This window comes from Pantoea sp. Taur, assembly GCF_009830025.1.
Classification (GTDB): domain Bacteria; phylum Pseudomonadota; class Gammaproteobacteria; order Enterobacterales; family Enterobacteriaceae; genus Pantoea; species Pantoea communis.
Genome location: NZ_SZZZ01000006.1, coordinates 227,918 through 275,378, shown reverse-complemented (window position 1 = coordinate 275,378; position 47,461 = coordinate 227,918). Strand labels below are relative to the sequence as shown.

The following is a 47,461-nucleotide window of genomic DNA, read 5'->3' as shown; positions in this document are numbered from 1 at the left end:
AAAAAGTGCCATGCCGGTTACAGCCCAGACCATCATTTCCATCGATAAACGGCGCTTTCGTAACGTCACTGTCCCGGTATCAGCGAGACACTCGTCAATGAGTTCAGGAGAAAGGAGATCGGAAAGCCCCGAGAATTCCTGAGGCGTAAACTTATGAACGATATCGAGAGCCTGACTGAGAAGCATAAAAAAATCCGTAATCCCTGAGAGATTACGGATTCTTGCAGAACTGCCGGATCGTTCAACCGATCATTTTTGTCTTAACTGATCGGCATTACGTCGCGACGGGGTTTTTTATTTCTGTTAACCGGCGACGACCACCAGTTTTTGATTCGCAAACTCCTTCAGGCCAAGATCGGACAACTCGCGTCCATAGCCTGAGCGTTTTACGCCACCAAACGGCAACTCCGCGGCGGTATCGCTCTGGGAGTTGATAAACACCATACCGGTCTCGATCTGCGATGCCATGTTGCGCCCACGCAAAATATCGCGCGTCCACACTGAACCGCCCAGACCGTAGTGCGAATCATTGGCCAGTGCAATGGCGGTGCGATCGTCAGCCACCACATAAACCTGTGCCACCGGTCCAAAGAACTCCTGGTAATAGGCGGGATTTTGCGGTGTGAGGCCAGTCAGTATCGTCGGCTGATAATAACAACCCACGCCTTCAATCACTTTTCCGCCCAGTTCAACATGCGCACCCTGCTTAACCGCATCCTCAACCTGTTTCACTAAACGGTCGCGAGCCTCTTTCGATGAAAGCGGACCCAGCGTGGTGCTTTCATCCAGTGGATCCCCCGGTTTGGCCGATTGCAGGGCCGCACTAAACTTCGCCATAAACTCCGTCGCGATTTTTTCGTGCAGGATAAAGCGCTTCGCTGCGGTACATACCTGACCACAGTTACTTAATCGCGCCTGCGCGCCCTGGCGCACGGCTTCGTCAATATCGGCATCGTCCAGCACCACGAATACGTCATTGCCGCCTAACTCCAGCGTGGACTTTTTCAGATGCTTTCCGGCCTGCTCCGCCACAGCGCTACCGGCACGTTCAGAGCCCGTCAGCGCGACACCTTGCACGCGCGGATCGGCAATCAAATCGGCGACCTGTTGATTCGAGATAAACAGATTGGTCCACGCCCCCTTTGGCGCACCCGCTTCTTCAACCAGTTTTTCGAAGACATCCGCACAGTGCGGCACAATGTTGGCATGTTTCGCCAGCACCGGATTTCCCAATGCCAGATTTGGCGCCAGCACGCGCATCAACTGGTAATAAGGGAAGTTCCAGGGCTCGACGGCGACCACCACGCCAATCGGGTGATATTCAAGCCAGGCATCGCCCACCGTGCTGGGATAAGGTTGTGCCTGTAATAAGTGAGCCGCATGTTCGGCATAGTACCGGGCGATCTGCGCGCAGATTTTTACTTCCCCCCGGCTCTGCCCGATTAACTTGCCCATCTCACGACTGGCAATCTCAGCTAATTCGTCAACGCGCTGATCAATTAGATCGGCCAGTCGGTGCAGCACCTGCAGACGTGGCTGCATATCGCCTTTACACCACGTAGAGTGGTAGAGTTCGTCAGCCGCGCTAAGTGCCTGCTGCATAAAGGTGTCATCGTGATTAGGCCAGGATTTCAGCAACTGATTATTGGCCGGGTTGATGCTTTGGTAGGCTGACATAAAGGGCTCCTTGGCAGAAAAAATGACAAAGGCGGGACATGCCCGCCTGCGTGTTAAACGTTTTTACGCTCGACTGTTTTGTCGTCCCACGTCAGAACGTCCTGATCGGTCTTATCAAAAGCGCGGAGCAGCACATCGTCGCTACCTTGCTGACGCCAGATTTCTTCCGCGAGTCGTTCGTCATAATTTGCCACCTCAAAAATGGCTTCAGCAATTTCAGGTGAGGTGTGGCGCAGCGTGGCCCATTCGCCCACGTGGTGAGCTTTCGACTGTTCTGTGGCCATAAAGGTCTCCTGTTGTGGATTTATCCTTGCAGTTTTACCGCCAGTCCGGCGACGTATTGGCCCTGATAACGGGCAATTCCCAGTTCTTCTGCTGACGGTTGGCGTGAGCCGTCACCGCCAGCAATCGTGGTGGCGCCATAAGGCGTGCCGCCGCGTACTTGGGATATATCGAAAAGTTCTTTGGTGCCATAACCGATAGGCACGATAACCATGCCGTGATGGGCGAGGGTGGTCCAAACGGAGGTGATGGTTTGTTCCTGACCGCCACCGGTGCCGGTAGAGGCGAATACACTGGCGAGTTTGCCGTACAGCGCGCCTGAGGCCCATAATCCGCCGGTGCGATCCCAGAAATTACGCATCTGACCGGCCATATTGCCAAAGCGGGTTGGCGTACCCACGATGATGGCGTCGTACTGGGTTAAATCTTCAGGTTTTGCTTCAGCCGCCGCCTGATTCACCTTGCCGCCCACCTGCGCAAATCTCTCCGCATCCATGCTTTCCGGTACACGAAGAATGGTGACTTCCGCACCGCTCACACTCTTTGCGCCTTCAGCCACGGCTTGCGCCATGGTTTCGATATGTCCATACATTGAGTAATAAAGCACCAAAACTTTTGCCATGGTTTTCTATCCTGCTGAGGGTGATGAGTATTCAGAAGTATAGAAGAGACTGCGTAAGGTGCCGGAAGGGAGGATAGATGGGTACGTCTAGCGCTGCGCTTTTTACCGGGCTAACCGCTTGTAAGCTGGATGTTAATCTGGTTTATGATGGAAAAATAAGTGAATTATATGTTTCAAAGTATGAATGTTAGCCGAATATCAGACTGGCCTGGCTATCCTTTTATCAGGTGGCGCGAATACTCCGCCGCCTTGCTTTTCACCACATTGGATGAAAAGGCCTAACCACAGATGCTCAATCCCTGGAGGAAATGATGGCACAACATCGTGGAGGATCAGGCAATTTCGCGGAAGACCGCGAGAGAGCCGCGGAAGCCGGTCGTAAAGGCGGAAAAAATAGCGGCGGTAATTTCAGGAATGACCCGCAACGCGCTTCCGAAGCAGGTGAAAAAGGGGGACGCAGTCGCAGCAAGAAATAAAGTGATTGTGTTTGATTCCCCCCTCCGCCGGGTTCTCCCGGCGGTAACAAAGATTGCTTTTCCCCTCCTGACCAGGCAAAAATGATCGCCAATCGATTATTTTGGTGCGTTATGTCTGCTTCAAACTCCCGTCTCAGCCTGCGTATTACGCGTCAGGAACTCGTTCTCATCTTCATTACCATGGTTTGGGGTGGCACCTTTTTGGTGGTGCACCGGGCGATGGCACATTCCGGTCCCTTTTTCTTTGTGGGGCTGCGCTTTGCCACGGCATCGCTATTGCTGGCCTTCTTCTTTCGTCGCTACCTGAAACACATGACATGGCTCGAAGTCAAAGCAGGTGCGCTGATTGGCCTGTCGATTGCGGGTGGCTACGGCTTACAAACCTGGGGGATGCAAACCATCTCCAGCAGCCAGTCGGCGTTTCTGACCGCGCTGTATGTGCCGGTGGTACCGTTACTGCAATGGGTATTTCTGCGCCGTCCGCCAGGGTTAATGGCATGGATTGGCATTATGCTGGCGTTTACCGGTTTAGTGCTGGTGGCCGGGCCACAAGACGGTAGTCTGACGTTGAACGCGGGCGAGATAGCGACGTTACTTAGTACACTGGCGATTGCGGCTGAAATTATTCTGATCAGTCGCTTTGCAGGCCAGGTTGATGTGCGTCGCGTGACGCTGATCCAACTGATGGTCGCATCGGCTTGCGCTTTTGTCTTTATGATCCCTAATGGCGAATCGATCCCAACGATCTCAACGCCATTGCTGTTGAGTGCGCTGGGTCTGGGTGCGGCCAGTGCACTGATTCAGGTGACAATGAACTGGGCACAGCGCAGCGTGTCACCGACACGTGCCACAGTGATTTACGCGGGTGAACCGGTCTGGGCAGGGGTAGTAGGACGTATTGCGGGTGAACGTTTACCGGCCGCCGCCCTGTTGGGTGGTGCGCTGATCGTTTGTGGGGTGATCGTCAGTGAGTTACGACTTCGCCGCAAGAAAGCGGTGCCTGAGCAGGCACCGCTGGAGCCTTAAGGATGTTGTCGTGCCGCCTGGCTTGCCAGCGCGGCGCCCCGACGTTTAAGAATGGCGTTAAGAATGATGGCACCGAAAGTCGCGGTGCCAATCCCACCAAGGGTAAAACTGCCGATCTTTAAAGCAAAATCACCAGCGCCCAACACTAACGTGGTGGCCACCATGATCAAATTGCCGTTCTGACTGAAATCAACGTTGTTTTGCACCCAGATCCGCGCACCTGCCACGGCAATCAAGCCGAATACGACAATAGAGGCACCGCCAATCACCGGGCCGGGAATGGTATGGATCAAGGCACCAAACTTCGGTGAAAAGCCGAGTATCAGCGCAATCACTGCTGCCGCGACAAACGCCAGTGTCGAATAGACTTTGGTGACCGCCATCACGCCAATATTCTCGGCGTACGTCGTTACACCGCTGCCACCCATCGATCCTGACAACATGGTGGCAAGGCCATCACCGACAAACGCGCGCCCCATCCAGGGATCCAGATTGCGTCCCGTCATACCGGCAACGGCTTTAATATGTCCCAGGTTTTCAGCCACCAGAATGATGGCCACAGGAGCAATCATCACTATCGCCTGCATATCAAACACCGGTGCGGTGGTGTGCGGTAAACCAAACCAGGGTGCACTGGCGACACCGCTGAAATCGACTGGCTTACCGAGGCCAAACACATTGGTGAGCAAGGCGTAGAGCGCCCAGGCGACAATCAGGCCAACCAGAATCAGTAAGCGCTGAACTAACCCGCGTGTGAAGACTGCAACCACGCCAATGCATAACACCGTCATCACCGCCATCCAGCTGTCAAACATCGATGCAGATACACCGTGCACGGCGATCGGAGCCAGATTCAGGCCAATCGCCATCACCACCGCGCCGGTGACGACGGGTGGCATCAGGCGTTCAATCCAGCCCGTGCCGACTTTCATTACGATCAAGCCAATCAGTGTATAGAGTGCGCCACACGCGATGACTCCGCCCAGCGCGAGGGCCAGATTGGGGTTCAGTCCCTGGCCGTTGAATCCGGTCACCGCGATAATCACCCCGACAAAGGCGGCGCTGGATCCAAGATAACTCGGCACGCGTCCGCCAGTGACCACAAAGAACAGCAGCGTGCCGATACCGGAAACCAGAATCGCCAGGTTGGGGTCGAGTCCCATCAACAACGGCATTAGCACCGTCGCGCCAAACATTGCTACAGCATGCTGCAGGCCCATGACAAACGTCTGCCCGAACGGCAGGGTTTCATCCGGTGCAATCAGCCCATCTTCGGTCATGGCTGACTTTTTCTGCCAGCGGGGGAACCAGGAATTCGCCATCGTTTTCTCCAGGATATCGGTGGAACCGGACCGCGCAGAGCGGCGTTAGCGGGCGTCCTGCCGTAAAAGGTGATGATATCCACGGTCAAACCACGCCAGGCCATGGGAATCATCGTTACGTACCAGCGCAAGTACTTCACACATCAAAACGTCGTGTGTGCCAACACTGACCACCTGGGTGATTTTGCAATCGAACGACACGGTGGCACCCTCCAGCAGCGGTGAACCGCTGGCCAGCGTGTGCCAGTTAGCCGCAGCAAAGCGCTGTTCCATCGGCGTCTTCCCGCCAAACAGTGTCGAAAGATCTTCATGACCGGCCGCCAGGGTGTTGACGCACAGATAGCCATTGTCCCGAAAGGTCGGCCAGACTGAGGCCGAACGATTCAGACACACCAGCAAAGTGGGCGGCGTATCCGTCACGCTGCAGACGGCTGAGGCAGTGAATCCGGCGCGACCGGCCGGACCGTCGGTGGTGATAATATTGACCGCCGCGCCCAGTCGTGCCATGGCATGGCGGAAAGTATCGCGATCTACATTCGGTACCAGCGGCAGTTCATGCACACTCATGGTTTCACTCCTCTGTTCAACTGGCGGCGCGCTGTGCAGGTGCAGCCGTTTCGGCCAGCCACCCCAGCAGCAGAGCGTTAAACTTATCGGCATCGGTCACGCTCATCGCATGCCCGCCCCACGGCATCTCAATCAGACTGCCATTCGGCAGCGCCTGGGCCAGTTGTGGAGAGCAGCTCCACGGCACCAGCAGATCGTCCTGGCTACAAATGGCTAACACAGGCTGATGAATCCGCGCCGCATGCGGACGGAAATCACTGTTCATTAATGCATGCAAGCGGCGCAGCAGATTTTCCATGCCCTGAAAATGGGGCACGTGATGGGCATCTTCAGCGGTGATGCGCGCCTGATGGCGCGCCAGCCATTCAGCCGGATAGAGGAACAGTGGCTGCGCTCGCACGAAGGCTTCAACGCCTACGTTGAGCAGGAGATCCTGCCGCACCTGGAAGCAGCGTTGCGTATGAGGATCCAACGAGAGCCAGCCATTAATCACCACGACGCGGCCGACACGATCGGGATAATCCAGCGCCAGCTGCAGGCCAATCAGGCCACCCAGTGCGTGGCCAATAATGTCGTAATGGTGAATGTCATGCTGCGCCAGTAGCTCAGCCAGTTCGGCGGCCATCATCGCCATGCTGTAGCCTTCAGGCAGCGTATCGGCACTGCGACCGGTACCGCGCTGATCGTAAGTCACCACGCGATAATAGGGAGCGAGCGCCGCCAGCTGGGGTTGCCAAAAGCCCGCCACGCCACCCAGGCCGGACGACAGCACCAGTGTTGGCGCGTCGGCAGCGGTTAAACCATGAATCTCAAGGTGCATTACGCCTCCTGCGGCCCGATGTGCGCGACGCTGGCAATTTCAATCAGCGCATCTGGTTTAACCAATCCACACTGAATGCAAAAGCGCGCGGGTTTGTCGCCGGGGAAATACTCGGCGTAGACCTGGTTAATCGCGGCGTAATGGCTCCAGTCGGTGAGGAAAATAGAGTTGAAAGTGACGTCACTCATGCTGCCACCGGCGGTCTCGATCACCTTTTTGATGGTTTCCAGTACGTGTCGGGTTTGTGCCGCGGCATCGCCGACGTGGACGACATTGTTACTGGCATCGAACGGTAGCGTGCCTGACACGTACACCACGCCATCGGCCAGGGTTCCTGGCACAAAGGGCGCAATCGGGGTGCCGCTGCCGGCAGGAATAATCACACTTTTAGGCATCGTCGCAGTTCCTTATCGTTATGGTTTTGCAGGTGAGATGGACCCTAAGCTTTCAGAGCTTCACAAAAAGTGTCCGTGTCGCTAACCCAGCCAAAGAAGGTTTCGATGTTGAAAATCGCCGCTTGTTGGGCAAATGCCGGTCCGGCCTGATAAGTGGCGTCTTCCAGCACCACGCCAAAATATTCGAGGAAGAAGCCATCGCGCAGTGTCGACTCAACGCACACGTTGGTGGCAATGCCGGTGAACACCAGGTGGCGGATACCGCGGCTGCGCAGCATGCTATCGAGTGGCGTATTGAAGAAGCCACTGTAGCGCGGTTTGGGCAGCACGATGTCTCCTGCCTGCGGCACCAGTTCATCCACCAGCGCATAATCCCAGCCGCCTTTCGACAGCAGCGTGCCCTGTAACTCCGGGCGCTTACGCATGGTTTTCAGTGCATTCGATTTATGGAAGTTAGGCGAGCCGGCATCACCCGCTTCAACGTACTGGTCATCCCAGCCGTTCTGGAACCAGATAATCTGCATGCCAGCGGCGCGCGCCGCGGTTACCGCCTGATGAATTTTGGCGATCACTGGCTTTGTGGCGGAGACATCAAAGCCAGCAAGATCCAGATAACCCCCTTCGGTGGCATAGGCATTCTGCATATCGACGACGATCAAGGCGCTTTGCGTCGGCGGCAGTGCAATCGATTCTGGTCGGGCGGGCAGGGTGATATTGGGCAAACTCGACGTATGGGCGCAAGTCACGGTACTCATCAGGCAACCTCCTTCTGCGAAGTGATAACGTTTTGACGACACTGCATTAATGGCTGGATACGCTCACCGAAATCTTCAATGCCTTGCAGGAAGTCATCGAAGGTCAGAAGCACGCCCTGTGTGCCGTCAACCTCGGCAACTTCATCCAACATTCGTGCCACATTGGCGTATGAACCCACCAGGGTGCCCATATTGATGTTCACGGCTGATGTGGGATCGGCCATCTGACGCACGTTGGTGTCGCTGCCGGACTTGGTATCCTGCTGACTTTGTGTGGTGAGCCAGGCAAGCGCTTCTTCATCAGCACCCGCTTTGTAATGCTCCCATTTGGCGCGTGCGGCTTCGTCGCTTTCGGCAGCAATGATCATAAACAGCACATAGGAACCGACATCCCGTCCGGCGTTATCTGCTGCGACTTTCATGCGGCTGGCGGTCGGGGCGAAGGCGGTAGGCGTGTTGACCCCTTTACCGAAACAGAAGTTGTAATCGGCATGCTGCGCGGAGAATGCCATGCCGGCATCGCTCTGACCGGCGCAGATCACCTTCATCGGTTTCTGCGGTTGCGGGCTCACGCGGCAGTCGTTCATGGTGAAAAATTCACCCTTGAAGTCACTCTGACCGGTGCCCCATAAATCGCGCAGCACGGTGACGTACTCGGTGAGGTATTGGTAACGGCTGGAGAAGTATTCATCACCCGGCCACAATCCCATCTGTTCGTATTCGGGTTTCTGCCAGCCGGTGACCAGATTGACACCGAAACGACCATTGGAAATCGAATCGATGGTGGCGGCCATGCGCGCCACAATTGCTGGGGGCAGCGTCAGAGTGGCTGCCGTGGCATAGATTTCAATCCTTGAGGTCACCGCCGCGAGCCCCGCCATCAATGTGAAGGATTCGAGATTGTGATCCCAGAATTCGGTTTTACCCCCGAAGCCGCGCAGTTTGATCATCGAGAGCGCAAAGTCGAAGTGATAATGCTCGGCCTTCAGCACAATCTCTTTATTCAGTTCAAAAGTCGGTTTGTATTGCGGCGCATGGGTGGAGATGAGCCAGCCATTATTGCCAATCGGGATAAATACGCCAATTTTCATGTGAAACCTCTCTGCATTGAACGGGCATTGCTCTACGCGCTGCACTGCTTCCTGCACGCATCCTGCGAGCGGCGCTCAGTCACAAAACTGCAAAGCTTGTGCCACATTTTTAAATACCTTATACAACAATGTGTTAAAACCCATGGAAGGATGAAAGTGGAGTGCTTGGTCTAAATCAGACCGTTTGGTCAAAACTTTTTGCACGTTTTTCATGCGCACGGTGGTCAAAAAAGGTGCAGGGAGAGCGATTAGGCAGGAAAGAGGGGCTTTGTTATGATGCGAACAGGCAGGATTGAAGAGGTAACAGTGTGAAAAGCGATGAAAAACAACCGGGCCGACGTTCACGTGCCGTTGCCGCAAAACGGGCTGCGATACTGGAAGCGGCGTTAAGCTTCTTCTCGCAGTTCGGTATTCACGGTACCAGCCTCGATAAAGTGGCAGAGCGTGCCGACGTCTCCAAGACCAATTTGCTTTACTACTATCCCTCAAAAGAGGTGCTGTATATCGCGGTTCTGAAGGAGATCCTTGATGTCTGGCTGGCTCCACTGCGCGCACTGCGCCACGATCAGGACCCACTGACCGCCATTCGGAAATATATCCGGCTTAAGCTGGAGGTGTCGCGCGATCACCCGCAGGCCTCGCGCTTGTTCTGTCTGGAAATGCTCCAGGGTGCGCCGTTACTCAAAGGTGAACTGGCCGGGGATTTAAAAGCGCTGGTGGATGAGAAGGCGGCGATCATCGAGCAGTGGATTGCGGAAGGGCGGTTAGCCGGGGTGCAGCCGCAGCATCTGTTTTTCCTGCTGTGGGCCACCACGCAACATTACGCGGATTTTGCGTCACAGGTTGAGGCGATAACCGGCCAGACCCTGAGTGACCCGGAATTTTTCGAGCAAACGCTGGAGAATGTACAGCGCATGATTATTGAAGGGATCCGCGTGCGTTGATCCCGCTTTAACCAGGAGAGTGCATGGATTCGCTATCACAACTGACGTTGGGCGCGGCGGTCACCGTCGCGGTGATGGGCAAGCGCGTGCCGCTATGGCAATCGGCGCTGGTGGGTGCGATTGCCGGCACCTTGCCCGATCTGGATGTATTTATCGATCATGGCGATGCGATTCGCAATATGACGCTGCACCGCACCGAGAGCCATGCGCTGTTGTGGCTGACGCTAATTGCGCCCCTATTGGCCTGGCTGGTTGCGGTTGTGACGCGCAGTCGCTCACACTGGCGCGGCTGGTGTCTGGCGATTTGGCTGGCCCTGATTACGCATCCGTTGCTTGATCTGACAACGGTATACGGCACACAGCTTGGTTTACCGTTTACCAATTTCCCCTACGCAATCGGCAGCATGTACATCATCGATCCCTTGTATACCTTGCCGTTGCTGATCGCGCTGGGGGTGGCGCTATGGCGGCGTGATGGAGTCGGACTGCGCTGGAATCAGGCGGGTTTGCTGATCAGTACGCTGTATCTTGGCTGGAGCATGGTGGTGCAGGGCGTGGCGACGCAGCATATCGATCGTGATTTAACTGATCAATCCATCAAGCCGCAGCAGGTGCTGGTGACGCCAACGGCATTTAATACCCTGGTGTGGCGAACCGTGATTATGACCCCCGATCGTTACGGTGAGGCCTATTGGTCACTGTTGTCACCCGATCGAGCACTGGAAATTCATTGGCACCCGCGCAACCCGCATTTGTTCGATGCGTTTAAAGGTGACTGGTATGCCGAGCGGGTGGCGTGGTTCAGCCATGGTTTTTACGCCATGCGCCAGCAGGGTGAAGAGACCTTGATTTCGGATTTAAGGATGGGGGAAGCACCCAATTACACCTTCACCTTCAATCTGGGATCGGCACATGTTCCCGAACCGGCACCAGAAAGGGAGCCTTCTGTGCGACCTTCACTGGCGCAGGCATGGCATAAATTACGCGAAAGGTTATAAAAAAAAGCCCCGAGCATTCGGGGCTTTTTGTCGGCAGTGCTATCAGGCTTTACGACGACGTAACAACCAGCCCATGGTGAGAATGACGAACCACAGCGGCGTGACCATCAACGCCTGACGAGTATCATCCTGCAAGGTCAGCAAGACAATTACAAAGGCGAAGAACGCCATGCACACCCAGCACATCAGCTTGCCCAGCGGCATCTTGAACTTCGACTCAGCGTGACGTTGCGGATGCTGTTTGCGGTAAGCCAGGTAGCTGCACAGGATGATGGTCCAGACGAACATAAACAGAATCGCCGATACCGTGGTGACCATGGTGAATACCGTCATCACATCGGGGATTAGGTAAATCAGCGCAACGCCGCACAGTAGGCAGAAGCAGGAGAAAAACAGCCCGGTGGTGGGAACCGCGCGTGCCGACAGGCGGCCAAATGCTTTGTGTGCCACGCCTTGTTCTGCCAAACCGTACAACATACGGCTGGTGGAGAAAATGCCACTGTTAGCGGATGATGCAGCAGAAGTCAGCACCACGAAGTTAACGATGCTGGCGGCGGCGGGTAATCCGATCAGCACAAACATCTCAACGAAGGGGCTGCGGTCCGGCATGACCTGATTCCACGGCGTCACCGCCATGATCACCAGCAGTGCCAGAACGTAAAACATAATGATACGCACCGGAATAGCGTTAATCGCACGTGGCAGCACCTTGTGAGGATCTTTGGTTTCCGCTGCGGCCGTGCCGACTAACTCAATGCCGACGAAGGCAAACACCGCAATCTGGAAGCCAGCAAAGAAGCCGCTCAATCCTTTCGGGAACATACCACCGTGATCCCAGATATTGCTCAGGGCTGCCGCGCTGCCGCTGGGCGAAGGATAATGCATGCTCACCAGCACGATGCCAGTCACGATCAGGGCAACAATCGCCACGATTTTAATAATCGCGAACCAGAACTCCATCTCACCAAACAATTTCACCGTCGCAATATTGAGTGCCAGGAACACAAATATACACAGCAGTGCACTCATCCAGATGGAGAAGTCGGGGAACCAGAGTTGGAAATAGGCACTAATGGCCACCACATCGGCAATGCCCGTCACCACCCAACAGAACCAGTAAGTCCAGCCGGTAAAATAGCCCGCCCACGGGCCGAGTAAATCGGCGGCAAAATCGCTGAAGGATTTATATTCGAGATTAGAGAGCAGCAATTCGCCCATTGCGCGCATCACGAAGAACAGCATAAAGCCGATGATCATATAAACGAAAATGATCGAGGGGCCGGCCAGGCTGATAGTTTTACCTGAGCCCATAAACAACCCGGTGCCGATCGCGCCACCGATGGCAATCAGTTGGATATGGCGGTTATGTAGATTACGCTGGAGCTTATCGGGCTGCTCGGCCTCGATAAGCGCCTCTTTGGATTGATCAACCATAAATATATCTTTCCTGTTTTGATGTTGTGTCAGCTCTACTGGCTGTTAGATAACGTGCCGTTTGATAGGGCAAGTGGCATAAGATAGTGGAAAGGTTGCAACTCTCGGTAATTGTTTTTTTACAATTGTGACCTTTTGCGGGGTTTACTCTGTCAGTAAATATTTACATGGCATAATCCACGGTGAATTTGCGTAAATCTTCAGCAATTAAGCCTTTTCTGCGTTATCTCTCCATTTTGCCACCTACACTTACGTCTTCTTTTTATGAGTAAACGTGAGGTGTGATGCGCGCATTATTAGCGATTGTTCTGTTGGCATTATGTGGCTGGTGGAGTTTGCCGTGGCTGAAAACGCATCTGCCGCCACAGTGGAATCCATTTACACCGCTGTCGGTGACTGACCCTCCGGGATGGATGATGCGCTACAAATTGCAGCGCCTGGGTCACGATCCTGCGGCATGTATGGCGGTGATGCATCGAGCCAGTCAGCAGGGATGGGTAGAATTTCGCGCCGTGCCAGCACTGCAAGGTGATTGCCCTATTGAACAACCTTTGCGCGTGAGTGGTTTTGGTGAAGTGACATTGAGCAGCAGCTTTCTTGCCAGTTGCCCGATGGCGGTGAGTAGCACAATGTTTGTCGTCAACAGCACTCACGCCCTTCAGCAGGCAGGTATCAACAGCCCGATTCGGCGAATCACCCACGTCGGCAGTTACGCCTGTCGAAATATCTATCATCGCCAGCAGGGGCGTTTAAGCGAGCATGCAACAGCAGATGCATGGGATGTGACTGGGTTTCAGCTTGCAGATGGACGCTGGCTGCAGGTGGCAAAAAACTGGCATCAACCTGAGGATGCGGCTGCAGGGCTTCGCGCTTTATGGCACAACGGCTGTGCGACCTTTGGTAATGCGTTAGGACCGGATTACAACGCCGCGCATGCCGGACATTTTCACCTGGGGATGCGCGGCGCCGGATACTGTCGTTAGTCAGACGGCGGGATTAAGCCCTCGTTTTATCAGGAAATGATTAGCGGGCCAGGAGAATAGAAAACCGATGATCATGGCCAGTTGTAACATAAACCAGAAAGCCACCAGCAATGGATTGATTTGTTGGTTGAGAACAAATTTTAGTGCCAGTGCCATAAAGATAAAAATACCTAATTGATAAATCAGCAGGGGAAACGTTTCGGTTTTAAACGCTAATAATAACGCCCGGCCAAATGAACGTTTTTCACGTTGACGGATAGCCAGGAACTGGAAAAATAAACCCACCACCAGAGAAACTATCAAGCAAATAATTGCCTGCATCCAGAGCGTTGGCATAATGGCGAACTGATTTAGCAAGGTGATTATTGGTAGGGTCATTATGTCGCCAAATATACAGGCCGCGGCAGATAATGAGGTGGAAATAAATATTGTTTGCCAGCTGGCATTACTCTGAATTTTTTGTGGAACCAGCAGCGCAAGTTTTACCTGACGTGAAGGTTTACGGCCCAGATACCACCAGGCTAACCATCCGATGAACGGCATATAGAGGCCGGTCAGTGGCCAGATGATATTCATGATGGCCACCGGATGCGGGTGACGGAAAAGATCTTTTAAGATCATCAGCGCTGTACAACCGCCCAGTACAAGGAAAGGTAATGCCAGTTGGTTCATCATAGTCAGCCCCGTTATGATGCTCGAATACGCATGACAATGCGCCAGTATGGGTGAGGGCGCAACGTCTTCCCCTGAAAAGTCCACAGCGTCATCCCCCGCACATCCTCTAAGCGTAGCTGGAAAAGAGGGTGACGGAAATCACGTTATACCGCTCACCACAGAAATCGCTGGGATTAAGAATGAACCGAATAGCCGTCGTCCCACAAATACCGCTATTACCCTCAGTAACCGCTTTCAAAGTGAGTGATTTTAGTTAATGACGATGCTAAAAATTTATCAATCTAATGATGATTTTCGATGAATAGGGTGATTGAAACTCCTTCGGAAAAATCCTATTCTAATCAGGAAAGAGGATTAAAGTTGTGAAGCTGTTGGCAAAATGTATCTGCTTTCAGTTCCCCATAATGGTAACGCATTGACAACAGGATGGTTATGATTGTTACCCCGCGGGCTGCTCTCATTTCAATCAATATTTTTTCTCTAGTTAATTTATTTTTTGTGTTTATCAGAACGAATAACAAGTTAAAGCGTGAAACAACGCTGAGGCAATAATGACGACCGATAATTATTTCGTCTGGCGTGGCGAAACTGAAAATGAATTTCAGGCGCTGACGGAAGTGATTCAAGTAAAAACGCTATTACAAAAACACATTGAAGCGATGGGTTTCGATTCATTCGCTTTCCTGGTTCAACATCCCGTGCCTTTTACCCGGCCGCGCGTGTTTTTGTTCAGTACTTACCCGGAAAGCTGGGTTAAGCGCTATGAAAGCGAAAATTATTATGCTGTCGATCCGGTGCTGTTGCTTTGTCAGCGGCCGGGACGAGGCGTGGAATGGACGCGGGATTTATTTACCGGTGCCGGTAATTTATGGGCTGAAGCGAATGCGGCAGGGCTCAACAGCGGCTTTTCTTGTTCGGCAATGGCGCCAAATCGTGCCATTGGTATATTATCTATAGCATCATCGCTCCACAGTCAGACTCAACACTTACGCGTTCAACTAGAGGTGAAACTGCACCTTCTGGCGGAACTGAGTTTGCGCGTGCTGGAGCGGCTAAATGATAGTTCAATGGCGATTTTATCTAACGATTTTAGTCAACGCGAACTGGAAATTTTGAAATGGACGGCGGAAGGAAAAACTTCTGCGGAAATTTCACTGATTTTAGCAATTTCAGAACATACGGTGAATTTTCACCAAAAGAATATGCAAAAGCGTTTTAATGTTTCCAATAAAACGCAGATTGCGTGTTATGCGGCGGCAATTGGCCTGATATAGCAAAAAGGCAACTACTAATTTTAGTAGTTCCCACTCTTTAGTCAGTTGTCTACCCTGCGCCGGAACTTTGCCAGGCTGGCGCAAAGAAATCATTGCAAACATGGGGATGTCAGGGGCGCATGATGAAAGTAATTCAAACACAGCTTAAGGATATGCCGTCCTCTCTGTTGGCAGAATTAGGAACGTATCGCTATAGCGTTTTTGCGCGGGGTGAAGGTTGGTCTATCCCGCCGCGCTTAAGTACGCCCGGACAGGAGTATGATCGCTTTGATCGCTCCGATGTCACCTGGATGATCGCCTGGAATGCGCGCCAGGGGATTTGCGGCTGTGCACGTTTGTTGCCCTGGCATGAACCAGAAGTGCCTGAAGGCATGGTGCTGCCGTTCGATCAGGAAAAAGTCTGGGAAATGTCGCGCTTTTCGGCACGCCTTGAGGTGGATGCCGAACTGCCACTGACGATTTTATGGCATGCGGTGCAGTTGGCGGAACTCAGCGGTATGGAGTACCTGATCAGTTCAGCAACGCCGATGCTGGAAAAAATGTTTGAGCAGCACCACGTCGTGTACGAACCTTTATCACCCGGGTTGATTCAATCTGAGGATAATCTGTTTGCCATTCGTATTCCGGTTCATCAGCCGGCACTGGCGGACAAGTATCGTGGCACACGCCGGTTTAGTCCGGAAGAGGTGCTACCGTCACTGGGTGTTTCAGTGAACTGGCAGTCACACAGTTGACCACCCCGCGCATTGCGCGGGGCTTCATCGCTTACTGGCGGTAGGCGGTTTTAATCTGACGAATGGTGTTGCTGAACACTTCCGCCTGCGGCTTATCCGCTAACGCGCTTTGCACATAGCGCTCCATGTTAATGATCACCTTACCGGCATCCGCCTGGCCCATCCCTTTCAGAATCAGCGTCACCATCATTTTCAGGCAAGCAACTTCATCGGCCAGTGCCTGGGTATCCCGCGATGTTGAAAAGTCTTCATCACTCATCTTTGACTCCTTGGTGGTGTTACTGAATGTAGACACAATATCTGTGTGTAAAAAACAGAGTATATCATATGGTTGAATGAGGAATTTATCCCAGGCGAAGCGGTGGAGATTAAACCAACATTAAATGGATGATTGCGTTATTAACAGGCAGGAAAAATCAGGCGTTGAAGTTATTTTTATTAAGCAAAGCTCAGCGGTCAATGAAAAGAGCATAAATTATAACATAATGATATTAGTCACAATTTCACATTTTAATTCTTGCATGCTAAGCGTTTCACGCAAAAGATATCTGGGATTGAGCTCAATTTGATGTGTATCATTTCATTTGAGATTTATCTGCGTAGCCAGATGTTTTTTCCCCGGCAAACCCGGTAAGATGGCCCTCCTGAAATATATTTTTCCCCTCACTAACCTGCGGAGTACGTCCCGTTGATCAGTCTGCTTCTTGTTGATGACCATGAACTGGTACGCGCCGGTATTCGCCGCATACTGGAAGATATGAAGGGATTGGTAATTGCCGGGGAAGTGGCTTGTGGTGAAGACGCGGTGAAATGGTGCCGCAGCAATCCGGTCGACGTGGTGCTGATGGACATGAATATGCCGGGCATCGGCGGTCTGGAAGCCACGCGAAAAATTGTGCGCTTCAATCCTGACATCCGCATTATTATGCTGACCATCCATACCGAAAATCCGCTGCCTGCAAAAGTAATGCAAGCCGGTGCGGCGGGTTATCTGAGCAAAGGTGCGGCCCCGCAGGAAGTGGTGAGTGCGATTCGTTCGGTGCACTCAGGCCAGCGCTATATCGCTTCAGATATTGCGCAGCAAATGGCGCTTAGTCAAATCGAGCCGCAAAAAGCCGAATCGCCCTTTAGCTGTTTGTCGGAAAGGGAATTGCAGATTATGCTGATGATCACCCGAGGGCAAAAGGTGACGGAAATTTCCGAGCAGCTTAATCTCAGCCCGAAAACCGTTAACAGTTACCGTTATCGCATGTTCAGTAAGTTGAACATCAGTGGCGACGTAGAGTTAACGCATCTGGCCATTCGACATGGTCTCTATAATGCGGAGCCGTTAATCAGTAGTGAGTGACGTTTTCAATTCCAAAGCCTTTCTGAGCACCGTGACCAGTCAGCCCGGCGTCTACCGCATGTATGACGCGACAGGCACGGTGATCTATGTCGGTAAAGCGAAAGACCTCAAAAAGCGCCTGACCAGTTATTTCCGCACTCAGGTGGGCAGCCGAAAAACCGAAGTCCTGGTCAGTAACATCCAAAACATCGACGTGACGGTGACGCATACCGAAACCGAAGCGTTGCTGCTTGAACACAATTACATCAAGCTCTATCAGCCTCGCTATAACGTGCTGCTGCGTGATGATAAATCCTATCCCTATATATTTCTGAGTGCAGACGCGCATCCGCGACTGGCGATGCATCGTGGTGCCAAACACGCGAAAGGGGAATACTTTGGGCCTTTCCCTAATGGCTATGCGGTGCGTGAAACCCTGGCGCTGTTGCAGAAAGTGTTCCCGATTCGACAGTGTGAAAACAGTGTTTATCGCAACCGCTCTCGCCCCTGTTTGCAATATCAGATTGGCCGTTGCCTTGGGCCGTGCGTAGCGGGTTTGGTCAGCGAAGATGAGTATGCGCAGCAAACCGATTACGTGCGGCTGTTTCTCGCCGGCAAAGATGATCAAGTAATCAACCAACTGGTCAAACGCATGGAAGAGGCCAGCTATGGATTGCGCTTCGAAGAAGCGGCGCGTCTGCGCGATCAGATTCAGGCGGTACGACGCGTCACAGAGAAGCAGTTTGTCTCCAATCAGGGGGATGACCTTGATGTGATGGGGGTGGCATTCGACGCCGGTATGGCTTGTCTGCACGTGCTGTTTATTCGGCAGGGCAAAGTGCTGGGTAGCCGCAGTTATTTCCCGAAAGTGCCTGCTGATACCGATCTCACCGAAGTGGTGCAAACCTTTGTCGGCCAGTTTTATCTGCAGGGGAGCGAAGCACGCACTTTGCCAGCTGATATTCTGCTGGACTTCAGTCTGCCCGAACGTGAGTTGCTGGCCGATTCCTTGAGTGAATTGGCCGGCCGCAAGGTCAATATTCAAAGCAAACCGCGCGGCGATCGGGCTCGCTACCTTAAACTGGCGCGCACCAATGCGGCCACCGCTTTGACCACTAAACTGTCTCAGCACTCCACTATTCAGCAGCGACTAGCGGCGCTGGCCGTCTTTCTCGAACTCGACAGCATCAAGCGCATGGAGTGTTTCGACATCAGTCACACCATGGGTGAGCAGACGATAGCTTCGTGTGTGGTCTTTAACCGCGATGGACCGCTGCGTTCGGATTACCGCCGCTATAACATTGAAGGCATCACGCCCGGCGACGATTACGCCGCGATGAACCAAGTATTACGCCGTCGTTATGGTAAAGCGCTGGAAGAGGACAAAATCCCTGATGTGATTATCATCGATGGCGGTAAAGGCCAGCTGGCACAGGCGAAACAGGTGTTCGCAGAGCTGGATGTGCCCTGGGATAAAGATCATCCCATTCTGCTGGGCGTGGCAAAAGGCACTGACCGTAAAGCGGGCCTGGAAACGCTGTTTTTTGAGGCGGAAGGCGAGGGCGTTTCGCTGCCGCCAGACTCACCTGCACTGCATGTGATTCAACATATTCGTGATGACTCTCACAATCATGCAATTTCGGGGCATCGGAAAAAACGCGCCAAAGTGAAGAACACCAGCGCGCTGGAAAGCATTGAAGGGGTAGGGCCAAAACGGCGTCAACAGCTGCTTAAGTACATGGGGGGCCTGCAACCCCTGATGAATGCCAGCGTGGATGAGATTGCTAAAGTGCCGGGGATTTCCTTCGCGCTGGCGGAAAAAATCTACTACTCGCTGAAACACTAGCATTGAAACAGGGGGGGCAATGTAGGAACATACGTTAAATTCTACTCACACCAGACAGTTACTGGCATATGCAATTTAACATTCCGACGTGTCTTACCCTGTTTCGAGTTGTACTGATTCCATTCTTTGTGCTGGCATTTTATCTGCCCTTCTACTGGGCACCTTTTGCCACCGCATTGATCTTTGTGGTTGCCGCCGTAACTGACTGGTTTGATGGTTTTCTTGCCCGCCGCTGGAAGCAAACTACGCGTTTTGGCGCTTTCCTCGATCCTGTGGCAGACAAAGTGATGGTGGCCATTGCGTTGGTACTGGTCGCCGAGTATTTCCACGCCTGGTGGATTACCTTACCGGCAGCGACCATGATTGCGCGCGAAATTATTATCTCAGCCTTACGTGAGTGGATGGCGGAGATTGGTAAGCGCAGCAGCGTGGCTGTTTCCTGGATTGGCAAAGTGAAAACCACGGCGCAGATGTTCTCACTGTTCGCCTTGCTGTGGCGTCCAGACGCAACCGTAGTGGGCGTGGGCGTGGTGGCACTGTATATCGCCGCGGTGCTGACCTTCTGGTCAATGTTCCAGTATTTAAGCGCCGCACGCGGTGATCTGCTCGATAGCTGATCGATACGATTTAAAAAGCAGCAAACGGACGCGCTGTGTGGATAATTCTATTGACTCATTGCGTCAGATAAGTAGAATGCATCGCATCGAACGGCAGCGAGTCTGCAAGAAGCTGAATAAAATCAGCGAGTTCGGTGAATTGCGGGAATAGCTCAGTTGGTAGAGCACGACCTTGCCAAGGTCGGGGTCGCGAGTTCGAGTCTCGTTTCCCGCTCCAAATTTAGTCCTCCGCTGTTAACGGATGACACATCAGAATAAAGGCGCGTTGGCAGAGTGGCCATGCAACGGATTGCAAATCCGTCTACCTCGGTTCGACTCCGGGACGCGCCTCCAATTTACACCCTGCCCGGGTGGTGAAATCGGTAGACACAAGGGATTTAAAATCCCTCGGCTTATGGCTGTGCGGGTTCAAGTCCCGCCCCGGGTACCATATTTAGTAGTCGCTAAAACCAAATAAAATCAAAGCAATATGCAGTAATGTCGTGACCGCCCAAGGGCGGTTTTTTTGTGCCTGCAATTCACTTCCGAATACCCATTTCAGTATCAATCCACGATATCAACTGCTCAACTGCTCAACTGCTCAACTGCTCAACTGCTCAACTGCTCAACTGCTCAACTGCTCAACTGCTCAACTGCTCAACTGCTCAACTGCTCAACTGCTCAACTGCTCAACTGCTCCCGGGCACGATTAACCTCAGGCTTGCGGTTGCCCCACAGGCCCTTTGCTCATCGGCCCGCCCGGAATAGGCTGCTCGCTGGGCACGTTGGGGCGTCCATCTGGCCCAATTGGCCTGTCGGATTGCTGGCAGCCTATTAACGTTGCCAGACAAGTTATAATCATCATCCCAGCGAAAAAATGCTTCATCAAAAACGTCCTTTCTTCGGGCAACCAGGCGTTGCCTCCTAAGCGTAGTTGATCTCTCGCTGACTCAAGCACATAAAAAAGCTGTCAGCTCGTTGGAGATGACAGCTCAGAGAATCATCATTCTGGGTGAAGTGACTCAAACTCACTTCATTAAAATCATCACCCCAGGTTACCGCTCAGGCGATCGCGGAAATCGCTACTACGATTATCCAGCCCGATAACCGTGACCGTTGCACCATGGCGTTGATAGCGGTATTCAATGGCATCCAGTGCCGCGACGCTGGATGCATCCCAGATTTGTGCATGTGTCAGGTCAATGGTGACGACTTTCGGATCGTGCCCGTAATCGAAATGTTCGAATAAATCATTGCTGCTGCCAAAGAACAGCGGGCCGCGCACCGTGTAATAAACCTGTTCACCGTCATCGCTTAACTTGCGCTCAGCATGGATAACATGGGCAATACGACGTGCAAACAGCATCATGGCGAGGATGACGCCAATCAAAACGCCCAGCGCCAGGTTGCCAGTCCAAACGGTGACCACAACCGTCAGGGCCATCACCGAGGTTTCTGACCACGGCATACGTTTTAGCGTGGCGGGTTGCAGGCTGTGCCAGTTAACAGTTTTCACCGCGACCACCATCATGATGGCCGCGAGGACCACCATAGGAATCTGCGCCATGATCTGACTCAGTCCGGTGACCAGCAGCAACAGCACAATACCTGCCGCAATGGTTGAGATGCGCGTGCGTGCTTTGCCCAGCTCAACGTTAACAATGGTCTGACCGATCATGGCACAGCCAGCGATACCGCCATAAAAACCGGCCAAAATATTACCGACGCCGAGTGCCCAGGACTCGCGGCGCTTACCTGAAGGCGTATCGGTAATATCGTCCACCAGTTTGGCGGTGAGCAGAGATTCCATCAAACCCACGAAGGCGATACTCAGCGCGGTAGGCCAGACAATCTGTAACGTCTGTAAATTAAACGGCACCAGCAGCGTGGTAAATCCGGGCAAGCCTGAACTCATTGGCCCTTCATCGCCAACGTTAGGCACGCGATAACCCAGCAACAACGCCACCCCGGTGACGACGACAATGGCGACCAGCGGTGACGGGACGCTTTTCAGGATTTTGGGTAACAGCAGCACAATCGCCAGAGTCACGGCAAACAGCACCCATACCAATCCCGATTGCCCCCAGACGTGGGGAACCTGCGCGAAGAAAATCAGAATGCCCAACGCATTCACAAAGCCCAGCATCACTGAACGCGGAATATAGCGCATCATGCGGGACAGCCCGGCAAGACCAAAAATAATCTGAATGATACCGCCGAGGATTACCGCAGGAAGAATGTATTCAACCCCATGCGCGTGCACCATCGGTCCAATCACCAGTGCCACCGATCCCGCTGCTGCCGTGACCATGGCTGGGCGGCCACCTAAAATCGACAAGGTCAGACACAGCACCACCGAGGCGACAAGGCTCACTTTGGGATCGACACCCGCAATAACAGAAAAGGAGATCACTTCCGGGATCAGTGCCAGTGCGGTAATCACTCCCGCCAGACACTCACGGGTAAGCAGCGCAGGCGAGCGTAAAACGCTGCCCACGGTAATATCGTTCGCCGCAGGGGCGTGTTCTGTAGATGGGCTCATAAATGTGCAGGCTCTTTTATTATTTTGCGCATACCGTCACGGCATGGCAGCAACCAGTTGGACACTAAACGCGGATGATGTTAGCGGGCATTGAGGGATGAAGCTAGCGGGAGAGCGAAGAAGAGAGTGATTCCGTCCCTGGAATCCGGTATTACACCGAGAGATCGTCAGGCGTTTTGTTAACCACCAGTTCGAGAAGATGACGATAAATATCCAGTTGGATCACATCACTTTCCATCTCAAGGCGATTAATCAGCGAAGCGATGATGGCTTTATTGGTGACCGGCATGCCGGCTTGCAGGATTTCAGCGATGATCTGCCCGAAAACTTCCATCTCGGTGCTGTCGCTGTTACCGGCGAGTTTAAAGTAGTCAGCGATAGCGTCACTGCTGGTGGCGGCGTTTTGCATGTATGAAGCCCTTCAGATCGGTCTGATGGCAACCTGGCCTTCAGTTCCATGATGAAAAAACTTACGCGCGGACAGGCGCGTAAGACCCAAACTCATCAACCAACGCAAAAAAGACACCTCTGAAGGTGGAAATCCAAAAACACCTTCAGAGGCGACGCAAAGTGCATCATTCGTTACGGAGCCAGTCGCTGGCTCACGGGAAGTAAACTTATACAATGAACCTTAACTTGTACAATGATATTTTTGAGGGATTTGTGCTTATTGTTATTTATCAGCGATTTAAATAATTTAATTTACACGAAACTTATACAAAATAGCTGTACAGGGATAGGCTTTGTGACAGGCCGCATCTATTTGAGAACAGAGTGGAAGGGCTGAGGCGCGCGAACTACAGTGCTAATGTAAGCAAACTTTTCATCAGGCTGACACTTTGTTTATAATAACGCACTTGTTTAGTTAGGTCTCTAATCATTAGGCTACTACGTTTTGAGTGACTATCCGCAACCTTTTTCGCGTTTATTACATCTTACGGCACATGCATGGCGGCTGGCAGTCGATCGTCGCCTTAAAGAGAGTGGCTTAAGTATGAGCAGCTGGATGGCCATCGCCACAGTGGCCACGGCCACGGAGCCGCCGACCCAGAAAGCGCTGGCCCAACTGTTGGGATTAGAAGAAGCGAGCGTGGTGCCACTGGTAGATCGGCTGGTAAAACAGCAGTTACTGGCGCGCGTGCAGCCGAAAGAGGATCGCCGTAAACGCCTGCTGGTGTTGACCGAGCAGGGCGGCGTCGCATTTGCTGAAGTGAAAACCCAGGCAGACAGCTTGCGCGCACAGTTGCTGGCAGACATCGATCCTGAAGCGCTGGCAGTGACCGAGAAGGTTTTGCAACAGCTGCTGGCTCGACTGGGAAGTATCTAATCGTGGCAAAACGCAATCCTTATGCACAACGTGAATGGCTGCCTCATGAAAAACCGATGCTGCCGGGTTCACCTTCCACCCCAATCCACTCGCCCTCAAAGCGCGTGGCGTTTGGCATTATTGGACTGCTGATCTCCATCACCGGCGCGCTCAGTAATGCGCTGGTGACGGCCAATCTCACCAATCTTCAGGGCACCTTTGGCGCTTATAGCAATGAGATTGCCTGGCTGCCGGCTGTCTACGTGATGGGCAACATTTCCATCAACCTGCTGCTGGTTAAATTTCGTCAGCAGTTTGGCCTGCGGTTGTTTACCGAAGCTTTTCTCGTGCTTTACGTCATCGTGGCGTTCTTCCATATCCTGGCCAACGATCTCAGTTCCGCCATTATTGTGCGCACCGCTCACGGGATGGTGGGCGCGGCGCTTAGCTCCCTTGGTATCTATTACCAAATTCAGGCCTGGCCGGCGAAACACCGACTCAAAGCCCTGGTGATCGGCATCACCGCATCGCAGTTGGCGATCCCGCTCGCCCGTTTGTTCTCTACCGAATTGCTCCAACTGGAAGAGTGGCGCGGTCTTTATCTGTTTGAGTTAGGGCTGGCGATGATAGCGCTCGGTTGTGTTCTGGTGGTGAAGTTGCCGCCGGGCGATCGTATCAAGGCCTTTGAAAAGATGGATTTTGTCACCTTTATCCTGCTGGCACCCGGCATGGCACTGCTGTGCGGCGTGCTATCGCTGGGCCGTATCGAGTGGTGGTTTACCACGCCGTGGTTGGGTATTTCATTAGCCCTTTCGTTGGTGCTGATTGTTGCGGCAGTGGTGGTGGAACATAACCGCGCGAATCCGCTGATTAACACCCGATGGCTGAGTAACGGCATGATTGTGCGATTGGGCATTGTGATGATCATGATGCGCATTGTGTTGGCCGAGCAAAACACCGGCGCGGTGGGCTTCCTGCAACAGCTTGGGCTGCTGAATGACCAGATGCGTGGCTTGGCTTTAGCGATTATCGCTGGAGTGATTTTTGGCATGATCGCCAGTGCATTGACCATCAAACCGACGCATCTCAGTTGGCCGATTGTTACCTCGCTGGTGGTGATGATCATCGCCTCGTACATGGATGCACAATCCAGCCCAGTGACACGCGGCAACAATTTGTATGTCAGTCAGTTTTTACTCGGCTTTAGCAGCGCGTTCTTCCTCGCGCCCGCGATGCTGTTAGGGATTGGCGGTGTGGTGACGCAGCCGAAAAATCTGGTGAGTTTTGTGGTGCTGTTTGGCATGAGCCAAAATCTGGGCGGGCTGATTGGCTCGGCTATACTCGGCACCTTCCAGACGTGGCGGGAGAAGTACCACTCCAGCCTGCTGGGCGATCAGCTGTCACAGCTTGATCCCAATGTCATCGAGCGCCTCAGCCAATACAGTTCACTGTTTAGCAGCCAGTTGCCCGACAACGTTCTGCTCAGCGCGCAGAGCAGCAGCCAGCTACAAGCTGTGGCCACACTCCAGGCTAACGTGCTGGCCTACAACGACACCTATTTATTGACTGCCGCGATGGCGCTGATCACCCTGATGTGGGTGCTGTGGCGATTGACGCGGCTGCGTTATATCAACTGGCGTCAGGCACGCCATAATTTGACGGAACAGCGTCAGCAAGCTTCAAACCCGACGGAGAATTCATGAGCCAACAGGACGATATTCAGGCTGCGGAGCGCGAACGCGCCAACCGCCGACGCATTCTTTCCATCGCTTTCGGCAGCGGCATCGTGATCGTTGGCGTATTGGTGATTTTATACGCCTGGCAGCTGTGGCCGTTTACCAGCACGATTCAGTCAACGGAGAACGCCTATGTGCGCGGGCAGGTCACCTTTATCAGCCCGCAGGTTAGCGGCTATCTGACCGACGTGAATGTGGTGGATTTACAACCGGTCACCAAAGGGCAGTTACTGATGACCATTGACGATCGTATCTATCGCCAGCGCGTGCATCAGGCGCAAGCGCAGCTGGATATGAAAATCGCTGCGCAAAACAATAACCAACAGCAACGCCGCAGTGCGGAAGCCAATATTCTCAGCAATAAAGCTGCGCTGGAGAATGCCAAAGCCCAGGCGCTGAAAAGCAGCCTTGACCTGAAGCGTGTAGAAAATCTGGCGGCCGATGGGTCGCTCTCCGTGCGCGAGCGTGATGCATCGCGCGCGGCCAATGCACAGGCTCAGGCGCAACTGCGTCAGGCCGATGCGCAGGTTGCGGTGTCGCAGCAGAGTTTACAAACGGTGATTGTGAATCGCGGTTCCCTGGAAGGCGATGTAGCCAGTGCCAAAGCCGCGCTGGAACTGGCCAATATCGATCTGGCCAATACACGTATTATCGCGCCCGACAGCGGACAGCTGGGACAATTGTCGGTGCGTAAAGGGACCTATGTCACCGCGGGCACGCGCCTGACATCAGTGGTGCCGGATAACAAATGGGTGATCGCCAATCTGAAAGAAACACAGCTGGCACGTGTGCGCCCAGGATTACCCGTGACGATTCGGGTTGATGCACTGGACGGCAAGCGTTTTGACGGCCGGGTTGAATTTATTTCCCCCGCCGCCGGTTCGGAATTCAGTGCCATTTCACCGGACAATGCCACCGGTAACTTTGTGAAGATCGCACAGCGTATTCCGGTACGTATTCAAATCCTCGGCGATACTGAAGAATTGCGTCCCGGCATGTCGGTTGAAGTCAATATTGATACTGCAGCAGAGCCGCACAAGGATGCGCCATGAAGCGGTTAATCCTCGCCTCGCTGATGACGTTGATGGTCAGCGGTTGCGCGACAGAAGTGGAAAAGGCCCCGTCATCCTTACCGATCCCGGACAGTTGGCGCCAGCAGGTTGGCCCGTCGGCAGCTCCCGAAGCACAGTGGTGGCAACACTTTGGCGACGATAACCTTAACCGCTTAGTGAACCAGGCGTTGCAACATAACAGCGATATCCTGATTGCCCGTTCACGGGTCGATCAGTACCGCGCGCAATTGCGTGCTGCGCAGGGGGATAATTTCCCCACGCTATCCGCCGGGGTCGCCGCCACACATCAGCGCGCATTGTCGGCAGTAACCGGGCAACCGTATGAGAATGCCGTCTTCCAGGGACTGTTGCAGGCAAACTATGACGTAGACCTCTGGGGCAGTCGCAGCAACAGCATTCTTGCTTCGCAAGCGTCTCTGGATGCCCAGCGTGCTGCAGCTTCCGCGGCTGAATTAACGATTGCCAGTTCGGTGGCCTCCGGTTATCTCAGTTTGTGCGCGCTGGACGAACAATTGCGTGTCACCGAAGCGACGCTGGCCACGCGTGAAAACTCGTTAAATCTGGCACAGCGCCAGTTTGAAACTGGCTATACCTCACGACTGGAGTGGATGCAGGCGGCTTCGGAATATCAGACCGCCAAAGCGCAGGTGCCGCAGTTACAGCATCAAATCGAACAACAAGAGAATGCACTCAGCGTGCTGGTGGGCATGAATCCGCGCGAGATTGCCCGTACCCGCAACTTCGACCATATCAAACCGCAGACGCTGCCGGCGTTATTGCCGTCTCAGCTGCTCAACCGCCGCCCGGATATCGTGCAGGCACAGCGTCAGTTGATTGCCGCGGATGCCTCGCTGGCTTCGGCGCAGGCCGATTTATTGCCTTCACTTAATCTGACGGCGACCGGCACGCTGCAAAGTTTTCAACTGCATCAGTTACTCGAGAATCCCTTCCGCCTGTGGAGCATTGGCGGCAGCATTCTCGCACCACTATTAAATCGCGAAGCACTGACGGCGCAGGTGGATGTGGCGATGGCCGCACGTAACCAGGCGCTTTATGGCTATGAGAAAGTGGTACGCGGTGCCTTTTCGGATGTGGATAACGCGTTGGATGCCATTCGCCGCAGTGAGGAACAGCTGACGGAATTGCAGAAGCAAGAAGGCTATGTGACAGAAGCATATCGCATCGCACGTAATCGTTATCAGAACGGTTATGCCTCTTATCTGGATGAACTGGACGCGCAGCGCACCTTGTTTAACACTCAGCTCAATATTGTCTCAGTGAAAAACACTCTGTTGCTCGCACAAATCGATCTTTACCGATCGCTCGGCGGCGGCTGGCAGGGCTAAACATCATGCCACAAGCCGGTTTTGTGGCAGATTTTACGCTGTAAACCCGGCAATTTCTGCTTTTGCCATGAAATGAGGCGCTGCTTAAGTCATTCGTGCTTTTTTTTACTTGTCTTTACATATAGTGGTATTATTCGCGCGCTTTACAAAGTCTGAACGGATCAGTGCAAGTTCAATTACGCACACGGTCGCCATTAGTGGTGATTGGCTACGACAGGGGAAACAAAGGAAATGATGAATAAAAAAGCGGCGCTTGCCTTAATCGTGACAGCGGCATTAATGACGGGTTGCGCACCGCGCACCGCGCCCATTCAGAACGTGAGCCAGACCGTTGGGCAGAGCTACACGGATAGTCAAATGCAGCGCGCCATTGTTGAAGCCGGTGCGGCCAACCACTGGGTGATTTCCCCGGCAGGCCCAGGCGTGATGAACGGTAAGCTGTCCGAGCGCGGTCATACGGCCGACATTCGCATCACTTATGCTGCAAACAGCTACCGCATTGATTACGTGAGCAGTACCAATCTGAAAGCGGGCAGTGGCCAGATCCATCGTAACTACAACCGCTGGATTCAGAATCTGAACCAGGGTATTCAGACGCGTCTTGCGGTTCAGGCCGTAAAATAAGCGCCATGCGTGATCGCTGACATAATGTTTTAAAGAAAGCGCTAACGCTGCCGAAAGAGAAAACAGGCGGGCCACGTGCCCGCCTTGTTAATCGGCGACATTCGCATGAGACGGATGACGGACTCGAACGCAAGCAGGGAAGGGATGCCGCACAGCGAAAATCTGACCATCCCTGAGGCTGAAGAAAGAATACAGGTATGAAACTCGCTTACACCCTGGTTGACTGGCACGCGATTGCACCAGGTCACAGCTCTGCCGATGAGTGGCAGCACTGGGCCGGACAGCAAACCGCGTTGGACGCCACCCTACCGATCGCCAAACCCCAATTTTTGCCGATGATGACTGCACGCCGCCTGAGTACGGGCAGCCGTGCGGCTGTGGAGAGCGGGCTGGCGCTACTGGCACGTCAAACGGTGGATGCCATTGTGTTTACCAGCCGCCACGGTGAGCTGGAACGTAATCTGCGCATACTCACGGCGTTAAAAGATCAGCAGGCGCTCTCTCCGACCGATTTTGCCATGTCCGTACACAACTCTGCGGTGGGGAGTTTAACCATTGCGGCGCGACAGCCGCTGGTTTCTTCGTCAATTTCAGCGGGCATGGACAGTTTTCAACAGGGTTTGCTTGAGGTCGCGGCTTTGCATCAGGCGGGCTACGCGCAGGTGCTGCTGGTGGATTTTGACGGCGTTGTACCTGCCTATTATCAGCCGTGGCTACCCGAAATTGACCGCTTCAACGCCCCTTACGCGGTGGCTTTGTTGCTGCAATCTGGCAATGAGTGGCGCTGCACAGCAGAGCCCGCGCGCCCCGCAGCCGAGACTTTGCCGCAAAGTCTGCAATTCCTGCAGGCGATGTTGCAAGGTGACGAACGAATGACGATTGCCGGTGAACGTCACCTGTGGCACTGGGAGCGTCATCATGGCGGATAATTCGTTAGCCCTGCGCTGGCGTGCTGGCTGCAACTTTTACTGGCGACTGGTGATGACTGCCGTGAGTTTTACGCTGTTCAGCGTGGGCGGTCTGCTGCTGTCTGTGACCTGGTTTAACCTGCTGTTGCTGATTCAGCGCGATGGCCTGCGTCGTCGTCAGATTGCACGCAGCAGCATTGCCTGGAGCTTCCGCTGTTTCCTGCGCTTTTGTCGCTTTGTCGGTGTCTACGATTATCGGATCATTGGTGCGGAGCTACTGCGCCAGGATCGCGGCTGTCTGATTGTCGCCAATCATCCTTCGTTAATTGATTATGTGATGATTGCTTCGGTGCTTCCGGAAATGGATTGTCTGGTAAAAGCCGAACTGCAGCACAATATTTTTTTTAATGGCGTCATCAAATCTGCCGATTACCTGATTAACAGCGAAGCCGATACCTTGCTGCCCGATAGCCAGCAGCGTTTAGCGCGCGGCGATACCATCCTTATTTTTCCTGAAGGGACGCGTACCCGTTACGGTGAACCGTTGAAGCTGCAACGCGGTGCCGCCAATATCGCGGTGCGTGCCGGATGCGATCTGCGCGTGGTACATATTAGCTGCACCCAGCGTATGCTCGATAAGCAAAGTCGCTGGTATCAGATTCCGCTGGTTAAACCCGTTTTTACTGTACGCGTAAAATCGCGTATTGATAGCCAGGCGTTCAGTGAAGCCGAAGAAGATGCGCAGCCGCTCGCCGCGCGTCGCCTGACGCGTCACTTGCAACAGGCACTGGTCCCTGAAGAGACAAAGTAAGTTATGCAAGCACTGATTGACGACATCAAACTGATGATTATCGACACGCTGAATCTGGACGATATCAGCCCGGACGATATAGAAACCGACGCACCCTTGTTTGGTGAAGGGTTGGGACTCGATTCAATCGATGCCCTTGAGCTGGGACTGGCGGTGAAAAATCGCTTCGGCGTACAGCTTTCCGCAGAAAGCGAAACCTTACGCGCGCACTTTTTTTCCGTGGCCACGCTGGCCGCGTTTGTTGAACAACAGCAAGCCTGAGAACAGTCAAAATGATGAATAAAGACGAAATTTACCAGGAAGTGGCCTCGCTGCTCACCTCGCTGTTTGAAATTGATGCCGATGATATCCGCCCGGATGCCCGTCTGTATGAAGACCTCGAACTCGACAGCATTGATGCGGTGGACATGGTGGTGCACCTGCAAAAGCGTACCGGCCGAAAAATCAAACCTGAAGCCTTCCGTGCGGTTCGCACCGTGCAGGATGTGGTGGATGCCGTCGATCAACTGATGCGCGACGAAGCCTGATTTCCGGCATGCCAGCCTTTCTGCGCCTGATAAATGGTCTGGCCCTGCTGGCCTGGCCGTTTCTGGTGTGGCTTGCCGTCACCCATCCGCAATGGCGCGGCGTGATTGCTCTGTTAGCCCTGCTGTTTGGTTGGCGCATCTGGCAGTTACGTCATGCGCAGGGCGCGATGGGGCGAGTGATGCTGTCGCTGGCGCTGGTGGGGACCTTACTGTGCCTCGCCAGCATGCTGTTGCGCAGTCAGCATTTGTTGCTGTGGTATCCGGTGGTGGTGAATGGGCTGATGCTGCTGCTGTTTGGCACATCTTTGTGGAGCCCGATGCCGCTGGTCGAGCGTTTAGCGCGGCTGCGTGAAGCGGATTTCCCCGCGCGGGCCGTGCGCTATACGCGGCGCGTGACACAGGTATGGTGTGGGTTTTTCATTTTTAATGGCAGCGTGGCGTTGGCCACTTGCCTGCTCAATGATCTCTCGCTGTGGACACTCTGGAATGGGTGCATCAGCTATCTGCTGATGGGCACGCTGATGGGCGGCGAATGGCTGCTGCGTCAGCGTATGAGGAACAAGGCATGAAGGTGGTGAGTATCCGCGACTGGCTCGAAGCGCCGGATCGTGTCGTGGCCTGGCAAGGGCAGCAACAGCATTGGTTATCGGAAATGCGCCAGCAGGTGATGGCGTTAGTGGAAACAGTGCAGCGCCTGCCGGGCCAGCATTGGGCGTTATGCTTCGATAACAGTTATCACTTTACGGCTGCGCTGCTGGCGTTATGGCACGCCGGTAAAACCCCGGTGATCCCCGGACATTGTCGGGCCGCGCAGCTGGAAGAGATGGCAGAACAATTGGATGGCGTGATCAGCGATATGCCGCTGGCGGTGTCCCTGCCACAGTTGCGCTGGGACGGTGCACTGGCGCTGGGCGAACTGCCTGCCATCGCCGAAGATGCCGAACTGGTGCTGTTCACCTCCGGTTCCACCGGCACGCCGCGTCGCGTGGTGAAATCACTGCGTGCACTCGATCTTGAAGCGCAGTGGCTGGCAGCGTTATGGGCCGACCGTCTGCAGCAATGCCACGTGATTGCGTCAGTGAGCCATCAACATCTGTATGGCCTGACGTTTCGCATTGTGTTGCCGATGGCGCTGAGCTTGCCACTTGCCGCTCAGCAAATTTTTTACGGTGAACAGCTCGCCGATCAGCGTCGCGATCGTCGCTACGCCTTTATCAGCAGCCCGGCTTTCTTGCGTCGCCTGGATCCTGTCCTGGATGCACCATCATGTGCGCTGATTGTTTCGGCAGGCGGGGCTTTGCCCTGGGCTGATGCACAGCACGCTCAGCGCGCCTTTGAGTGTGCGGTGGATGAGATTTACGGCAGCACCGAAACTGGCGTGATGGGCTGGCGCTGTGCGCTGGAAGAAAACGCCCCGTGGCACTGTTTCCCCCAAGTTAAGCTGGTACAGCAGGAAGCCGGCTGGCGGGTGTTTTCAGCGCTGCTGGAAACCACTGAAGGTTGGCCGCTCGACGATCGCATCGTGCAACAGCCCTCCGGCGTATTTCAGCTGGCGGGGCGTCAGGATCGGGTGGTGAAGATCGAAGATAAGCGCGTTTCACTCAGTGAGATCGAGCGAAGACTGCTGGCCTTACCCGGCGTAGAAGACGCGGCCGCTCTGGCGATTCAGCGTCACGGACGCCAGGCGATTGGCGTGGTGCTGGCTTTGCCGGACACGCTGGATGCCGCAACGCTGACCCAACGCAAGAAACAATGGAAAATCGCGCTACAACCCTGGCTGGAGCCAGTCGCCATGCCGCGTTACTGGCGTGTCGTCAACGCGATTCCGGTTACGGCGCAGAGTAAACGCGCCTGGCCCCAAATTGAGGAACTGTTTGATGTTGCCGGTTGAACTCAACGCCCTGCAGCAGGGCGCAACACTGACGTTGCGCCTGCATGCTGCCGCGGATCTGTTTTGGTTCCGCGGCCACTTCCCGACCTTACCGATTTTACCCGGCGTGGCGCAGCTCGACTGGGCTTTACATTACGGCCTGTCACGCCTGGCCATCGGTAAACACTTCCGTTCAATTGAGAACATCAAGTTTCAGCAGCCGGTGCCGCCTGATGCGGAGCTAGAGCTGCAGCTGAGCTGGCAGGAAGACAAATCACTGCTGAGCTTCAGCTACAGCCTGATTTACGCGGACAGCACTGAGATTGCCAGCAGCGGGAAGATTCGCCTGTGCTGAATGCGCCTTTCAAACCCTGTGTTCTGATTCCCTGTTACAATCACGGCGCCATGCTGGCCTCGGTGCTGGCGCGGCTGGCTCCCTTTAATCTGCCGGTGATTATCGTCGATGACGGCAGTGATACGCAGACTCAGCAGCAGATCGCTGACCTTGAGGCTCCACAGCTGGATATCCTCACCTTACCGGTTAATCAGGGCAAAGGTGCGGCGGTAATCGCCGGGATGCGCCGAGCCGCCGCAGCAGGATACAGCCATGCGCTACAACTCGACGCGGATGGTCAGCATCAGGTGGAAGACACGCCGCGCATGCTGGCGGAAGCGGAAAGCCATCCCGATTGCCTGATCTCCGGCCAGCCTGTTTACGATGATTCCATTCCGAAATCCCGCTTGTATGGCCGTTACATCACCCATTTTTGGGTGTGGATTGAAACGCTCTCCTTCTCGCTAAAAGACAGCATGTGCGGTTTCCGCGTCTACCCGCTGCAACCTTCATTGGCACTCTGCGATCGCCACCCGATTGGCCAGCGCATGGATTTCGACACCGAAATCATGGTGCGACTCTACTGGCAGGGCACGCCGAGCCGCTTTATCAGCACGCGCGTCACCTATCCGGAAAGTGGCCTGTCACATTTTGATGCCTTGCACGACAACCTGCGTATCTCATGGATGCACACGCGCCTGTTCTTTGGCATGGTGCCGCGCATCCCACAGTTACTGAGCCGGGGTAAAACGGCGCAGCACTGGGCCGCCACGCCAGAACGTCGGGGTCAGAGCGGGTTGCGTTTTATGCTGTGGTTGTATCGTCGCGCCGGGCGCCTGCCGTTTGTGCTGTTGCTATGGCCGGTGGTGGCAGTTTACTGGTTGAGCGGACGTGAGGCGCGTACCGCTTCTCAGCAATGGCTGACGCGGGTGCAGGCAGAAGCCAGTAAACAGCAGATTGCCCTGCCGACGCCGATCAATAGCTATCGCCACTTTCTGCGCTTTGGTTACAGCATGCTGGATAAAGTCGCCAGCTGGCGCGGAGAGGTGCAGTGGGGACGCGATATTGATTTTGCGCCGGGTGCCGAAGCGGTTATCCGTGCAGCGGATGGCAAAGGACATTTGATCCTCGCCTCGCATTTGGGTGATATCGAGGCCTGCCGCGCCATGGCAAAGCAGGTCAGTGGGCTGGTGATCAACGCGCTGGTGTTCACCGACAACGCCCAGCGTTTTCGCGAGGTGCTGGAGAGCATCGCACCGCAGGCTGGGGTGAATCTGATGCCGGTCACCGACATCGGCCCGGATACCGCCATCCTGCTGCAGCAAAAACTGGATGCCGGTGAATGGGTGGCGATTGTTGGCGATCGTACCGCCGTGCATCGCCAGCGCGGGGGCGAACGCCGCGTGGTGTGGAGTGAATTTATGGGCCGTCCGGCGCCGTTTCCTCAGGGGCCTTTTGTGCTGGCGGCCGCGTTGCGCTGTCCGGTGCTGTTGATGTTTGCCTTGCGGGAACAGGGCAGACTGCGAGTGCATTGTGAACCGTTCGCCGATCCGATCCTGCTGCCGCGCGCCCAACGACAGGCGGCGCTGCAGGCCACGGTGGATCGCTATGCCGAACGACTGCAACAGCATGCGCTGATGGCGCCGCTGGACTGGTTTAACTTTTACGATTTCTGGACCTTACCAGAGGAGAAGAGCCGCGATGAGTGAACATATCTGGCGCGCTGAGGTTGAATTAACCGTGTCGTTCCACGACTGCGACCCGATGGGCGTGGTGTGGCACGGCAACTATTTCCGCTTTTTTGAAGTGGCGCGTGAAGCGCTACTGCGCAGCATCAACTACAGCTACGGTGAGATGACCGCCAGCGGTTTTGTCTGGCCAGTGGTAGATACGCGTGTCAAATATCGCCAGCCGTTACGCTGTGAAGAGGTGATCCGCGTGGAAGCCCGCATTACCGAATACGAAAACCGCCTGCGTATCGATTATGTGATCCGCAATGTGGCGGGCCAGATCACCACCAAAGCACACACGCTGCAGGTGGCGGTCGATGCGGCAAGTCAGGAAATGAATTTCGTTTCACCCGATATTTTATTTGAACGCCTGGGAGTCAAACCGTGATCAGAACTCTTTGTCTGATGCTGACGTTGCTGTGTGCCAGCGCACAGGCCATCACGTTGGATCAGCTGCAGCAGCGTTTTGCCAGCCAGCCGGTGATCCGCGCCAACTTCGAGCAGGTGCGTACCATTTCTGGTATGTCGCAGCCGCTGGTGTCGCGTGGCCAGTTATTAATCGCCCAGCAACAAGGTTTGTGGTGGCATCAGGCCACGCCGTTTGTGATGACCTTGATTCTCGATGATAAGCGCATGGTGCAGAGCATGAGCGGTCAGCCGCCGCAGGTGATCACCGCCGACAGTAATCCGCAGATGTTCCAGTTCAACCATCTGCTGCGCGCCTTGTTCCAGGCCGACGAAAAGGTGCTGCGTGAGAATTTCGAACTCGATTTCCATGATAAAGGGAATGACCAGTGGCAGCTCAGCCTGACGCCTAAGGCGGCACCGCTGAACAAAATCTTCAACCGCATCGATCTACAAGGTGCAGCCTTCCTTAACAGCATTACGCTGGATGATAAGCAGGGCGATAATACCGCCATCACCTTAAGTGATACCCGCACCGAGCCGAAACAACTGACTGATGAAGAGCGAGCGCGTTTTGCCCCAGCGCAGTGAGAAAACCGCTGCGCTGCTGTGGCTGGCGGTTTGCCTGGCATTGGCGGTGGCACTGGCCATCCTGTTGCCGCGCAGCCAGCTGAACAGCAGCGTGCTGGCTTTACTGCCGCAACAAAATCTGGGGCAAGCGCCGGTAGAGATTCAGCAAGGGTTTATGCAGCGGCTGGATCGTCAGCTGGTGTGGCTGGTGAGCGCCGATAACGATCACGGCGATGAAGCGGCAGAGTGGTGGCAAGCGCAGCTGCAGGCGCTGCCGATGCTGAAACAGGTGAGCGGTGCGCTGGATGATGACCAGATGCAGCGTTGGGGCAACTACGCCTTCCAGCATCGTAACGGCCTGATCGATCCGTTAACGCGCGCCCGTCTGCAAAACGGCGGTACGGCACAAGCCGACTGGATTCTGGCGCAACTGTTTTCAGCGTTTGCCGGTGTGAGCAGTAAAGAAATTCAAAACGATCCGCTGATGCTGGTGCGTGGCGCGCAGCTGGCACTGCAGCAGAATGCCAGCAAAATGGTACTGCATAACGGCTGGTTAACCGTGAATGACGCCCAGCAGCGCCGCTGGTATTTCCTGCACGGTGAACTGGCGAGCAATGCCTTTAGCATTCAGCAAAGTCATCAGTTGGTGACCGCCCTTAACCAGCTTGAACAGCAGTTAAAAACGCGCTGGCCAGATGCGCAGCTGTTAACGCGTGGCACAGTGCTGTTTAGCGATGATGCCAGCCAGCGCGCGCAGCATGATGTCGAGACGCTCGGCAGCGTCACACTGGCCGGCTTGCTGCTGCTGGTATGGCTGGTGTTTCGCTCGCTGCGACCGCTGGCGCTGTGTGCGCTCTCGGTGGCGATAGGCGCGATGGCGGGTACGGTGCTGACCTTGATCTGTTTTGGTGAGCTGCATCTCACGACTTTAGTGATGAGCCTCAGCATTGTCGGCATCTCTGCCGATTATACCTTGTACTATCTGACGGAACGCATGGTACACGGCGAACAAAACACGCCATGGCAAAGCCTGCATAAAGTGCGCGCCACGTTACTGCTGGCACTGGGCACCACGGCGATTGCCTGGCTGCTGATGTTGCTGGCGCCGTTCCCCGGTTTGCGCCAGCTGGCGGTGTTCGCCGCCAGCGGGTTAAGTGCGTCTTGCCTGACGGTGATCTGTTTTTATCCATGGCTGGTGCGTGGCCTGCCGGTGCGACCAATTCCCGGTATGGTGTGGCTGGCGCGCTGGTTAGCGGCATGGCGCCGCAACACGCTGTTAAAAGTCGGATTGCCACTGCTGGTGGCGCTCTATGCATTGAGCGGCATGATTCAGCTGCGCGTCGATGACGATATTGCTCATCTGCAGAGCGCTCCGGCTAAATTACTGGCTCAGGATCGGCAACTGGCACAGCTGACGGGACAACAGGCCGACCAAACCTGGTTCGTGGTGTGGGGGGATAACGAGCAGCAGGCATTGCAACGTCTCAGCGCACTGACACCCAAGCTACAACTGGCGCAGCAGCAGGGCTGGATGGCAGGTTATCGCGTATTGCCGCTTAATTCGCTGGATCAGCAACAGCAGGATCTGCAGCTGTTGCAGCAGGCTGCGCCGAATATCCTGACGCGGTTAAAACAGGCGGGAATCACGTTAGCCAATGTCGATCTTGCGGCGATGCCAGTCAATGCCGATAACTGGCTGGCAAGTCCGCTGAGTGAGGGCTGGCGTTTGCTGTGGCTCTCGCTGCCGGATGGACGCAGCAGCGTGCTGGTGCCGGTCAATGGCGTGAAAAACAGTGCGGCGTTACTCGATTTAGCAACGCAGCAGGCGGGCGTGAGCTGGGTCGATCGCAAAGCCAGCTACGATGAACTGTTCCGTTTCTGGCGTACGCTGCTGAGTGGCCTGTTGGCGCTGGCGTTGTTGCTGATCACCGTCAGTTACATCGTGCGTCTTGGCCTGCAAGCGGGTTTACGCAGCGCCTTGCCTTCCTGGCTGTCGCTGGCGGCAGCGCTGGCAACATTAGGCTGGATTGGCGCCAGCCTGAACTTATTTGCCTTGCTGGCGCTGATTCTGGTGCTGGGCATCGGCATCAATTACACGCTGTTCTTCAGTAATCCGCGCGGTACGCCGCTGACCTCTATGCTGGCCGTCACGCTGGCGATGATGACCACACTGCTGACGCTGGGCATGCTGGTGTTCAGCAGCACAGCGGCGATCAGTGGTTTTGGTACGGTGCTGTGCAGCGGGATCTTTTGTGCATTCTTGTTAGCGCCGCTGGCGCTGGCACCAGGGAAAAGGAAGCAACGATGAAAACAGGTGCTTTGTTGTTGATGCTGAGCCTGCTGTTAAGCGGTTGTGCGCAGCATGACAGCCCATCCGATCGGCCCACCGCGTGGCTGAAACCGGGCGTGCGCGTCACGTTGCCTGCGCCGGGCATTTCACCCGCGTTTCAGCAGCAGCAACTGCTGACCGGTCACGCCAAAGGTAAAACCCAGTCACTGCTGGTGCTGTTAAGCGCCGATTCACAGCAAATCAGCCTGGCGGGTTTGTCCTCGCTGGGCATTCGCTTGTTCCGTGTGACCTATGATAAAAACGGGATTCATACGCAGCAGATGATGGCGCTGCCCGAAATGCCGCCAGCCAGCCAGGTGCTGGCAGATGTGATGCTGAGCCACTGGCCGCTCAGCGCATGGCAGCCGCAGTTGCCGCCAGGCTGGCAACTGGTCGACGAGGGTGATCGTCGTGAGTTGCGCGATCCTGCCGGTAACGTTGTGACGTTGATTCGCTATCTGCAACGGGGAACCGCGCGTGAACCGATCAGCATCGACCAGCGCGCCTTCGGTTATCAAATTCAAATTCAGCATCTGGACGCATCTTCATGATCTACATTTCGGCGTTTGGCATGGTGAATGCGCTTGGCAACTCACTGGAGCAGATTGCCGCGCAGTTAACATCAGGCCACGCACCCGGCATGCAGCCGCGCGAAGGCTGGTTGCAGCAAGGTAAAACCTGCTGGCTGGGCGAGGTGCCGGGCGAACTGCCAGCTGTGCCCGCCGCACTTGCCACGCATAACACGCGCAATAATCAGCTGCTGCTGGCGGCGCTGGCGCAGATCCGTCCGGCCGTGGATGCGGCGATTGCCCGCTTTGGTGGTGAACGTGTCGCGGTGGTGCTGGGCACCAGCACCTCGGGCGTGGACGAAGGCGATCGTCAGGTTGACAGAGGCTTACCGGGTTACGATTACCGCATGCAGGAGTTGGGCGATCCGTCGCGTTTCCTGGCGCACTACCTTGAACTGGACGGCCCGGCGTACACGATTTCTACTGCCTGTTCCTCCAGTGCACGCGCGTTGATCAGTGGACAGCGCTTGATTGAGGCCGGTCTGGTGGATGTGGCGCTGGTGGGCGGTGCGGATTCATTGAGCCGCATGCCAATAAACGGTTTTGCCAGCCTGGATTCGTTATCCGAACACCAGTGTGCACCGTTCAGCGCAGAACGTGACGGTATTTCTATCGGTGAAGCGGGGGCGCTGCTGCTGCTGACGCGTGAGCCGCAGTCGCTGGCGCTGCTTGGTGCGGGTGAGTCATCAGACGCCTGGCATATGTCGGCTCCGCATCCAGAAGGCATTGGCGCCGAGCAAGCGATGAAGATGGCGCTGAAGCAGGCCCAATTGCAGCCGCAGGATATCGGCTACATTAATTTGCACGGCACCGCGACACCACTCAACGATCAGGTCGAGTCGGGCGTGGTTCATCGTTTGTTTGGCGATAGCGTGCCCTGTAGTTCCACTAAGCACCTAACGGGCCACACGCTCGGCGCGGCGGGTGCGACCGAGGCGGCGCTGGCGGCACTCATCGTGCAGCAGAATCTGGCGTTACCGGCGCAGGATTTTAGCGCCACTACCCTGGATAGCACGCTGCCGGTTTGCGGACTGCTGACTTTGCCACAGCCGCTGGCGCGTCCCATCATCGCCTCAAACTCTTTTGCTTTTGGCGGGAACAACACCTGCCTGATTGTAGGAAAGCCTCATGACTGATTTTCTGCCGGTGGGCGACTATCTGCCGCACCGTGCACCGATGCTGCTGCTGGATCGCGTGATTCAGGTCAGCGACGAGCGTGTGGTGTGTGAAGTGACCATCAACCACCAGGGCGTACTCGCGCCGTTTCTTAATGCGCAGGGCGAGCTGCCCGCGTGGTTTGGCGTCGAGATCATGGCGCAGACCGTTGGCGTCTGGTCTGGCTTTCATGCCCGACAGCGCGGCGATCGGAATATCCGCCCCGGCATGTTACTGGGGGGACGCGGCTATCGTGCCGCTGCTGCCACCTTTGCCGCAGACAGCACGCTGCGGGTGGAAATGCATCTGCTGATGCGTGACGACAAGCTCGGTAGTTTTGAAGGTGAGATCCGCAGTCAGGACGCGGTCCTTGCCAGCGGTCGGCTGAATACTTATCAGCCGGATGAACAGGAACTTAATCAATTACAACAAGGGATGCAGCCATGACGCGCAGCGTATTAGTGACCGGCGCCAGTAAAGGGATTGGCCGCGCCATTGCGCTTCGCCTGGCGCAGGATGGTTTCAACGTGGTGGTGCATTACCACCGTGATGCAGCGGGTGCACAACAGACGCTGGCGGACATCACGAATGCGGGCGGAGTGGGGCGCACTCTGCAGTTTGACGTGGCCGATCGCGAAGCTACGCGCACGGCAATTGAAAACGATATCGCCGAACACGGCGCCTATTACGGTGTAGTGAACAATGCCGGTATCACGCGCGATGGCGCTTTCCCGGCCCTGACCGAAGATGAGTGGGACAGCGTGATCCACACCAACCTCGACAGCTTCTACAACGTCATTCATCCCTGTGTGATGCCGATGATTGGTCTGCGTAAAGGCGGCCGAATCGTCACCTTATCCTCGGTGTCCGGTATCATGGGCAATCGCGGTCAGGTGAATTACAGCGCGGCCAAGGCAGGGATTATTGGTGCCACCAAAGCGCTGGCCATCGAGTTAGCAAAACGCAAAATCACCGTAAACTGTATCGCGCCAGGTTTGATTGACACCGGCATGACGGATCTGGAGCCGATGGTGATCGACGAAGCGCTGAAAATCATCCCGATGAAACGGATGGGCGCGGCTGAGGAAGTCGCCGGGCTCGCCAGCTATTTGATGTCGGATATTGCGGGCTACGTAACGCGTCAGGTGATTTCAATTAATGGAGGTATGCTGTGATGCAGCGGGTCGTGGTAACCGGAATGGGGGGCGTCACTGCCTTTGGCGAAAACTGGCCAGCGGTGGCCGCGCGCATCAAACAGGGTCAAAACGCGGTGCGTAAAATGCCGGAATGGCAGATTTACGACGGCTTACACACCTTGCTCGGTGCCCCGGTCGATAACTTCGAACTGCCCGCGCACTACACGCGCAAACGCATTCGTTCGATGGGGCGAGTGTCGTTAATGGCAACGCGCGCCACCGAGCTGGCGCTGGAGCAGGCCGGCTTAATCGATCACCCGGTGCTGACCAGCGGGGAAACCGGTATTGCCTATGGTTCATCTACTGGCAGCACCGGCCCGGTCAGTGAATTTGCCACCATGCTGACAGAAAAACATACCAACAACATTACCGGCACCACCTATGTGCAGATGATGCCGCATACCACGGCGGTGAACGCCGGGCTGTTCTTTGGCCTGCGCGGCCGGGTGATACCGACTTCCAGCGCCTGCACCTCGGGCAGCCAGGCGATTGGCTATGCGTGGGAAGCGATCCGCCATGGATATCAAACCGTGATGGTGGCGGGCGGTGCGGAAGAGCTGTGTCCTTCCGAAGCGGCGGTGTTTGACACGCTGTTTGCCACCAGCCAACGCAACGATGCACCGCATTCTTCACCGTCACCTTTTGATCAGCAGCGTGATGGGTTGGTGATTGGCGAAGGCGCGGGAACCTTGATCCTCGAATCACTGGAGCATGCCCAGGCACGCGGCGCCACCATTTACGCCGAACTGGTGGGTTTCCACACCAACTGTGATGCGGCGCATATTACCCAGCCGCAGCGTGAAACCATGCAGATCTGCATCGAACGCGCGCTGAAAACGGCGGGCGTGATGCCGGAGCAGATTGGCTATATCAACGCCCATGGCACGGCCACCGACCGCGGCGATATCGCTGAAAGTCAGGCCACCGCGGCGATATTTGGCAATAACACGCCAATCTCCTCGCTGAAAAGTTACTTTGGTCACACGCTCGGTGCCTGTGGTGCGCTGGAAGCCTGGATGAGCATTGAGATGATGCGAGAAGGGTGGTTTGCGCCCACGCTGAATCTGACGCAGCCCGCCGCAGAGTGTGGCGATCTGGACTATATCATCGGCGAATCACGACCAATCGATACCGATTATATTCAATCCAACAACTTTGCCTTCGGGGGTATCAACACCTCGCTGGTGTTTAAACGCTGGCGCGACGCCTAACTGTTCCCGACTGTCAGCGGTTTCAATAAGTGAAGCCGCGTCGCCTAAATTCTCCAAACCGTGAGCGGTTTCATTAAGCGAAACCGCAACGCTGAATCCTCCAGAATGTCAGCGATTTCAATCAACGAAGCCGCTTACTCTTATTTTTACCGGCCTTAAATCCCCACAATTTCTGAGTGAAATCACGGTGGTAAGTGCAATTACCGCAGGGAGTTTTCGCTTTCTTAACAAATAAGCGCTTCTGACCACGCTGAGTTGAGTAAGTTCAGCGATTTTACTTGCTTTCGTATTGGCACTCCGCATAATCGCAACCCGTAATAAAAATGATTATCAATATAATTCGTATCAGGGGATATCCATGCGTACTTCGCCTTTCAATCCCGGACTGAAACCGACGCTGCTTGCTGTTCTGGTCAGTGCCGGTTGTTTGCCAGTGATGGCTGCTACCACCAACACCACAACGTCTTCAACCGCGGCCAAAAACGAGCAGCAGACGCTGACCGTGACCGCAACGCCACAAGCTGACTTCAAATCCGGCGGCAATGATTTAGTACCTGCCTACCTCGATGGGCAAATCGCCCATGGCGGCCGCCTCGGCATGCTAGGTGAGCAGAATGCCATGGACGTGCCGTTTAACGTCATCGGCTTCACCTCCAAAATGATTCAGGATCAGCAGGCGAAAACCATCGCTGACGTGGTGCGCAACGACGCCAGCGTGCAGAACGTTCAGGGCTACGGTAACTATGCGGAAACCTATCGCATTCGTGGCTTTGAGCTGGATGGCGATGACATGACCTATGGCGGGCTGCCAGGCGTCGTGCCGCGTCAGGTGATCGATACTCAATTGATTGATCGCGTAGAAGTGTTTAAAGGGGCTAACTCACTGGTTAACGGTGCGGCAACGTCAGGTGTTGGCGGCATGATCAACCTTGAGCCAAAACACGCGGAAGATACGCCAATGGCGCGTGTCGGCCTGGATTACACCTCCTCTTCTCAGGTGGGCGGATCGGTTGATGCCGGACGTCGTTTTGGTGATAACAACCAGTTTGGCGTGCGCGTCAATGTGCTGGATCGTGAAGGGGATACCGCAGTGCATGGCGCTAAACGCCGCACCACAGCTGCCTCCCTCGGTCTGGATTACCGTGGCGATCGCCTGCGTACCTCACTGGATGTGGGCTACCAGAAGCAGACCTTCCACGGTGACCGCATTGGCGTTAACGTCAGTGGGCTGGACTTCATTCCCGCACCGACAGCCGCCACGCATAACACCAGCCAGCCCTGGGTTTACAGCAATATCGAAAGTGAATTCGGTATGGCGAAGGCCGAGTATGATCTAACCGATAGCTGGACCTGGTACGGTGCGGTAGGTGCTCAGCATTCGCATGAAATTGGCCTGTATGCCAGCCCGGCAGTTTCCGATGCCAGCGGCGACGCGCAGTATGGCCGTTTAGATACCAACCGTATCAGCGATGCTTTCAGTGGCATGACGGGGATTCGCGGTAACTTCACCACCGGATTTGTCACCCACAAAGTTAACTTTGGTTATTCTGCAGTAACTCAGGCGGTTAAAACGGCGTGGCGTTATGGCGCAGGGTCAGTCGACACCAATATTTATAACACGCCGACCACTGCTGTTCCGGTCACCACTTCGGGCAGTGGGGATTACCACGATCCGCTGACCACGGGCCGCACGCGTACCCAGGGTTATCTGCTGAGCGATACGCTGGGCTTCTTCGATGACACCGTGCTGTTCACCGCCGGTGCACGTCATCAGAAAGTGGTGGTGCGCAGTTATAATAACGACACCGGTGCAGAAGATACCGATTCTCGCTTTGACGCCAGCCGCTGGATGCCAACCTACGGGGTGGTGTACAAGCCATGGAAAGAAGTTTCTTTCTATGCCAACCACACCGAAGCGTTGCAACCGGGTAGCGCGGCGCCAAATACCGCCGCCAACTACGGTAAAACCACCGGTATCGCGCACTCTAAGCAGAATGAAGTGGGCGTTAAAGTCGACTTCGATCGTGTTGGCGGCGCGCTGTCACTGTTTGATATCCGCAAACCTAATGCTATCACCAACAGCGATAACGTTTATGCGTTGAATGGTGAGCAGCGTAACCGTGGTGTAGAGCTGAATCTGTTTGGCGAACCGGTACTCGGTTTCCGTCTGAATGGCAGCGCCACCTGGCTGGATGCGCAGATCACCGAATCTGCCAACGGCACGTTAAATGGTAAGCAGGCGATTGGTGTTCCTCGCTACTACTTCGTACTGGGTGCTGAATACGACATCAAACCGGTCGATGGCTTAACGGCCACGGCTTATGTGAATCATTCAGGTTCGCAGTATGCCGATGCGCAGAATACCAAGTCGCTGGATAGCTACACCACATTGGATCTCGGTGTACGTTACCGCACCAAGCTGAACGATCATGATATGGTCTGGCGCGTGGGTGTTGATAACGTCACCAATGAGAAGTACTGGTCAAGCGTAGAAAGCTACGGCTACTACATTTATCAGGGCGACCCTCGCACCTTGAAAGTCTCCATGAGCTACGATTTCTAATCCGGCTCTTAACAGGGACGCCATTGCGTCCCTGTTGTCATTTCATACTGAAATAATTCTGTACCTTGCCACGCATTCCATTACACTCAGTGCGGCAATCCCGCGCACAAAAGTCTTTTGTTATTGAGTCGACATGAGTTCACCCGCGCCACCTGACGATCACGACGAGCCTTTACGACAATCTCTGGATGATGCGCACTTCGCTATTGTGGTACTTGCAGTGACCTCTGTTACCCTTATAATCTTCGTCCTGATGGTGACGTTATGGATGAGCTAAGGTCAGCAACAGTTCATGGAAGCCTGCAAGGAGATGTCGATGGAAGCCCGAGATGACAAACTGATCGCCATAATTGGCCTGCTCTCCGCCTGTTTAATCGGCGTGGTGTTCCTGTTCACCATGACATGGCTGACCGATGTGCGCCATCCCGCCGATCCCACGCTTGATGTACAAACCTGTCCACCAAAAGTTCATCTGACGCAACACTCTTAATTCTGTTTTTCCCGGTTGTGCCACTTAATTTGCTGACTGCGCAGCTCTAACGCCAGCGCTTCGTGTAGCGTGCGATTGCCATTGGGATCGCCCAGGCCAAACAGCGCGCCAGGTGAACGTCGATCGTCTGCCCAGGCCGGATATTCGACTACCGGATAGAGCGAAATGCCTTCCAGCGCCACCCCTTCGTCCAGGGCTAACAGCGCCTCTTCCGTGACATGTCGCAGCCAGGGCGCGCGCGCGTCGCCTTCCGCACCGGTTTCTGCCAGCAATAATGGACGTTGATAGCGTTGCCAGCATTGCAGCATCAGGCGATGCAGTGGTTGATAAGTCGTGTGTTCAGCAGGGATGGTGTCGCCGGAAAAGAACCAGTGGTTATCGGGATAATAATTCAGGCCGAGGATATCGAGGAAATCCTCACGTCCGCCCAGTTCCGGCGCATCACGCCCGGCAATCCAGTCCCAGGCTTCAAACTGGGCCTGATGCTGTGCATCTGCGTAGGGTTTGCTGTCGGGGTTGTCGGGATCGGCGGCGATTTGCACCAGCGGATCGGTGAGTACAAAGCGCGCATCAGGATAAACGTCGCGAATCGCATGCATCGCCGCCAGCGAGGCGCGTACCAGCTGACGTTTTAGCTCGCGGCCGCGCTCGCTGGCATAGGGATCAAGCCAGGAAACATCCGCCCCGGCCCATGACCAAAACGAGATTTGGTTGATTGGGGTGAAAAAAGGGTGCTCAACGCCTTCATCACGCATCAACTGCGCCATGGCACGTGCGAAACGCTCAAAATGATCGACAAAGGCGCTACGCCAGATATCGAGGTGTTCTGGGTAGCCAAAATGGGCTAATTCCCAGATGATCTGCATATCGTGACGTGCGGCGGCATGGACCATCGGTAAAAAGCTGCGCCAGTCATATTCGTTTGGCGTGGCTTCGATAAGATGCCAGCGTGCACCGTCGCGGGCTGTATGTAATCCTTCCTGCGCCAGCGCGGCATAATCTTTCTCCAGTAACATGTCGTGACCACTACTGATCACCATATCCATACGACGGCCCCCGCTGCGGCAGGCGGTGGAGCAGGGGAAGCTACCCTGGAAGAAACTGCGGAAAAGCTGCGGGTGATGGCGCGGGGATTGCTGAGTCATCATCCTCTCCTCACGGTAAACGTCGGATGCAGAACGCACGCCTAAGTCTAGACTGTAAACTAAAGACGCGTCAGCGAGCGGTAGCAGATATCTCTGATGGCCATCCGATGCGGTAAGACCAACAATAATAGATCCAGTGAATTCAGGGATTCGGTATGAGTGAAGCAGCATCCGTTCAGCAACCGCCAGCGGGCGAAGGGTTACGAGAGATTGTTGATGCACGTTGTGCGCTGCATCCTGGGATGAGTGGCATTCATCCCCTTAACGATGGTCTGGATGCCTTTGCCGCACGCTATCTGCTGATGGGCATGGCGCAACACACTATTGATGTGCAGTACTACATCTGGCACAACGACATGTCTGGCCGTCTGTTGTTTAGCGCGTTGCTGGATGCCGCCGAACGTGGCGTCAACGTTCGCTTGCTATTAGATGACAATAATACGCCGGGCCTGGATGACACGCTGGCCGAACTCGATCGCCATCCCAATATTGCGGTGCGCTTATTCAATCCCTTTTCCTTTCGCACCCTGCGCGCGCTCGGTTACCTGACTGATTTCGCCCGACTTAATCGACGCATGCACAATAAGAGCCTGACGGTGGATGGGGCCGTGACACTGGTCGGTGGGCGCAATATCGGCGACGAATATTTCGGGACTGGCGATGAGCCGCTGTTTACCGATTTGGATGTGCTGGCGATTGGCCCGGTGGTACATCAAGTCGCGCACGATTTCGAGCGCTACTGGCAGAGCAAAGCGGTTTCACCCTTGCGCGCGGTAGTAGATGTCTCGGGCGATGCCCATCAGGCTGTGCGTTTACCGGCAGAGTGGCAGCAGAGTGAAGCCGTTCAGCGTTATCTGGCGCGGCTGGAGCACTCTTCTTTTGTCAGCCAAATGGAACAGGGATCAATGCAGATGACGTGGGCCGAATCGCGTCTGCTGAGTGACGACCCGCGTAAGGGATTGGGTAAAGCTAAACGTTCCAGCCTGTTGCCGCAGCGCATGCTGGAGGTGATCGGCACGCCGCAACAGCAGTTCGATATCATCTCGGCGTATTTTGTGCCCACGCGTGCCGGCGTGGCTCATCTGGTCGCACTGAAGCGGCGGGGTGTCAAAATCGCGATCCTCACCAATTCACTGGCGGCCAATGATGTGTCCGTGGTACACGCAGGTTATGCGCG

At 54.9% G+C, this 47,461-nt stretch carries 50 protein-coding genes and 3 tRNA genes (1 of these 53 only partly in view); 37 read left to right on the top strand and 16 right to left on the bottom strand.

The window, feature by feature from the left end; translation table 11 throughout:
* The 4 genes from FD744_RS11540 to wrbA form a co-directional block, all read right to left on the bottom strand.
* Positions 1-186, bottom strand: a 186-nt coding sequence (locus tag FD744_RS11540; protein WP_202403470.1) for a transposase domain-containing protein, incomplete at its 3' end; no start/stop codon positions are given.
* Between the two features lie 117 nt (positions 187-303).
* The gene (locus FD744_RS11535; RefSeq protein ID WP_160868263.1) at positions 304-1,677 is read right to left on the bottom strand and encodes an NAD-dependent succinate-semialdehyde dehydrogenase; all 1,374 of its coding nucleotides are present in this window, start codon (positions 1,675-1,677) and stop codon (positions 304-306) included.
* A gap of 53 nt (positions 1,678-1,730) precedes the next feature.
* Positions 1,731-1,961, bottom strand: a complete 231-nt coding sequence (locus FD744_RS11530) for a YccJ family protein (protein WP_038647733.1) — start codon at positions 1,959-1,961, stop codon at positions 1,731-1,733.
* Positions 1,962-1,981: 20 nt separating this feature from the next.
* Positions 1,982-2,581 carry an NAD(P)H:quinone oxidoreductase gene (gene wrbA / locus FD744_RS11525; protein WP_034820354.1) on the bottom strand — a complete coding sequence of 200 codons (600 nt, stop codon included), beginning with the start codon at positions 2,579-2,581 and terminating at the stop codon, positions 1,982-1,984.
* Positions 2,582-2,892: 311 nt separating this feature from the next.
* Between wrbA and FD744_RS11520 the strand changes: the two genes are divergently transcribed.
* Both FD744_RS11520 and FD744_RS11515 read left to right on the top strand, forming a co-directional pair.
* On the top strand, positions 2,893-3,057 hold the full coding sequence (locus FD744_RS11520; RefSeq protein WP_071845623.1) for a general stress protein: 165 nt from the start codon (positions 2,893-2,895) through the stop codon (positions 3,055-3,057).
* Between the two features lie 111 nt (positions 3,058-3,168).
* A complete protein-coding gene (locus FD744_RS11515) occupies positions 3,169-4,083 on the top strand; it encodes a DMT family transporter (RefSeq protein ID WP_160868262.1) in 915 nt (304 codons plus the stop codon).
* On the opposite strand, the gene rutG is transcribed toward FD744_RS11515, so the two are convergent.
* Genes rutG through rutA form a run of 6 tightly spaced genes read right to left on the bottom strand, consistent with a single transcriptional unit; the run spans position 4,080 to position 9,033 of the window.
* Positions 4,080-5,405 carry a pyrimidine utilization transport protein G gene (gene rutG / locus FD744_RS11510; protein ID WP_160868261.1) on the bottom strand — a complete coding sequence of 442 codons (1,326 nt, stop codon included), beginning with the start codon at positions 5,403-5,405 and terminating at the stop codon, positions 4,080-4,082. The two genes, FD744_RS11515 and rutG, sit on opposite strands and share 4 nt — an antisense overlap.
* A gap of 45 nt (positions 5,406-5,450) precedes the next feature.
* Positions 5,451-5,972 (bottom strand): NADH-dependent FMN reductase RutF, encoded by a 522-nt coding sequence (rutF, locus tag FD744_RS11505; protein ID WP_160868260.1) that lies wholly within the window; start codon positions 5,970-5,972, stop codon positions 5,451-5,453.
* A 16-nt stretch (positions 5,973-5,988) separates the two neighbouring features.
* Positions 5,989-6,792 (bottom strand): pyrimidine utilization protein D, encoded by an 804-nt coding sequence (rutD, locus tag FD744_RS11500; protein WP_160868259.1) that lies wholly within the window; start codon positions 6,790-6,792, stop codon positions 5,989-5,991.
* The gene (rutC, locus tag FD744_RS11495) at positions 6,792-7,187 is read right to left on the bottom strand and encodes a pyrimidine utilization protein C (protein WP_058959636.1); all 396 of its coding nucleotides are present in this window, start codon (positions 7,185-7,187) and stop codon (positions 6,792-6,794) included. The genes rutD and rutC overlap by 1 nt, the downstream gene beginning before the upstream one ends.
* 44 nt (positions 7,188-7,231) lie before the next feature.
* Positions 7,232-7,942, bottom strand: a complete 711-nt coding sequence (gene rutB, locus FD744_RS11490; RefSeq protein ID WP_160868258.1) for a pyrimidine utilization protein B — start codon at positions 7,940-7,942, stop codon at positions 7,232-7,234.
* Positions 7,942-9,033, bottom strand: a complete 1,092-nt coding sequence (gene rutA, locus FD744_RS11485; protein WP_160868257.1) for a pyrimidine utilization protein A — start codon at positions 9,031-9,033, stop codon at positions 7,942-7,944. The genes rutB and rutA overlap by 1 nt, the downstream gene beginning before the upstream one ends.
* Before the next feature lie 308 nt (positions 9,034-9,341).
* Between rutA and rutR the strand changes: the two genes are divergently transcribed.
* Positions 9,342-9,977, top strand: a complete 636-nt coding sequence (rutR, locus tag FD744_RS11480) for an HTH-type transcriptional regulator RutR (RefSeq protein WP_034820328.1) — start codon at positions 9,342-9,344, stop codon at positions 9,975-9,977.
* Positions 9,978-10,000: 23 nt separating this feature from the next.
* Complete coding sequence (locus FD744_RS11475) at positions 10,001-10,975, top strand: metal-dependent hydrolase (RefSeq protein WP_160868256.1); 975 nt, start codon at positions 10,001-10,003, stop codon at positions 10,973-10,975.
* A 42-nt stretch (positions 10,976-11,017) separates the two neighbouring features.
* On the opposite strand, the gene cycA is transcribed toward FD744_RS11475, so the two are convergent.
* Positions 11,018-12,409: a D-serine/D-alanine/glycine transporter gene (gene cycA / locus FD744_RS11470; RefSeq protein WP_058959632.1), complete on the bottom strand. Its 1,392-nt coding sequence runs from the start codon at positions 12,407-12,409 to the stop codon at positions 11,018-11,020.
* A 284-nt stretch (positions 12,410-12,693) separates the two neighbouring features.
* Between cycA and FD744_RS11465 the strand changes: the two genes are divergently transcribed.
* On the top strand, positions 12,694-13,392 hold the full coding sequence (locus FD744_RS11465) for an extensin family protein (RefSeq protein ID WP_160868255.1): 699 nt from the start codon (positions 12,694-12,696) through the stop codon (positions 13,390-13,392).
* Here FD744_RS11465 and FD744_RS11460 read toward each other — a convergent pair whose 3' ends face one another.
* Positions 13,393-14,067 carry a DUF4396 domain-containing protein gene (locus FD744_RS11460; protein WP_034820313.1) on the bottom strand — a complete coding sequence of 225 codons (675 nt, stop codon included), beginning with the start codon at positions 14,065-14,067 and terminating at the stop codon, positions 13,393-13,395.
* A 551-nt stretch (positions 14,068-14,618) separates the two neighbouring features.
* Here FD744_RS11460 and sdiA point away from each other — a divergent pair.
* Together sdiA and FD744_RS11450 are read left to right on the top strand one after the other, a co-directional pair.
* Positions 14,619-15,341 carry a transcriptional regulator SdiA gene (gene sdiA / locus FD744_RS11455; RefSeq protein ID WP_160868254.1) on the top strand — a complete coding sequence of 241 codons (723 nt, stop codon included), beginning with the start codon at positions 14,619-14,621 and terminating at the stop codon, positions 15,339-15,341.
* Positions 15,342-15,463: 122 nt separating this feature from the next.
* On the top strand, positions 15,464-16,075 hold the full coding sequence (locus tag FD744_RS11450) for an acyl-homoserine-lactone synthase (protein WP_034820307.1): 612 nt from the start codon (positions 15,464-15,466) through the stop codon (positions 16,073-16,075).
* Between the two features lie 31 nt (positions 16,076-16,106).
* Here FD744_RS11450 and FD744_RS11445 read toward each other — a convergent pair whose 3' ends face one another.
* Complete coding sequence (locus tag FD744_RS11445) at positions 16,107-16,334, bottom strand: DUF2594 family protein (protein ID WP_034820303.1); 228 nt, start codon at positions 16,332-16,334, stop codon at positions 16,107-16,109.
* 429 nt (positions 16,335-16,763) lie between these two features.
* Between FD744_RS11445 and uvrY the strand changes: the two genes are divergently transcribed.
* The 6 genes from uvrY (at position 16,764) to FD744_RS11415 (ending at position 20,295) form a co-directional block, all read left to right on the top strand.
* Entirely contained in the window at positions 16,764-17,423 is a 660-nt protein-coding gene (gene uvrY, locus FD744_RS11440) for a UvrY/SirA/GacA family response regulator transcription factor (RefSeq protein WP_034820300.1), read from the top strand.
* Positions 17,416-19,248 (top strand): excinuclease ABC subunit UvrC, encoded by a 1,833-nt coding sequence (gene uvrC / locus FD744_RS11435; protein WP_034820298.1) that lies wholly within the window; start codon positions 17,416-17,418, stop codon positions 19,246-19,248. The genes uvrY and uvrC overlap by 8 nt, the downstream gene beginning before the upstream one ends.
* A 68-nt stretch (positions 19,249-19,316) precedes the next feature.
* Positions 19,317-19,865: a CDP-diacylglycerol--glycerol-3-phosphate 3-phosphatidyltransferase gene (gene pgsA / locus FD744_RS11430; RefSeq protein WP_160868253.1), complete on the top strand. Its 549-nt coding sequence runs from the start codon at positions 19,317-19,319 to the stop codon at positions 19,863-19,865.
* A 141-nt stretch (positions 19,866-20,006) separates the two neighbouring features.
* Positions 20,007-20,082 (top strand) — tRNA-Gly (locus FD744_RS11425).
* 42 nt (positions 20,083-20,124) lie between these two features.
* Positions 20,125-20,198 (top strand) — tRNA-Cys (locus tag FD744_RS11420).
* Between the two features lie 11 nt (positions 20,199-20,209).
* Positions 20,210-20,295 (top strand) — tRNA-Leu (locus tag FD744_RS11415).
* 594 nt (positions 20,296-20,889) lie between these two features.
* On the opposite strand, the gene FD744_RS11410 is transcribed toward FD744_RS11415, so the two are convergent.
* Entirely contained in the window at positions 20,890-22,386 is a 1,497-nt protein-coding gene (locus FD744_RS11410) for a SulP family inorganic anion transporter (protein ID WP_034820292.1), read from the bottom strand.
* Positions 22,387-22,537: 151 nt separating this feature from the next.
* Positions 22,538-22,795, bottom strand: a complete 258-nt coding sequence (locus tag FD744_RS11405) for a biofilm/acid-resistance regulator YmgB/AriR (protein ID WP_034820289.1) — start codon at positions 22,793-22,795, stop codon at positions 22,538-22,540.
* A gap of 486 nt (positions 22,796-23,281) precedes the next feature.
* On the opposite strand from FD744_RS11405, the gene FD744_RS11400 reads away from it, so the two are divergent.
* From FD744_RS11400 to FD744_RS25350, 23 genes are all read left to right on the top strand, one after another.
* A complete protein-coding gene (locus tag FD744_RS11400) occupies positions 23,282-23,713 on the top strand; it encodes a MarR family winged helix-turn-helix transcriptional regulator (protein WP_058959626.1) in 432 nt (143 codons plus the stop codon).
* Between the two features lie 2 nt (positions 23,714-23,715).
* A complete protein-coding gene (locus FD744_RS11395) occupies positions 23,716-25,395 on the top strand; it encodes an MFS transporter (protein WP_034820282.1) in 1,680 nt (559 codons plus the stop codon).
* Positions 25,392-26,480 carry an HlyD family secretion protein gene (locus FD744_RS11390; protein WP_160868252.1) on the top strand — a complete coding sequence of 363 codons (1,089 nt, stop codon included), beginning with the start codon at positions 25,392-25,394 and terminating at the stop codon, positions 26,478-26,480. Before FD744_RS11395 ends, FD744_RS11390 begins: the two co-directional genes overlap by 4 nt.
* Positions 26,477-27,847 carry an efflux transporter outer membrane subunit gene (locus FD744_RS11385; protein ID WP_160868251.1) on the top strand — a complete coding sequence of 457 codons (1,371 nt, stop codon included), beginning with the start codon at positions 26,477-26,479 and terminating at the stop codon, positions 27,845-27,847. The genes FD744_RS11390 and FD744_RS11385 overlap by 4 nt, the downstream gene beginning before the upstream one ends.
* A gap of 231 nt (positions 27,848-28,078) precedes the next feature.
* Positions 28,079-28,471, top strand: coding sequence for a hypothetical protein (locus tag FD744_RS11380; protein WP_097119582.1), 393 nt, complete (start codon positions 28,079-28,081; stop codon positions 28,469-28,471).
* A gap of 197 nt (positions 28,472-28,668) precedes the next feature.
* A complete protein-coding gene (locus tag FD744_RS11375) occupies positions 28,669-29,400 on the top strand; it encodes a beta-ketoacyl synthase chain length factor (RefSeq protein ID WP_160868250.1) in 732 nt (243 codons plus the stop codon).
* Positions 29,390-30,190, top strand: coding sequence for a 1-acyl-sn-glycerol-3-phosphate acyltransferase (locus FD744_RS11370; RefSeq protein WP_160868249.1), 801 nt, complete (start codon positions 29,390-29,392; stop codon positions 30,188-30,190). Before FD744_RS11375 ends, FD744_RS11370 begins: the two co-directional genes overlap by 11 nt.
* 3 nt (positions 30,191-30,193) lie before the next feature.
* Positions 30,194-30,451, top strand: a complete 258-nt coding sequence (locus FD744_RS11365; RefSeq protein ID WP_160868248.1) for a phosphopantetheine-binding protein — start codon at positions 30,194-30,196, stop codon at positions 30,449-30,451.
* Positions 30,452-30,462: 11 nt separating this feature from the next.
* On the top strand, positions 30,463-30,717 hold the full coding sequence (locus FD744_RS11360) for an acyl carrier protein (protein ID WP_034820249.1): 255 nt from the start codon (positions 30,463-30,465) through the stop codon (positions 30,715-30,717).
* Between the two features lie 8 nt (positions 30,718-30,725).
* Positions 30,726-31,286, top strand: coding sequence for a hypothetical protein (locus FD744_RS11355; RefSeq protein ID WP_160868247.1), 561 nt, complete (start codon positions 30,726-30,728; stop codon positions 31,284-31,286).
* The gene (locus tag FD744_RS11350; protein ID WP_160868246.1) at positions 31,283-32,608 is read left to right on the top strand and encodes an AMP-binding protein; all 1,326 of its coding nucleotides are present in this window, start codon (positions 31,283-31,285) and stop codon (positions 32,606-32,608) included. The genes FD744_RS11355 and FD744_RS11350 overlap by 4 nt, the downstream gene beginning before the upstream one ends.
* Positions 32,595-32,942, top strand: a complete 348-nt coding sequence (locus FD744_RS11345; RefSeq protein WP_058959618.1) for a hydroxymyristoyl-ACP dehydratase — start codon at positions 32,595-32,597, stop codon at positions 32,940-32,942. The genes FD744_RS11350 and FD744_RS11345 overlap by 14 nt, the downstream gene beginning before the upstream one ends.
* A complete protein-coding gene (locus tag FD744_RS11340) occupies positions 32,936-34,630 on the top strand; it encodes a glycosyltransferase family 2 protein (RefSeq protein ID WP_160868245.1) in 1,695 nt (564 codons plus the stop codon). Before FD744_RS11345 ends, FD744_RS11340 begins: the two co-directional genes overlap by 7 nt.
* Positions 34,623-35,039, top strand: a complete 417-nt coding sequence (locus tag FD744_RS11335; protein WP_097119589.1) for a thioesterase family protein — start codon at positions 34,623-34,625, stop codon at positions 35,037-35,039. Before FD744_RS11340 ends, FD744_RS11335 begins: the two co-directional genes overlap by 8 nt.
* Before the next feature lie 17 nt (positions 35,040-35,056).
* Positions 35,057-35,647 carry an outer membrane lipoprotein carrier protein LolA gene (locus FD744_RS11330; RefSeq protein ID WP_202403488.1) on the top strand — a complete coding sequence of 197 codons (591 nt, stop codon included), beginning with the start codon at positions 35,057-35,059 and terminating at the stop codon, positions 35,645-35,647.
* Entirely contained in the window at positions 35,613-37,934 is a 2,322-nt protein-coding gene (locus FD744_RS11325) for an MMPL family transporter (RefSeq protein WP_160868243.1), read from the top strand. Before FD744_RS11330 ends, FD744_RS11325 begins: the two co-directional genes overlap by 35 nt.
* Positions 37,931-38,506 (top strand): DUF3261 domain-containing protein, encoded by a 576-nt coding sequence (locus FD744_RS11320; protein ID WP_160868242.1) that lies wholly within the window; start codon positions 37,931-37,933, stop codon positions 38,504-38,506. The genes FD744_RS11325 and FD744_RS11320 overlap by 4 nt, the downstream gene beginning before the upstream one ends.
* Entirely contained in the window at positions 38,503-39,660 is a 1,158-nt protein-coding gene (locus FD744_RS11315; protein ID WP_160868241.1) for a beta-ketoacyl-[acyl-carrier-protein] synthase family protein, read from the top strand. Before FD744_RS11320 ends, FD744_RS11315 begins: the two co-directional genes overlap by 4 nt.
* Positions 39,653-40,126 (top strand): hotdog family protein, encoded by a 474-nt coding sequence (locus FD744_RS11310; protein WP_034820205.1) that lies wholly within the window; start codon positions 39,653-39,655, stop codon positions 40,124-40,126. Before FD744_RS11315 ends, FD744_RS11310 begins: the two co-directional genes overlap by 8 nt.
* Positions 40,123-40,854: a 3-ketoacyl-ACP reductase FabG2 gene (locus tag FD744_RS11305; RefSeq protein WP_034820202.1), complete on the top strand. Its 732-nt coding sequence runs from the start codon at positions 40,123-40,125 to the stop codon at positions 40,852-40,854. Before FD744_RS11310 ends, FD744_RS11305 begins: the two co-directional genes overlap by 4 nt.
* Positions 40,854-42,086: a beta-ketoacyl-ACP synthase gene (locus FD744_RS11300; protein WP_160868268.1), complete on the top strand. Its 1,233-nt coding sequence runs from the start codon at positions 40,854-40,856 to the stop codon at positions 42,084-42,086. Before FD744_RS11305 ends, FD744_RS11300 begins: the two co-directional genes overlap by 1 nt.
* Before the next feature lie 358 nt (positions 42,087-42,444).
* Complete coding sequence (locus FD744_RS11295; RefSeq protein ID WP_160868240.1) at positions 42,445-44,649, top strand: TonB-dependent siderophore receptor; 2,205 nt, start codon at positions 42,445-42,447, stop codon at positions 44,647-44,649.
* 316 nt (positions 44,650-44,965) lie between these two features.
* On the top strand, positions 44,966-45,139 hold the full coding sequence (locus FD744_RS25350) for a hypothetical protein (RefSeq protein WP_202403474.1): 174 nt from the start codon (positions 44,966-44,968) through the stop codon (positions 45,137-45,139).
* Here FD744_RS25350 and FD744_RS11290 read toward each other — a convergent pair.
* On the bottom strand, positions 45,136-46,284 hold the full coding sequence (locus tag FD744_RS11290) for a beta-glucosidase (protein ID WP_160868239.1): 1,149 nt from the start codon (positions 46,282-46,284) through the stop codon (positions 45,136-45,138). The genes FD744_RS25350 and FD744_RS11290 overlap by 4 nt on opposite strands.
* Before the next feature lie 155 nt (positions 46,285-46,439).
* Here FD744_RS11290 and FD744_RS11285 point away from each other — a divergent pair, with 155 nt between their 5' ends.
* On the top strand, positions 46,440-47,461 hold the 5' portion of the coding sequence (locus FD744_RS11285) for a phosphatidylserine/phosphatidylglycerophosphate/cardiolipin synthase family protein (protein ID WP_160868238.1). 436 nt of this gene lie beyond the right edge of the window; only the first 1,022 of its 1,458 coding nucleotides appear in the window; the start codon lies at positions 46,440-46,442; its stop codon lies beyond the right edge, outside the window.

Excerpts from the sequence above, each read along its gene's own strand:
- FD744_RS11535 (WP_160868263.1), bottom strand. The coding sequence starts at position 1,677 with ATGTCAGCCTACCAAAGCATCAACCCGGCCAATAATCAGTTGCTGAAA.
- FD744_RS11530 (WP_038647733.1), bottom strand. The coding sequence starts at position 1,961 with ATGGCCACAGAACAGTCGAAAGCTCACCACGTGGGCGAATGGGCCACG.
- wrbA (WP_034820354.1), bottom strand. The coding sequence starts at position 2,581 with ATGGCAAAAGTTTTGGTGCTTTATTACTCAATGTATGGACATATCGAA.
- FD744_RS11520 (WP_071845623.1), top strand. The coding sequence starts at position 2,893 with ATGGCACAACATCGTGGAGGATCAGGCAATTTCGCGGAAGACCGCGAG.
- FD744_RS11515 (WP_160868262.1), top strand. The coding sequence starts at position 3,169 with ATGTCTGCTTCAAACTCCCGTCTCAGCCTGCGTATTACGCGTCAGGAA.
- rutG (WP_160868261.1), bottom strand. The coding sequence starts at position 5,405 with ATGGCGAATTCCTGGTTCCCCCGCTGGCAGAAAAAGTCAGCCATGACC.
- rutF (WP_160868260.1), bottom strand. The coding sequence starts at position 5,972 with ATGAGTGTGCATGAACTGCCGCTGGTACCGAATGTAGATCGCGATACT.
- rutD (WP_160868259.1), bottom strand. The coding sequence starts at position 6,792 with ATGCACCTTGAGATTCATGGTTTAACCGCTGCCGACGCGCCAACACTG.
- rutC (WP_058959636.1), bottom strand. The coding sequence starts at position 7,187 with ATGCCTAAAAGTGTGATTATTCCTGCCGGCAGCGGCACCCCGATTGCG.
- rutB (WP_160868258.1), bottom strand. The coding sequence starts at position 7,942 with ATGAGTACCGTGACTTGCGCCCATACGTCGAGTTTGCCCAATATCACC.
- rutA (WP_160868257.1), bottom strand. The coding sequence starts at position 9,033 with ATGAAAATTGGCGTATTTATCCCGATTGGCAATAATGGCTGGCTCATC.
- FD744_RS11475 (WP_160868256.1), top strand. The coding sequence starts at position 10,001 with ATGGATTCGCTATCACAACTGACGTTGGGCGCGGCGGTCACCGTCGCG.
- cycA (WP_058959632.1), bottom strand. The coding sequence starts at position 12,409 with ATGGTTGATCAATCCAAAGAGGCGCTTATCGAGGCCGAGCAGCCCGAT.
- FD744_RS11465 (WP_160868255.1), top strand. The coding sequence starts at position 12,694 with ATGCGCGCATTATTAGCGATTGTTCTGTTGGCATTATGTGGCTGGTGG.
- FD744_RS11460 (WP_034820313.1), bottom strand. The coding sequence starts at position 14,067 with ATGATGAACCAACTGGCATTACCTTTCCTTGTACTGGGCGGTTGTACA.
- sdiA (WP_160868254.1), top strand. The coding sequence starts at position 14,619 with ATGACGACCGATAATTATTTCGTCTGGCGTGGCGAAACTGAAAATGAA.
- FD744_RS11450 (WP_034820307.1), top strand. The coding sequence starts at position 15,464 with ATGAAAGTAATTCAAACACAGCTTAAGGATATGCCGTCCTCTCTGTTG.
- FD744_RS11445 (WP_034820303.1), bottom strand. The coding sequence starts at position 16,334 with ATGAGTGATGAAGACTTTTCAACATCGCGGGATACCCAGGCACTGGCC.
- pgsA (WP_160868253.1), top strand. The coding sequence starts at position 19,317 with ATGCAATTTAACATTCCGACGTGTCTTACCCTGTTTCGAGTTGTACTG.
- FD744_RS11410 (WP_034820292.1), bottom strand. The coding sequence starts at position 22,386 with ATGAGCCCATCTACAGAACACGCCCCTGCGGCGAACGATATTACCGTG.
- FD744_RS11405 (WP_034820289.1), bottom strand. The coding sequence starts at position 22,795 with ATGCAAAACGCCGCCACCAGCAGTGACGCTATCGCTGACTACTTTAAA.
- FD744_RS11390 (WP_160868252.1), top strand. The coding sequence starts at position 25,392 with ATGAGCCAACAGGACGATATTCAGGCTGCGGAGCGCGAACGCGCCAAC.
- FD744_RS11385 (WP_160868251.1), top strand. The coding sequence starts at position 26,477 with ATGAAGCGGTTAATCCTCGCCTCGCTGATGACGTTGATGGTCAGCGGT.
- FD744_RS11380 (WP_097119582.1), top strand. The coding sequence starts at position 28,079 with ATGATGAATAAAAAAGCGGCGCTTGCCTTAATCGTGACAGCGGCATTA.
- FD744_RS11375 (WP_160868250.1), top strand. The coding sequence starts at position 28,669 with ATGAAACTCGCTTACACCCTGGTTGACTGGCACGCGATTGCACCAGGT.
- FD744_RS11370 (WP_160868249.1), top strand. The coding sequence starts at position 29,390 with ATGGCGGATAATTCGTTAGCCCTGCGCTGGCGTGCTGGCTGCAACTTT.
- FD744_RS11365 (WP_160868248.1), top strand. The coding sequence starts at position 30,194 with ATGCAAGCACTGATTGACGACATCAAACTGATGATTATCGACACGCTG.
- FD744_RS11360 (WP_034820249.1), top strand. The coding sequence starts at position 30,463 with ATGATGAATAAAGACGAAATTTACCAGGAAGTGGCCTCGCTGCTCACC.
- FD744_RS11355 (WP_160868247.1), top strand. The coding sequence starts at position 30,726 with ATGCCAGCCTTTCTGCGCCTGATAAATGGTCTGGCCCTGCTGGCCTGG.
- FD744_RS11350 (WP_160868246.1), top strand. The coding sequence starts at position 31,283 with ATGAAGGTGGTGAGTATCCGCGACTGGCTCGAAGCGCCGGATCGTGTC.
- FD744_RS11345 (WP_058959618.1), top strand. The coding sequence starts at position 32,595 with ATGTTGCCGGTTGAACTCAACGCCCTGCAGCAGGGCGCAACACTGACG.
- FD744_RS11335 (WP_097119589.1), top strand. The coding sequence starts at position 34,623 with ATGAGTGAACATATCTGGCGCGCTGAGGTTGAATTAACCGTGTCGTTC.
- FD744_RS11330 (WP_202403488.1), top strand. The coding sequence starts at position 35,057 with ATGCTGACGTTGCTGTGTGCCAGCGCACAGGCCATCACGTTGGATCAG.
- FD744_RS11325 (WP_160868243.1), top strand. The coding sequence starts at position 35,613 with ATGAAGAGCGAGCGCGTTTTGCCCCAGCGCAGTGAGAAAACCGCTGCG.
- FD744_RS11320 (WP_160868242.1), top strand. The coding sequence starts at position 37,931 with ATGAAAACAGGTGCTTTGTTGTTGATGCTGAGCCTGCTGTTAAGCGGT.
- FD744_RS11315 (WP_160868241.1), top strand. The coding sequence starts at position 38,503 with ATGATCTACATTTCGGCGTTTGGCATGGTGAATGCGCTTGGCAACTCA.
- FD744_RS11310 (WP_034820205.1), top strand. The coding sequence starts at position 39,653 with ATGACTGATTTTCTGCCGGTGGGCGACTATCTGCCGCACCGTGCACCG.
- FD744_RS11305 (WP_034820202.1), top strand. The coding sequence starts at position 40,123 with ATGACGCGCAGCGTATTAGTGACCGGCGCCAGTAAAGGGATTGGCCGC.
- FD744_RS11300 (WP_160868268.1), top strand. The coding sequence starts at position 40,854 with ATGCAGCGGGTCGTGGTAACCGGAATGGGGGGCGTCACTGCCTTTGGC.
- FD744_RS11295 (WP_160868240.1), top strand. The coding sequence starts at position 42,445 with ATGCGTACTTCGCCTTTCAATCCCGGACTGAAACCGACGCTGCTTGCT.
- FD744_RS25350 (WP_202403474.1), top strand. The coding sequence starts at position 44,966 with ATGGAAGCCCGAGATGACAAACTGATCGCCATAATTGGCCTGCTCTCC.
- FD744_RS11290 (WP_160868239.1), bottom strand. The coding sequence starts at position 46,284 with ATGACTCAGCAATCCCCGCGCCATCACCCGCAGCTTTTCCGCAGTTTC.